Below are 57671 nucleotides of genomic sequence, written 5' to 3'. Positions count from 1 at the left end.
TCCTTCTCCCTTTGACTGGATGGATCTTGCACAGCTATGATCCGCTTTTTACAATCATTGTCTTGGCACTAGCGACCTTGATCATTCTTCGTCACAAGGACAATATCCAACGGATCAAAGAGAAAAAAGAAAATCTCATCCCTTGGGGAAAGAATATCACCCATCAACAACCAAAAAACTAGAGCAAGCGCTCTAGTTTTTTATGTTCATTAAACAGAAGATCTATGGAAGAAAGCAAATAGGAGTCTCTCCCTCCTCTTTCTTCTATAACTTCACTTTCAGGAGTCTCTCAATTTCTTGATAAAGAATCTTTGTTGGCTGGTAGGCTTTGCTTTTCTGAGCCAGAGCCTTTAGGTGCGACCAATCTTCCCGAGAAACCAATTCATTAAATAAGCGCAAAACTTCGGAATCTGTCTTTTTACGAGAAACCAATCCTACTTGGAATAACTCAGCCCGAACCGCATTGTCAAACTGGTCATAGTCCTGGGGCAAAATCAGACTAGGAATCCCCTCTTCGATACACCCCATCAAAATCCCAGCACCTGCATGATGAATGGCAAAATCCATTTGATCCAGAACATCTGAATAGGGGAGGTAATCAAAGATCAAAAGATTCTCCGACAACATCTTGGGTGGATTCTCCAAACCATTAGGGTCGCCTAAGGTTACGTAAAAGACATAGTCAGGATGTTCTTGGCTCAAAAGCTTTGCAAACTCTATCATCCGCTCTTTTTCCCACTTTAAATGGGTCCCACAGGTAACGAGGACCCGCTTTTTAGAACTCGTAAAATACTGTTTCTGTTCTTGAGGAAGGTGGTCAAAAGAGAGACAGCGATAACCGATCCATTTGAGTTGGGATGGAAAATCGTCTCGAAACTCCAACTCTTTCATGCCTAGAGCCAAGATTGAATAGGGAGAATAGATCGCTTCTGTCCCATCTTCACGGTACAATTTGAAATCCTGTAGGGTATCGAGATTCTTCTTAACCAGCGCTAATCCAACCTTCTTTGCCAGACGGATAACTTGTCTGCCCAGAGCATCTCTCCACTTGTAGAGGATTCCCTGATGCGGTTTCCAGCCACCTAGATAAGCAGGCGTTGTCGTGCGACTTTCAATCGCTACTGGACTTGGAATGGTCGTAATCCAGGGAATGCCCAAACGATCAGCTAAAACACCAGCAGGAGCTGCTACGAAATCTGCAATAATCAAGTCTGGTTGTCCTTCAGAGTCCCAAATTCGATTTATCTCGTTGAAAACTTCAGGAATCAGTTTGCTATTAGCCCCTAATTGTTGGTACATGATAAAGAGATTTGCTTGCTTGGCTGTATTGGCTATATCTTCCATGACTGTCGGACGGTCAGGAAACAAGGCAAGGCAGTCAAAACCAATCTGCTCAACCAATGCCTTTTTCTGAAAACCTGTGATGACTCGAACCTGAAAACGAGGATCCTCCAGCAAGGGCTTGACCAAAGTCAAAGTCGGAAATAAATGACCACTAAAGGGGACGCTAATCACATCGATTTTTATCACTTTGTCTAATCCAGTCATAGATGATTCCTTTCACATCTTCTCTGTATTCATAGCTATAATGATTCGTATCCACTTGGATATCCGCTGAATGGCGGTCCAAAATTCGTGAATAAGGATCTTTTTTGCCTTTGATAACCAATACCTCTACCTCCTTTTGACGTAAGAGAAGCTGGGAAACAGGTCCAAGCGCTATCACGCGCAACCTTGGCAAGGATACCTCCTTCCCTACATTTCTAAGCCACTGCGTCAGCATATTAACCCCTGAACTCTTACAAACAAGAACCACCTCCTGCACTTCCAGTAAGGGAGACAAGTGTTGTTGTATGAGCTTTTGAAAGCGAGGGTTCAAAATGGTATGCCAATAATAGATGATATTGGATGCAGAAGCCGACATTAGGGATACTTGAGGAAATTTTATATGTTCAAAATCTTGATTGAAGGGAAAATTACTCTCTACTACTCTATAACCTGATGGACAAATCGCATGGAGGAGGTCTAGCTGCCCAGCTGTCAGCCCGGCACAAGTGACATCACTGCTCCCACTGAGAAAGAGAACCAAGCGATTAGAGTTTAGCATGGTATAATCAAGAGATAAAGCAGACAAACGGTCTAGATAGGACTTCATCTTACTCATAACGAATCTTTCCGTCCGTCACACGAATCTTCCGCCCCCGCCAGTTTATCACAGGAGGAGTCATCAGAACATAGATAAACAGCCAAGGAAGCAGGAGATCATTCAGCACTTCGTAGATGACTTCATCCAAGTGTAGGCGATTGGATAGGATGCTTTGTCGATAGAGGAGCATCCATACTGCCTTGAATACTAGTAAGCTTAAGGCTAGAAGAAGATAAGGCCATCCTAAAATGATACTTAAGATCAAAGTTGGAAGAGGTAGAAAACTCGGTAAACCTATGAGACTAAACAGCTTCCAATCCAGGTGTTCTTTGAGATAGATAGAGCTAAAGAGAAGCCAACGCTTCATCTGGAGCAAATATTGCTTGGCATCCTTGATAGTGGTTCGAACATTACAGGTGACCCGTGTTTGGATAATGGATACTCCTTTACTCCTTAAAAAATCGGCTACGGCTAAATCATCACATAGATAATCCTTAATCGCTGTGAAGAGCTTCTGACCTTTTGCAAGTTCCACCGGCAGGATATAAAACATCCCATTGATGGAGTGATTCGCCTCAACTTCTGCCATGGTAAAATAGGTAATAAAGGAATTGCCATTAACGAATGCTGCGACCAGCTTGGACCAGAAATTGCTTCTCTCCTGGTTATAAGGAATACCTGTCAGAATGACCTCTTGACCCAAATAGGCGGTCAGCTCACCCATTTTAGAAAAATCAATCACACTATCATCGTCCAAAACAATCAGATAAGGCCGGGTCAGCTCCTCTACAACCTGCTCAATCTTGTAACTCTTGGGATTAATCCCCTGAGGGACGTCTTCAATGAGAAAAATTCGAATGCGTTGGGCAAAGGAAGCCTCTTGGCAAATCTGATCTGCTACTCGTTGGGCTTCTATATCAGACTGATCAATCAACCAGTAGAATTCTACTGCTTCAGTTTGCTGGAGATTGGCCCGCAAATCACTCTCTAAACGAGGATCCCCAGAAAGGATGGGTTGAACCACCGTAAAAAGCTCTTCTGGGAAGTCCGCAATATGAGCCTGACCTCTTTTATAATAAGTAAAGGACAGCAACCAACGGATGAGAAATAAGAGAAGATAAGCAACGGCTAAAAATATAAATATGAATTTCATCAATTAAGTCCCTTTCGTAAATACCTGGCGAGGACACGAATGAGCCATCTTTGGGGAAGCAGTCGACCTAGCCAAACTAGCAAGCGATAGCGAAGGCCGATAATCTCATAGGAAGTATCCCCTTCTATGAATCGGATCAACTGCTGAGCGACTTTCTCAGGCTTCATCTGCAAGCGACTGCCACCCAATGCTTCTACTAGTTTTTGGGGAAAAATAGCTGTTTGGACTGGTCCAAGAATATAGAGACCTAGCTGAATCGGGGAATCTGATTGCCTCAGTTCCTCCTGGAGAGCAAGAGTGTAGGTCTGCAAGGCAGCCTTGCTAGCACTGTAGGCTGCTAGATAGGGATGAGGAAAAAGAGCTGCCAACGAAGACAGCTGGACCAGCTGGATCTTCTGATTCTTTTGCACCACCTGCTTGATTAGCTGGACTGGTCTATGGTAGTTGACTTGCCAGAGGTCTTGCTCACTAGCTGAATCAAGGTCACATCCTAGGGAAAAATAGGCTAGTCCCGCACAATTGACGAGAAGATCAGCTTCTAGACTCTCTACAAAAGCTTCTAGAGCCACTTGATCTAGCATATCTAATGTTAGGATTGAAAGCTGCGCCTTACTCCCAGTTAGTTCTTTTTGGACTTGGGAGAGTTTGTCAGCATCGCGACCCACTAAAATCAGATGCTCCAAACGTTGTGCCAATTCTTTCGCTAATTGCCGGCCAATCCCTCCTGTAGCGCCTAAAATGATTGCTTTTTTTATAGTATCTTCTATCTTCATAGCTCTAGTGTACCAAATTTCAAGCAGTTAGAAAACTCTTACTACCATTTCTCCAGCTTTACAGTTCAACCCCTACTTGTCAAAAAGGTCTCTAACGTAAAAATAGAGTCCTTTTGTCTATTTTCCAACTGTACTTCGATAACTACTAGCTATTAGGCGATCAAATAGGAAAGGTCGGTTCAATAAAACTACTGGAGCTGTGACGATTACAAATAGTAGCAACATAAAAAAGCAAGAGCAAACAAGCAGAGGAACAAGAGTCTACCTGTAGCTTTATTAAACTCATTCATTATAGTCACTAGGCCCAATGGAATCAAGAAGAAATAGGTATCTCATAAGATTTCTCTTAGATCGGCATCCACTATAAAGCATCGACTAGGTCCATCAGTATTTCCATAGGTGTTTTTTTCCTACGACCATTAACAGTTTCGATCATGTGATAAACTTTTAAACGATTGTCATTGCTAAATACAAACTCAAAGCGGAATTCGCGTCCGTTGGGTGCCACTGTATCAAATTTCGTTTTATATTTATCATGAACGGGGCTAACTGGAAACTTATTGAAGAGCAAGCGTCGTTTCTCCCCTGCTTCTTTCAAACAGTTTTCTAGCTCCTGACAATAGTTATAAAACAGCTGATAGAGATCCTCTTCTGAAATTCTTCTTCTCCGAACTAATGATGTAAAATCCGAAAAACTTCTGCGAGGAATTTCAATGCTAAATGAGAAGCCCTCCTGATTGATTCTTTCTAAAAATGCATCTCTTGAAATCATAGAACCACTCTTTCTTTTGTCAATCTGTAGTGAACCCTTATTGTTTCTATACATCGTCAATCCATAATGTAATCAAGCAGGTCCATCAGGGTGAGTTTCTTACGACCATTGACTGTCTCAAATAGATTATAAACTCTTAGTTCTTGATTCTTTTTGAAAGCAAACTCAAAGCGGAACTCGCGGCCATTGCATGCAGCTACATAAAATCCGGTCTGATACTTCCTCTTATTCACTACAGCTTGCATTTGCCGGTCTTCTACCTCTCTACAAAGTAAAAGAAAGATCTGATAGAGTTGCTCCTCAGAGAGCCTTTTTCTTCGAACCAATGACTTGAAGTTATTGTACGTCCACCATGGGATTTGGATGTTGAAGGAAAAACATTCCTGATTGGCTTTATCGATAAATGCTTTTCTGGAGACCATACTAACTCCTCTTCTATTGGAACATCGTTTGACTTTATTATACCATCTTTTATCCTTTCACAAAAAAAGCATCCCAAATGGAATGCTTTTTTCTGTTTCTTAATAGTATTCCCCTTGGCGGTAGTTCCAAGAGTTGAAATGATCAGATAAGTGCATCATGATCTTATCGATATCCAATCCTTTACGGATCACAACTGGACAAGTATTGACAGAACGGCTACCTGCTCCTTGTTCTGGAATCAGTTTTCCTTCGGCATCAACCATAGAGACCATCACACCTTGTTCATAGCGAGTTTCAATGGTCTTGTCTGGTTGGATAGAAGCTACATAATCATCTGCTTCGATGACCAAGTCCACGGCACCTTCGATGCGCTCACCAATTCCTTCGACCTTCCCGCGGTTTCCTTTACCGGAAGGGTTGGCTGAAGAAGCGTAAACCATCTTGCCTTCTTTTTCCCACATTTCTTTGGCGATTTGCTCACCAGCTTTACCAAATTTGATGACAAAACATGAAGTTCCACGAACGTCTGTCATGAGTTCTTCACGTCCATCTCCGAAAGCTTGCAATTTTGCATAGGCATCTTCACGCCAAGGAAGGATACAACCAAGCAAGATATCTTCATCCCAATGTTTTTGGTAGAAGGCTTCGATTTCAGGATTCAATTGTGCAAGGGCACGAAGTTCATCCATACTTCCGCAGAGAACCACACCTGGTTTGTTGCGGTTGCGTTCTTTGGCTTCGAATTTACGTTCCAAGCCAGCCTTGTCACTGGTCATGATGATGTAGCCAACTTTGGTAGGGCAAACGATACAGCCACCCTCTCCTTTAAGAATGTCAAATCCTTCTTGTGAAAGTTGTCCGTCCCATTGAATGTGTTTTGTCATAAGTCTCTTTCCTTTTCCATTCTTTTTAGTATTGTATCAAAAAATAGTCTCAAATTCAATATATTTTCAGAAAATTCGTAATTCAGTATACAATTTTATCATTGCCAGTAAGCTGGCCGGTTCTTCTCATAAGCTGCAATCAAGTCTTCGTACTGAAGCGTAATCCCGATATCATCCAAGCCGTTGAGCAATTTGTGTTTCCAATCTTGATCGATCTCAAAGCGAAACTCTCCAACAGGCGAGATGATCTTCTGCTCTTCCAAATCCACCGTCACTGGATCTGCCGGCTTCAAACTTGCCAATTTTTGACGAACCTCTAGTGGTTGGACAATCGGCAGCATCCCATTATTAAGCTCATTATTGTAATGGATATCTCCGAAAGATCCAGCGATAACGACTTTAAAGCCATAATCAGCTAAAGCCCAGGCTGCGTGCTCCCGAGAGGAACCAGCCCCAAAATTGTCACCAGTGATCAAAATGGTTGCCTTGCGGTATTCTGGCTTGTTAAAGATAAAATCTGGATCCTCAGTATACTGGTCATCCAAATAGCGCCAAGCATACATGAGGTATTTCCCAAAACCTTTTTTATCAATCAACTTTAAGAATTGCTTGGGGAGGATTTGGTCGGTATCAATATTATCGTTCATCAAAGGAACTGTTGTTCCTGTATAAATGGTAAATTTCTCCATGCTTCCTCCTTTTACTCGACTTCCGGCATTTGCCGCACATCGACAAAGCGACCGGCGATTGCTGCTGCAGCGGCCATTGCTGGGCTACAGAGATGGGTTTTAGCCCCAAATCCTTGGCGGTCTTCAAAGTTCCGGTTGCTAGTAGAGGCACAATGGACCCCATCTGGAACCTTGTCTGGGTTCATTCCTAGACACATAGAGCATCCTGGATCACGCCATTCAAAGCCCGCATCCATAAAGATCTTGTCTAAGCCTAATTTTTCGGCGGCTTGCTTAACCGGACGAGAGCCAGGTACCACAATAGCAGTTAAGTTGGGCGCAATTTTTTTGCCTTTCACAAACTTGGCTGCCAACTCCAAATCGCTGAGACGCGCATTGGTACAAGAACCGATAAAGATATAGCCTAATTCAATGTCTGCTGGTTTTTGGCCAGGTTCGAGATCCATATAATGATAAGCCCGTTCATCATTCATGTCTCGTATCTCTGGAAACGGAGTCTCAAAGTCCACTCCCATTGAAGGGTTGGTTCCCCAAGTCACCATCGGAGCAAGATCAGATACATCCATACGGATGACCTTATCATAAACGGCATCGTCATCACTAACCAGAGTCTTCCAATCAGCTACTGCGGCCTCAAAATCATCTGGCACACATTCACGTCCTCGGAGGTAGTCAAAGGTCGTCTCATCAGGATTCATGATCCCCATTTTGGATCCGAACTCGATCGACATGTTGCAGATGGTCATGCGTTCTTCCATGGTCAAGCGATCAATTGCTTCTCCCCGATACTCTACGACATAGCCAACTCCACAAGCAACACCGTAGCGCGCTATCAAAGCTAGGATGTAATCCTTTGAATAGATCCCTTTTTGTGGGGTTCCAGTGAATTCAACCAACATTTTCTTTGGTTTGACTTGCCAGATGGTTTGGGTGGCAAAGACATGCTCCACTTCACTGGTTCCAATCCCAAAGGCTATGGCACCAAAGGCTCCGTGGGTGGCGGTGTGGCTGTCTCCACAGACAATAAATTTTCCAGGCTGGGTCCGACCGGTTTCAGGGCCCACCATATGAACGATTCCTTGCTTGGCAGAACCATGGGCAGCATGATCAATCCCAAAGTCCACCACATTCTCAGCTAATTTATCAATCTGGGCTTTTGAAATCACATCTCGAATATCAAAAATATTGACCGTTGGAACATTGTGATCAAAGGTTCCAAAGGTTAAATCAGGTCGTCGGACCTTACGTCCTGCATCCCGTAATCCTTGAAAGGCTTGCGGACTCGTCACTTCGTGGATATAGTGTTGGTCCACATACATGAGTTGGGGTTGCCCTTCCACTCCTGTAATCAAGTGGCGGTCCCAAAGTTTATCAAAGATAGATTTTCCACTCATCGTCTTTCTCCATTTATCTTCTTGTTAGGAAATCCATTGAAGGATTAGAAAGAGGGCACCTGCTAAAAGAAGGCTACTGCCCCACCAAGTAACTTGAAAATACCATTTCCGCACCTTGTGGTGAAAGAGATATCCACCTAGTAGAGCTCCGAATCCACCAAGCAGCCAGCTCTCGAGTAACAGGACCTTTTCAGGAATCCGCCACCTGCTTTGGATAGCTTTTCGTTTATCTAAACCATAGGTCAGAAATACGATACTATTCCAAATAGCAATAAGAACTAAACAGCGATCTCTCCAAGTCATCTTAGAGATTCCCAATAATGGCTGCAGTCATCTCTGCAGTCGAAGCCTGACCACCTAGATCACGTGTCAAGATTCCTTGATTCAAGGTTTGATTGACGGCTTCTTCGATCATTTCTGCACCTGCTGTTTCTCCAAAACTATCTCGGAGCATCATGGCAACAGACAGGATCATGGAAATCGGATTGGCAACGCCTTGACCAGCAATATCAGGTGCTGAACCATGAATCGGTTCGTACATACTTGGTCCTTGGTCAGAATGACTGGCAGATGGCATCACACCTAGTGTTCCAGGAAGGACGCTGGATTCGTCAGATAAGATATCTCCGAATAGATTTTCTGTCACTACAACATCAAAGCGGGCTGGATTGGTAATCATGATCATGGCCGCACTATCGACAAGCTGGTGCTCTAAAGTCACATCTGGAAATTCTTTGGCAACTTCTTCTGCCACTTGGCGCCACAATTTAGAAGTTGCAAGGACATTTTGCTTATCGATACTGGTCACTTTCTTACCACGTCCTTGCGCGATCTTGAAGGCTTGGCGCATAATCCGACGGATTTCTTCTGCACTGTAATCATTGATATCGCGTGCTGTATCTTCTTTCAAGATATGCTCTCCAAAGTAAATCCCACCTGTCAATTCACGCACGACCACAAAGTCGACACCCTCGATACGCTCTGGTTTCAAAGGAGACAAGTGTTTCAAGGCGTCAAAAATCCGTACAGGACGAATATTGGCAAAGAGATTTAATTCCTTACGAATAGCGAGCAGGCCTTGTTCTGGACGAACAGGAGCATTGTCATATTCAGGACTCCCGATGGCTGCGAGAAGAATAGCATCCGCTCCTTTAGCTGCTTTTAGAGTATCTTGGGGAAGTGGGTGGCCAGCGGCATCAATTCCAGCACCCCCAAAAGGTTTGTCTTCTAGACTATAATCAAAGCCAATTTTGGGAGCAACGGCTGCGAGGACCTCTAGTCCAGCTGCCATGATCTCAGGGCCAATCCCATCTCCTGCAAGTGTTACAATTTTCTTTGTCATGTTTATTTCCTCTTAGGCTTGTGGAAGATCACGGTAGGAGACAGCTCGTCCCATCTCACCCGCATTCTCTTTTTGAACCAGCGTGTTGGCATTGATATAAGCAATGGCAGAGGCTTTCAATACGTCAAAGTCCAAACCAGAGGCATTGAAAATCGTATCTGAATCGACATTTTCCACGGATACCAAGACACGGGCTTGGGCATCGATCCCATCAGTCACTGCATCGATATTATAAGATGTCAAGCGAACAGTTTGGTTGAAGAATTTATCAATCGCATTAAAGATCGCTTCAACTGACCCTTGACCATTGGCAAGGAATTCAAGCACTTCCCCTTCTTCATTGCTGAGGCTAACCGCTGCTGTAATCGTTTCGTCTGCGTTGGTTGTCAAGCGGAGATCGTTAAATTGGAATCCTTCTGGATTTTCCACTGCTGTACCGGCAACAAGGGCGCGGATATCGGCATCTGTGATTTCGTGTTTCTTGTCTGCCAGAGATTTGAACTTAGCAAACAATGGCTTGATGTCCTCTTCTGTGAAATCCAGTCCCAACTCATGCAGTTTTTCGACAAAGGCATGGCGACCAGACAATTTTCCAAGAGGGAGACTATTGCTCTTAACACCAACCAACTCAGGCGTAATGATTTCGTAGGTAAGAGGATTTTTAAGAACTCCGTCTTGGTGAATCCCAGACTCGTGTGAGAAGGCATTGCCACCAACAACCGCCTTGTTTTTAGGAATTGGAATACCAGAGTAACGAGAAACCAACTCAGAAGTGTTGATGGTTTCATTTAGGACAATCGGACTTTCAACTTGGAAATAGTCTTCACGGATATTGAGAGCAACCGCTACTTCTTCAAGCGCCGCATTGCCGGCCCGTTCACCGATGCCATTAATGGTTCCTTCGACACGACGGGCACCATTTTTAACAGCAGCGAGGCTATTCGCCACCGCCATACCTAGGTCATCATGGCAATGAGGTGAATAGATAATCTCGCGATCTGTCTTGACATGGTCAATCAAGTATTTGAAAATGGCACCGTACTCCGCTGGTGTCGTGAAACCGACTGTATCAGGAATGTTGATGTAGCTAGCACCAGCATCAACTGCAGTCTGTACGACTTGCAAGAGGAAATCCAATTCTGTCCGGGTCGCATCTTCTGGTGAGAATTCCACAATCTCAAATTTTGAGCGAGCGTAAGAGACGTGCTCTTTGATCGCTTCAAGGATTTCTTCCTTTGTCTTGTTGAGTTTAAACTCCCGGTGAATCGGACTGGTTGCGATAAAGACGTGAATTTGTGGATACTTAGCATCCTTCAAGGCTTCATAACAAGCATCAATATCTGATTTGACAGAACGGGCCAAACCTGTCACGGCTGTCTTGGTCAAGACCTTGGCAATCTCTTGAACAGCTGTGAAGGAATCAGGACTAGCTGCAGGAAAACCTGCTTCAATAGCAGAAATGCCCCACTTTTCCAATTGTTTAGCAATGGCAATCTTTTCTTTGATAGAGAAATTAACTCCTGGAGTCTGTTCGCCATCCCGAAGGCTGGTATCTAAAAATTCAACTTTACGCATAGGGTCTCCTCATTTCTATGTAGTGGATATAAAGAAAAACATCTCACTCGGTTAACCAAGCGAGATGTTTTTGCCCGCTTGGTAAGCCAAACAGGACTAATGCTTCTGCACTAGCCCTTGTACCTCAACAACAAAGCAAATTGAATAAACTTAGCTGTTTTCATGTTTGACTTTCTCCTTTGTTCAATGTCTTGTTTAGTATTTTAGCATAGGGAAAAAGCAATGTCAAGAATTTTCTGTAATATTCTGAATTTTTTGAATAGAAACAAAATAGAGCTTTCGCTCTACTTCTTCTGATACAAATCAAAAACGATCTTGTCATTATAGAGATCAATGGTATTGGCCTTAACATAGATTCCAAAGTCATTGTCAATTTCTGGCAATACAATGGTGATGGTAGACTGCTTGGGTGAGATCTGAACAAATTTTGGGATATTTTTATTTTTACTCAAGAGCTGCAAGATCATCCTTTGTGGAATTTGAAAGGTTCCAACTGAAAAATCCTTCACCGTCAAGAGAATGTTCCCATTTTCCAATTTGGATGGTTGAAAGTAAATGTATAAGGGATAATCCTTCCCCAAGAGACTCAACTGTCCTTCTAATAGGATTTGCTGATTGTCCGCATAGACCTTGTAGTCGGACAGCTTATATTTTTTCAGTAGCGATTTGATAGTATCATTGAGTTGATCCCGAGTCGTTGTCATGGTTCCAACTTTGACATCTTTGGTTCCAACTGCTTGATGAAGCTGACTAACATCTTCTCTTGGCATCGCTAAGCGTCCTTGCACAACTATAGCGAAGGCTAAGAGAAGACTGACCAAACCTAAAAATAACCATTTCCAAATATTGATTTTTTGAAGGAAGGGGACCTTCTCTTTGATGGGATTATTTTTGACTCCAAGTTTTCTTCGTGGCATTGATTTTCTCCAATATTGCTTGTTTCATCTTTTCATAGCCCGTATTGTTAGGGTGGAAACTATCCTCTTCATACAGGGCATCATTGATAACGGTTGTCTTCCCGTCACTGATTTCTGATACGCCCATTTGGCCATCAATTCCTTTATAGAGTAGATCATTGATCGGAACGAAATAGACCTGATCAAATTGCGCGATGGTTTCTTCTGTCGTCTCATTCCAACGATCTACAGCCGTCTGGATACTAGTTAATTCAGGAAAATTCAGGTAAAGAGGATTGTAGATCCCCACTACATAAATAGGAAGTTGGGGATTGTCCTTTCTGGCCTTTGTAATAATTTCTTTGAGGTTCGCTGTATAATTCTTGAGCGGTTTTTGGATATCTGATAGAGAAAAATCACTCAAATGATCAACAACGACTTTGCGCAGATCATTTCCCCCAACCGTTAAGGTCATGACACGCGCCTTTTTGAGATCCTTCTGAAGATCTGTTTGCTTCTTGAGTCGATCTAAGATCTGAGCACTTGTATTCCCAGCTACTCCATAGTTGACAGGTTGGTACTGGCCATCATTTTCATTGGACAGACTTTGGGCGAGGATGGGCACAAAGCCCCCTTGCTTGGTGCTATCCCCTACTCCTTCGGTCAGTGAATCACCTAGAGCTACATAAGTATAGGTGATTTCTTTCTCAGCCGTTTTGGGCTTGGTCATGCGAGGGGACGCAGTTGGTAGCAGAGCACGAAATAGAAAGACAAAGACAAGAAGGCTGGTTAAAAAGAAAACCAAGCCTTGTATCATTTTTTTAAGATTCATATGAATACGATCGCTTATCCTTGAAAAATCACTTGTCCATCACAGATTGTATAAGCAACTTTTCCTTTTAATGTTTCACCCACAAATGGTGAATTGCCCGCTTTTGAAGCGAAATGATCCGATACCAGACGATCTGCTTCTGGATCAAAGATGGTCAAATCTGCCGGTCCATCCACTGCGATATAGCCAGCATCAAAATCATAGAGACGTGCTGGATTATAGGACATCTTTTCAAGCAATTGCATCAGGCTTAAATGGCCAGCATGCACCAAGTAGGTCAAACCAAGAGAAAGCGAAGTTTCAAGCCCAGTCATTCCAGATGGTGCTTTGGTAATATCAGGAACATTCTTCTCATCCGCATGGTGAGGCGCGTGGTCAGTCGCAATCACGGAGATAACGCCTGACTTCAAGCCTTCAATCACTGCTAGACGGTCAGATTCCAAGCGAAGAGGTGGGTTCATCTTGGCATTGCTTCCCTTAGTCAAGAGCAGACTTTCTGTTTTCGAAAAGTGTTGAGGTGCCACTTCTGCCGTTACATGAGCTCCTAATCCTTGGGCAAATTCCACCACCTTGACACTTTCTTCCTTGGAAAGGTGTTGGATATGGAGGTGAGCACCTGTCGCATGGGCAATCATGGCATCCCGCGCAGCCATTGAATATTCGGCTACACCCGTCGCCCCACAGACATGGAAGTGTTCCTTGGCAATGTTTTCATTCAAACCAAGAATGCCATTCAACTCAGGGTCTTCTTCATGCAGACTAATAAAGGTTCCTAGGCGCTTAGCTTCTTCCAAGGCTTGGCGGACAACCTTAGTGCTTTGAAGAGGAATCCCGTCATCTGAAAATCCTACTGCACCAGCCTTAAGCAGTCCTTCAAAATCTGTCAGGTGTTGACCGTCAAAGTTCTTAGTCACTGTCGCTACCGTATGAATGTGGAGATTTTCCTTGGCTGCAGAAGCTAAGACTTCCTCTAAGGTCGTAATATCTGAAATGGTCGGATTGGTATTGGCCATCATAACCACTCGGGTAAAACCACCAGCAGCTGCGGCTAAGGCACCCGTATGGATGTCTTCTTTATGGGTTTGACCGGGTTCACGAAAATGCACGTGTACATCGATCAATCCAGGAGCTACAACCAGACCAGTAGCATCAAGGACTTCTTGTCCATCCGTTGGGAGGTTTTCAGCGATCTCTACAATTTTCTTTCCTTCAATGCGAAGATCACAGACTTGATCCAAGCCAGTTTTGGGATCCATTACGCGACCATATTTAATGACAACCATTGCATTCTCCTTTATTCATAAAAATCAACATGCGACTCTAACAAACGGTCGCCGTCATAGCGAAACATTGCAGAAAAGAAGGGTTTATCCTCCAACAACCACTCGACAAAGGTGTGGTCCCCTTCCCAGGTTGGTTTTGAGAGGACTTGATCATAAGGTACCCACTCCAAGGTCCCTTCGTTACACTCGATCAGTTCTCCCTCAAAATCTGTTACCTTGAAGACATAGGTATACCAGTCCAAATCTGGAGTAAACTCCGGAAAGGTAATGATCCCTTTCAAAACTGGCTTGGCTCTAAGGCCCGTCTCCTCAAAAATCTCACGCGCTGCACACTCCTGTGGGGTTTCCCCGCGTTCTAATTTTCCACCAACTCCGATCCATTTACCTTCATGGACATCATTGGGCTTTTTATTTCGATGCAACATGAGAAATTCTTTCCCATTGTCAATGTAACAAATCGTAGCTAATTGTGGCATTTCTTTCTCCTATCTTAACCAATCAATCGGCTCGCGTCCCGCCTCTGTCAAAAATTGATTGGTTTTTGAAAAGGGTTGGGAACCAAAGAATCCTCGGTAGGCCGATAAAGGACTTGGGTGAGCTGATTCAAGGACCAAATGTCGATCGTGGGTAATCAGCGGCTTTTTCTTACGGGCATAAGATCCCCAGAGGATAAAGACAACAGGCTCCTCCAACTCATTGACCACCTTGATCACAGCATCTGTGAAAGGCTCCCAAATTTGTCCTGCATGACCATTGGCCTGACCAGCTGGCACTGTCAAACAGGCATTGAGTAAGAGCACTCCTTGCTCTGCCCAAGAAGTCAGATCATGGGAACGCTTCTCTCCGATATCTGAGCGCAATTCTTTAAGAATATTTTGCAAAGAAGGCGGCGCTGGTACATGATCCGGAACAGAAAAACTTAAGCCCTGCGCTTGATCCGGTCCATGGTAGGGATCTTGGCCTAAGATCAAGACCTTGACCTGATCCATCCCTGTCGTCTGCAAGGCCTTAAAGACCTTGTCACGCGGTGGATAAACCACTCCTTTGCTGTAGACTTCATTCATAAAGTCATTGATCTGGTGAAAATACCCTTCTGGAAGATGGGATTTGATGGCTTCATGCCAGGGTGAATGCTGCATGGAAACTCTCCGCTATCCAATAAATTCTTACCTTCCATTATACCACATTTGGCGCAGATCCACTGGATAAAAAAGAGGCTGGACATTTTTATCCAACCTCAATTTCTGCCTGTCAAACAAGCCAGAGCTTTTAGGTATTTTCTTTCTTGGTAAATCCTGCTAGACCGATCGAAGCGACTAGTAAAATTTGCGGTAAGAATTGGATGAGGTAGCGGGTCTTCCCTCCTTCAAAGATGGTTAAGAAGAGCAAGCCACCAAAAACCGCTAAGGAAAGGAAGTTAAAGTCATCTGTATCTCGACGTTTGAGATAAGCTCCAACCAAACCAGCTGATAGGACGATCCAGATCAGCTGCTTGACAAATTCATAATACCTGTACTGCGGGCGATCAATACTAAGGAAATAGGTCCGCACCCATTTTGCAAGACCATTATTTTTAGTCAGGGGTGCATAGAGAGGATTGATAAAAGGCGTCTTCTCATACTCTACATCTCGGTAGAGCCAGCCCAGGGTTCCTTCTGCTACCGTCAAGGATTGCTTGTAGTAGATATGCCCGATCAAACCGAACGGTCCGTACTCCTTGAGACGGCGCTTGATTTCTTTGATCACATTTTCTTTTTTAAAGAGGCCATTGTTGTAATCCGATCGCTTATCCTCATCAATATAGGCTAGCAAGCCTTCTTTCATATCTTCTTGGTTGTGCCCCATATCTGTCAAGCCCAGATTGATAAACAAGAGTGGTCCTTTAGCCAGCCCTTCTTGTTTCAAGATCGGCACAACTCTTTGATGATTAACCGCTGTATTCAATCCTGCAAAGACAAATCCCGTCATAATCACGGTCACCGTAGCAATCTTGCCAAAGGCCTTCCAATTTCCTCTGAAGAAGAGTACAGCCCAAAAGGCAATCATGACAATAATGGTCGTTGGACGGATCAACATGGATAGGCCAGATAAGATGCCCAAGCCAACTATCTTCTTCCAAGAGATGCTTGCTTGGTCTTCCTTCAAGAGATCCAAGGCCCACCATAACTGAAGAGCGATCAAAGGAAGCGGCGGAATGTCCGTGTACATGGAATAGAAATACGGCGAGTAACAGATCAAGCTCACATAGAAGAGATAGACTAGATCAGCCGTTTTTTGATTGAAATGCTTCTGGGACAGCTTGTACAAGAGGACTGCACCCAGATTGACATAGAGGATATTGAGAGCCTGCATGACCCACAGACCGCTAGAGCCAAATAAGACATAGAAAAACTTCTCGTAAAGAAAGAGCGGAATGTTATTGGGATTGCGACTGAGGTAGTTGGTGATAGAGGATTGCTTAAGAAGATCAAAAGCCCCTTTGAAAACAACCGCAGCATCCCGACGGATAAAGAGCTCCGCACAGACCATAACAATCAACTGAAAGACAACTGCTCCATACAAGAAGCCTTTTTTATGCCGGGTCAACCAAGCAAAGGCACTCTTTAGCCCATCGCGTTTCAGCCAGGCTAGCAGAAATAGCAATCCAGCACCTAAAATGGCTAGCCATGAAATCTCTCTCAGATAGGTCACACTGATCAAGAACCAGTGGACCATCACTAGCAACATGACAACATGAAGCATCCCAAATAGAATACGTTTACTTTTCGATAACATAGGTTCATTATATCAAAAAAACAGCATTTCTGCTGTTATGGGGTGGTACGAAATCATTCAGTTCAGGGAAATATCATTGTTATTTTCGATCATCCTTAAAATCAAACTCTATTTCCCGAGGCTCTGTGAATTCAAGGCCCCTATAAAAGAGAACGACCAACAAATATAAAATCAATCCCAAAAACAAGCGCATTTGAACAAAATATGCTAAAAACAGGACTATCATGCTTAAACAAATCAGGGCAAACAATTGACGTTTTCTCATTTTTCGCATTCACCACACCTCGGTTCCATTTGCTGTTTTTTGAAGATACTCTGTAGGCTTTATCTGACCAACTAATGCTAGTTCTGCTCCATTTTTTCAACAAACCATTTCAACTGCACATATCTGGCAATAGTGACCAACCATAAAGTGATCATAACTGCAAAGAGAAACAAAAGGACATTTATCGCTCCTTCTCTAACATTCAAATCAAGATTTGCTTTCCCAAAGAAAAGATCCATGGGAAGGATCTTTCTATATGTCCTTGCTAATAATAAACCTAATGGAACACCAATCAAAGAAGAAACATTTGCTGGTGCTTTCTTTGAAAAAAATTTGATCTTTAAACGAATAACTGGTCTGGTACACTTTTCGGTATCTGTCGAAAGGGATTTTACTATTGCGTTTGATAATAAATTCTTCCCCTTGATCTGTTACCAACAAAAAGTAGCCCCAGAGAGGCCTTTTCCCATTCAAACTGATATTAAAACATGTTCCTTTTGTGAGCATTGAAAATCCTCTCATTCAACCAAATATATATGAATGTGCTTTTTATTTAAGATGGGTCCGAACAATTCAACCTAACAAAGCTAGAATGCATACTAACCCAAGATAAATTCCAACCGTTAGAGTCATTCCGATTTTATAGAAACCGACTAAGCCGGCATACCGTTCGACAAAACCAATCTGTGGGTCGACTGGATTATAAAAGACTGTCATAGGAAACCCAATTGGGAATATCATCCGCAAATCCAGATTTTTACCTGCCCCAAGAACATAGGTTCTATCGAAAACATTGGTTTGTCTTGACTTAGAAGAAGTCTCTCTGAAATAAGCGTAGGTAAAGGTCTTTTGGTATCTTTCACCCTCGACTTGATACTCCACCACAGGCAGAGAAATAAGCAGTTGATTTTTGGAATCAAAAGCAACTACTTCTCCCAGAACTTTTGCGGTTGATTCTGTTTTCACTTTTATTTCACGGCGATACAAGGTGTAAAAGATAAGCAGCATGATCAAGAAAACAAGGGTCAAGATTCCCAAACTAAGCCAGAATGTTGTTACTGTCATTTGTTTTTTACCCTTTCACATAAACTAGTTGAATTCAAACCACTTGAAAAGTCATCTTACTCTCCTCTTTTCAACCAATTCTGTTGCTGTGCTTTTTCTGCAAGATCTTTTGCTTTATTAAGATCCAGTGAATTTGAATCTGATGGGGCATTGGATTCGATTTCTTCTTTCAATTCTTGCAAGGTTTGAACGTCTTTCGGAGTTAAATTAGAGACTGTGCTAGATCTTTTTTCTGTTGAATTTTCTGGCACAGACTGGATCTCGCGATAGGTTTTGATCACTTCAGTTCCTGCGTCTGTTGTCGGAAGAGGACGATAGAACATGAAGAAACCAATAATTACAATGATGAAAGATAGAATCGATATCCCATTTCGTTTTTGAATTTCTTCCTGAGGAATTTCTACTCCTTTTGTTGATAAATTCTTCCATTCTGGATGTTCCTTCTCAGCTGCTTTTTTCTCATAAAAGACAGGTGCAATCAATGACTGATTGATGAAGGTGAGAGTTCCAAGACAGGTTATAAAAAAGGGCACTTCACGAGAGTGGCTAAGCAATATCTGAATATAAAATACACTAGCAATTATACCTAGGACGATAATAATTGTAAATCTAATTTTAAATTCCTTCTTCATTTGCAAATAATCTTCTTTTGTCATCTTATTCTCCCTTAAAAATAGTTTTTTCTTCATCCATAAAAACAATTACTACTATCATACCGGATTTTACTTTGAGATTCAAGTTAACCACCAACTAGTGAAAAGAGTATAAAAAAGAAGCGTTAAAAACGCTTCAGTTGTATTATTTATTTTGCCAAGTTTCTTGGTTTTCCTTGAAACGGTGTAACAACTCTAAACCTTCAGAAGTGATGTAACCTTGTTCTTCCGCCAAGTGGATCAATTCTGTATAGTTAGACAAAGTTTCAAGTTGAACGCCAGCTTCCGCAAATTTCTTATCTGCCTTCTCCAATTGGTAGGTGAAGATAGCAACCACACCAAGAACATCCGCTCCTTCACGCTTGGCAGCTGCGACAGCATCCAAGACAGACCCACCAGTAGAAATCAAATCTTCCACTACAACCATCTTTTGACCTTTTGGTACACGTCCTTCGATTTGGTTTCCAGCACCGTGGTCTTTTGGTTTGCTACGAATGTAGGCAAATGGCAAGTTCATCTTGTCCGCAATAATGGCTCCGTGAGGAATCCCTGCAGTTGCAGTTCCTGCAATCACTTCTACTTCAGGGAAAGCTTCCTTGATTTTATCTACAAATCCATTTTCGATCAAGGTACGAGTTTCAGGATATGCGAGGGTTACACGGTTATCTGTATAAATTGGGGATTTGATCCCAGATGCCCAAGTAAAAGGTTCTTCTGGTTTCAAATAAACCGCTTCGATTTTCAAAAGATGGCTAGCAATATCTTTAGCTAATGACATGACGACTCCTTTTTACGATTTTAATCATATACGAATTAAATCATTTTTTGATTTAAACAACAACAATTCAGGTTAGTGAACGCGTTAGGGAAGGTCCCATCGGACTTTTTAATTTCCGACACTTAGTTGAAAGAAACGATCATTTTTTTTCAACTAAGTTAGTGAATAGTTTAGGAAAGATCCCATCGGACTTTCCGTAGAACGTCTTGAAGCATAGCTTCTTAGACGTTCTTAACTATTCCACTGTCTCTTAATTTCATGGTAAGCGTCCCATGGGTTTTCTGCTTGGATGATTGGGCGTCCAACGACAATATAGTCAGATCCAATTTTATGAGCTTCTTGTGGGGTCATGACCCGTTTTTGGTCGCCGATTTCAGCTCCAGCAGGACGAATCCCTGGTGTGACACAGACAAAGTCTGATGAAGTGGCATCCTTGATCAAGGCTACTTCATGGGCTGAACAGACAACGCCATCCAAGCCTGCTTCTTGGGCCTTGCGAGCATAATTAACTACAGACTCTTGGACCGTTGTTTGGATGTTTTGGCAATCACGCATGTCTTCTTCACTGGTAGAAGTCAACTGGGTCACGGCTACCAATTTAGCTCCTTCACCAAGAGCTGCCTTGGCTTCGCGCATCATCTCTACACCACCAGCTGCGTGAACTGTCACCATATCTACTCCGAAAGTCCCCAGTACGGACATGGCTGATTTGACTGTATTTGGGATATCATGCAATTTTAAATCAAGGAAAATGCTGTGTCCAAGCCCTTTGAGGTAATGTACAATTTCAGGACCAACTGCATAGAAAAATTCCATTCCGATTTTTACAAATAATTTTTCGTCTTCTGGAAAATGCTCTAAAAAGTTTTTGACATCCTCGAAAGCTGGGAAGTCAAGGGCGATAATAGGACGTTCTTCACGCATGGATTACTCCTTTTTTGATTGATCATTTTGTCTACAAAAAAACCTTGCACGAGGCAAGGTTACACGAAAATTAGGTAGGAACAACTACCATGATTCACCGTCTAGACCTTAGGAGCCTCTCTGGACTGCTTTAAAGGTTTTTATTTATTGTAGTACGATATTTGGGAAAAGTCAAGGATTTACAGTAGATTTTCCCGTACATGTTTTCGGAAGTTCTCAAGGGTGTCAATACCATAGCGATCCATGACCTGTGGCAGATCTTCGATGATGGTTGGACAAGCATAAGGATCGGTGAAATTAGCGGTTCCAACTCCAATCGCAGAGGCTCCTGCAATCATCATTTCAATGGTTGCTTCTGCTGAATCCACACCTCCCATTCCGATAATTGGAAGTTTAGTGGATTGGGCAACCTGGCGGATGAGTTTCAAAGCAACTGGGAAAACAGCTGGACCCGACATGCCTCCGGTTCCATTAGCAATGATAGGCTTACCAGTCTTGAGGTCAAAGCGCATCCCAACCAAGGTATTGATCATGGTTAAGCCGGTCGCCCCTGCATCTTCTACTGCTTTTGCGACCTGCGTGATGTCTGCTACACTTGGTGTTAATTTGACATAGACAGGGACGGAGGATGCTTCTACCGCTGCTTTCACAGCCGCATAGGCCAATTCAGGAACTTGCCCGATTAAAAGACCGTTGTTCCCATGGTCTACGTTTGGACAAGAGATATTGAGCTCAATTGCTTTGACATTTGGCGCTTTCGAGATCTTGCCTGATACCGTTGCATACTCTTCATTGGAGAAGCCAGCTACATTGGCAATAATCGGTAGATCTGGATAATGTTGAGCCAACCAAGGGAGTTTCTCTGCTAGGACCACGTCTACGCCTGGATTTTGGAGACCAATAGCATTGAGCATGCCGGCAGGCGTCTCAGCAACTCGTGGAGTCGGATTTCCGAAGCGAGCCTCAGCAGTTGTCGCCTTGATCATGATGGATCCAAGCAGGTCTAAGTCATAGTATTTGGCATATTCTTGACCAAAGCCAAAACAGCCAGATGCCGGAATAATCGGGTTTTTCAAGTCTAAACCAGGTAAGGATACGGCTAGTCGATTTGCTGTCATAAGGTCCTCCTACATCACAATCGTACCGGTTTCAAAGACCGGTCCGTCTTCACACACGCGCTTATTAGCTGCCTGACTTTCATTTTCCAGATGCACTACACAGGCATAGCAAGCACCCATCCCACAAGCCATACGCGATTCCATAGAAATATAGGCGCGAGGATGGTCATGGAATTTGGTATTGACATATTTGAGCATGCCAGGTGCTCCACAAGAATAGATAGCGTCAAACTCCTGGTCCATCGAATCAACAATTGTTGAGACATAGCCTTTAGTGCCATAAGTCCCATCGTCTGTCGTTACAGTGACATGAGCAACCTGAGAAAGCTCTTCTTCCAAAATGACGGCTTCTTTGGTCGCAAAGCCGACAACCACTTCAACTTCTACCCCTTGCTCATGGAGTTGTTTGGCCACTTGGACCAAAGGAGGAACACCGATACCGCCACCGATGATCAAGGCTTTCTGACCTTGGCCGAGATTGGTAAGATCAAAGCCATTTCCCTGTGGCCCCATGACGCTGAGTTTGCTACCGATTGGCAATTGGGAAAAGATAGCTGTCCCCCCACCTTCGATGCGGTAGATCAAGCGACACGTCTGTGTCTCAGGATCAATCTCAGAAATTGAAATCGGACGGCGAAGGAGCTTGGCCCCATCAGGGACGCGGATATGAAGGAATTGACCTGGCAGCATCTGCGCCACCATTTCCCCCTTCAAGATCATAGAATAGATGCGGGGTGCGATTTCTTCTTGAGCGACGAGCTCCATCTCCTCCATCATGATTTTGCCAAAGCGTTTTTTACAACTGTCACTGACCATTGGTTTCCTCTTCTTTCTTTCAGCAAAAAAGACCTCGCAAAAGCAAGGTCCCACAAATGATCAGCTAGACTCCGTCCGCTGATCTTTATTCCGTCTTTCCTTGCAGGCCTCTCTGGACCTCTTAAAGGTTAAATTTGTCTCATTATATCGCGCTCCTTCTCGCTTGTCAAGTAGAAATCGGTAGCTTACGAAGCTTTCTTGGGGTCAAAATCTTCTGGGATCGGTTTGATGTATTGCATGGCAATTCGATTTTCAGGCTTACGATCAACTAGATAAAGAACAAGTAAAAAGAGCCATTCCAACGGTTTCATCAGATAATAGATCAGGTCCATAGCCCATTTCTTCTTGATATGTTTGGCAAAGGGATAGCCATAGCGGTCATAATTGCGACGCAAGAAACGATGGAAATGTGGCGTCTTTTCTTCTAAGACCTGCTCAAAGGCATTGGCAATACAGAGCTGGCGATTGACGACGACTGGATGACCGTGGCGGACGCCCATCCGCTGGGGCTTGACAACATTTTCATGGCCACCAGCCGCAACCGTACAAAGATAGTGCTCATCAATGATGAGATTCTGAGGAGGGATCTTTTGTGAGAAGGCCCAGTCTGCTGTATTGGTCCAGGCCTTGATCATGGAATCCGGTTGCTGCCCAAAGAGCATAAGAATAAGGACGACGAGAGCAAGGGTTGGAAGAGCGATTAGGACCGCTAGCCAAGGCCAGTTACGCGACTTGTTTAAGAGCCGATGGAGCCATTGAAGCAGACGATTCTCATAGCTTATCTCTGTTCGATCTTCCTGCCACTCCCTGATGCGAACCCATAAAAGATGGATGGAATAGATCAGTAAGAAAAAGGTGTGAAAACTTGCTACCTGCAGTTGATTATCGAAAACTAAGAGAAGAACCACTCCTCCTAGAATGCCACTGATGCAGAAGACATTTGCTAACGGCGAGAGTGAATTCGCATCCCGGTAGGAATAGATAATCAAGGCTAGTAAAGTAAGAGCTGCCAGTGTAAAGAAGGTCGGATAGGCGCCAGACCAGATCAAGGCATGTTTCTGAGAATTGATCAAGGGCTCATTCCATTCGTAAAAAGTCATCTCCTTGACGATGTAAATGAAAATCGCTTCGAGAAAGCAACCAAAGAGACCAAACCAAAGAACAATTGTAGGCTGTTGCTTTTTCTTTTTGACAGGATTAGGATTAGGTGATTCTTGCTTTTCCTTCATAAGAGATGCGTCATCTTCTCTTGTCCCTTCTCCTTCCTTCGGTACCCTATCTTCAAACAAATCCGGATCTTCGAGAGCTTCTTCCTCTGCTTCTTTGAACTGGATGCTGGACCACCGCCCAATCCCATAGATAATGACAAAAATATTGGGAACAAAGAGTGCTACGGTTAGACCGTAGGGCAAGATCTTCATGGTAAAGGTAATGATCTCCCAAACACTAAATTGGATAAATGGATCCGATAGAGCATAGATCGACTGACTAATGACCAAATAGATGTAAAAGGCTAATAGAATCAGAGCATTGGTCACAAAATTGATCTGTAACAGACCGGCTGTGAAATGCGTTTCCAACTCCTTATCTTTTTTCTTATACCAGGAAACGAGTTTTTTCATAAGATCTCCTCAATCAATTTTTTACCATTCTATCAATCAGATCTTATCTTAAGCAAGACAAAACTGTATTTTTCCATCAAAATCAGTCCCCAGATGGAGATTTTGTTTCCAATTTTCTATTTTTAATTATTAGATCTAGCCTACTTCCTATTACCTACCTCAGCCTGTCTTATTCTATGATACAGTCCTTGAAAGACCACATTTTACGGGAAAAACGCGCTTTTTTATGTTAAAATAAAAGCATGAGAATACAACAATTACAATACATTATCAAAATCGTCGAAACTGGCTCTATGAATGAAGCCGCAAAACAACTCTTCATCACGCAACCTAGCCTTTCCAATGCCGTTAAGGACTTGGAAAACGAGATGGGAATTGAAATCTTTATACGGAATCCTAAAGGGATCACTTTGACCCGCGATGGGATGGAGTTCCTCTCTTATGCCCGCCAGGTGGTGGAGCAGATTGACCTCTTGTCCGAGCGCTATAAAAATCCTGTAGGCTCTCGTGAGCTTTTCAGTGTCTCTTCACAGCACTACGCCTTCGTGGTTGAGGCCTTCGTTTCTCTCCTTAAGAAAAGCGACATGGAAAAATACGAGCTTTTCCTACGGGAGACGCGGACTTGGGAGATCATCGATGACGTCAAGAATTTCCGAAGCGAGGTTGGTGTACTCTTTTTGAATAGCTACAACCGAGATGTCCTCTCTAAGATGTTGGATGATAATCACCTGGTTGCTACCCACCTCTTTACAGCCCAGCCTCATATCTTTGTCAGCAAGACCAATCCTCTTGCCAAGAAGGAGATTGTTCACTTGTCTGATCTGGAAGATTTCCCATACCTTAGCTATGACCAAGGGACCCACAATTCCTTCTACTTCTCAGAAGAGATCCTCTCTCAAGAGCATCATAAGAAATCCATCGTCGTCAGTGACCGGGCGACCCTCTTTAATCTCTTGATTGGTCTGGATGGCTACACCATTGCGACCGGGATCCTCAACAGCAATCTCAACGGGAATAACATCGTCTCCATTCCCCTTGATATCGAAGACCCGATCGAGCTGGTCTACATCAAACATGAAAAAACAGCCCTCTCAAAAATGGGAGAAAAATTCATCGAGTACTTGCTTGAGGAAGTGAAGTTTGATAAGTAAAAAAATATCTGAGTGATCCATGTTCACTCAGATATTTTTTATTGTCTTAATTGTGAAAATACTTGGCCAATCTTTCCTTCGATAACCAGGTCTGCTTGTCTGTCTTGTGGGATACCGGTTTTATTGATGACAACCAGCTTCTTCCCTTGGAAATACTGGATCAAGCTAGCTGCTGGGTAGACCACGAGAGAGGTTCCACCGATAATCAGGAGATCAGCCTCTTGGATGGCTTGGGCAGCTTGACTAAAGACCTCCATATCGAGAGGTTCCTCATAAAGAGTTACATCAGGCTTAACCACCTTGCCACAGTCCAGACAGTGTGGAACCGGGCCTTCCAAAGCTAGAAAGGCCTCCAAATCATAAAATCGCTGGCAACCCGTACAGTAATTGCGGTCGGCACTGCCATGGAGCTTCAAAACTTTTTTGGAACCAGCCATTTCATGAAGACTATCAATATTTTGTGTCACCACCGCCTTGAGTTTACCGGTCTCTTCAAGCCACGCGAGATAGCGATGGGCAGCATTGGGCTTGGCATCTGGATAGAGCAAGTATTTCTTATAGAAGTCGAAAAATTCCTCTGGATAACGCGCAAACATGGTATGGGAGACCAATTGCTCGGCTGTCAAATGCCGTCCTACCTGAACGCTATAGACACCGTCTGAGCTTCGAAAATCAGGAATATTTGACTCCGTGGAAACTCCTGCCCCACCGAAAAAAACGATCCGTTGACTCTGATCAATCATCTCCTGTAGTTGAGCAATCTTATCCATCTACTTCTCCTTTAGTAGCTCTTCCATCACAGCATTGGCCTGATCAAAATAAAAGTTAGCTTGATCATAATGGATGCCTGTGTAGCTTGCAAGGTCAACCAAATTCTTCATAAAATCCTGAGAAGAGAAACCTGTCGTCCGATGGAGCTCTTCTTCATCAAAGGGCTTGATCAAGTGGGCCAAGGGGTTGCGAACTGATTTTTCTAACTCCCGCAATTGTTGGGCCGCAACTTTGACGCTATCTGGCAAGTCCAACTGCACAATCAACTCCGTCAAACTGGACGAATTGACCACACTTTCGCTGTGGAATTGCTGCAGGATAGGGTTGGCGGACGCATGAAGGCTCTCAAACTTCCAACGGTCATAACTCGATTCTTTGGAGTTATGAATATAGTTTGTTATGTCAGGAATTTTCAACTGAATCAATCGCATAAAGATCCGATAGATGGCTGGGCTAACGGCACGAACAAAGTCAATAATCTGCTCATTTCGCAACTTCGCCTCTAAGTCATAAAGGTAGTTGGCCAACTGCTCATCTTCTGGATCCTCATGCCAAAAAAGCTGAAAACCAGTCGCTTCTAGCAACTCGGTTCTCAACTTTTGATTCATGACGGGTTGGATATTAAGCTCTCGACGCTCCGCCATTAACTGCAGTAAGCTCACCAACAAATCCGGTACTTCTTCCTGCTGCTTGATAGAGCGCAGAGCCCGGCTGTAGTGATAATTTTGGAGATCGTAGAGCCATTCATCATGAAAGAATTTTGTCATTAGTCTGCAATCAAGGTCTCAAGACCAACTTTCATCATGTCTGTGAAAGTATTTTGACGTTCTTCAGCGGTTGTGTCCTCATCAGGATTGACCAAACTGTCTGAAATAGTCATGATAGCAAGGGCATCAACATGGTGTTGAGCAGCAAGATAGTAAAGAGCTGCTGCTTCCATTTCTACAGCTTTCACACCCCACTTACCAAGTTCGATGTTCTTTTCACCATAGTTTGAATAGAAGACATCTGATGACAAGACATTGCCGACATGAGTCGTCATGCCAAGGTCTTTAGCAATGTGGTAAGCCTTGTCTAAAAGATCAAAGCTAGCGATTTGTGGGAAATCGTATTGTGGCCAGTCGTTACGGATGATGTTTGAGTTGGTTGCGGCAGCTTGCGCCAAGACCAATTCACGGACGTGGACATCGCCATTCAAAGAACCAGCTGTACCCACACGGATCAATTTCTTCACACCGTAGTCCACGATCAACTCACGCGCATAGATAGAGATGGATGGCATCCCCATTCCAGTACCCATGACAGATACACGGTGACCCTTGTAGGTACCTGTGTAACCAAACATGTTACGGACTTCGTTGAAGCAAACAGCGTCTTCAAGGAAATTCTCAGCAATAAATTTCGCACGAAGAGGATCCCCAGGAAGAAGAATTTTATCAGCAATTTCACCTTGCTTAGCAGCAATATGGATAGACATAGTTTATGATACAAAGAGCGACCAGAAAGCGACTGAAAATTAGGAATCTGACGAGAAATCCTGATTTCTCAGTCAGATTATCTATTTTCCGAGCTTTCCGCTCGTGTTCAAATCAGAACACATGCTCTACCTTTCTTTTTTATTTTTTAGAATAGGCGTTAAAGAGTCAAAGTAAAAATAGGAAATCCGACAAAGATACATCGCATCTAGGAGGATTTATCTTTTTTACACAGCCTCTAGCCCGGGTTCAATTTCAAACCCGAACTGCCCTTCCTTTCATTTTTTATTTTGTTAATGAATCCAAAAACGAAAAGAGTTTGGCATTCATTTCTCGATAATCGTAAGCACGAATGGCTTCAGGTTTTTGAACAAAGGTCAGGTTTTGACTTTGTTCTTCCAAAACACTTTCACCGTCAGCAGCAATCAAGAGATCAACTGCTTCTGGATCAAATTCCAAGTGAGCTTGGAAGGCATAGTGTTTCGGACTGAAGCGAATCATCTGACGTGGACACCCTTGACTGATCGCAAGAACAACAGCATCTTCTGTCAATCCTGGCATATCACCATGCCAGTGACCAGTTTCAAGAGTTTCTCCAAACTCACCGACATGCGGATCTGTGAGTCCTTCAGGCGTCAAAGTCACAGGATAAACCCCAATCTCACGTTCTGGACTGTGCTCATACTTCGCTCCATAGGCGACAGACAGTAGCTGGGCACCAAGACAGACCCCAACAATATAACGATCAGCCTTGATGGCTTTTTGAATCAGCTCAATCTCTGCCTGAGGATCGTAGTATGGAAAAGCTTCCCGATTTTCATCCGGTGATTGAGGTCCCCCCATGACGATCAAAAAGTCGATCTCATCCACTGTCTCTGGTAGCGTTTCATTCTCATAGACTTTGGTCGTGGTCACCTGATGGCCACGCTCCTGCGCCCATTTTAGATAAGCGCCCGGCACTTCAAAGGTTTCATGCAGTACAAAATGTACCTTCATCATTTCTTCTCCCATTTCTTTTGAATCACGTAAGACAAACCAGCCGCAAGTGCAAGCGGGATTGTCAAACTCCAAGTTTGGCCTGTAAATCCAAGGCTCAGGGCAATAGCTGTCAAAGGAGCTTCTAGGGTCGTCCCTAAAAAGACTGTCGCTCCTAGTAACATCCCTATAGCTGGATCCAGATGAATCCCAATGACTGTCAAAAGCAAGGTCACTAGATAGCCAGAGCCAATCCCAAGGGCAAATGATGGTGTCAAGGTTCCCCCATAAGCACCATTGCGCAAGAGGAGATAAACCAGAAGCCCCTTCACTACAAGAGTCAGTGGAAGATAAGGAATCGACTGGCTAGACAAGAGGGCTTGCGCTAGTACCTGGCCATTTCCCATAAAGATAGGGAAAAAGGCTACTAGGCTCCCCAGCACTAGAAAGGCTAGAGGAAGAGCCCAAAGAATCGTCCTATCCTTCCGCCGTTTTTGACTAGCCCGCTTGGCGAGGAAAGCAAAGACCAGAGCCAAGGGAGTGACCAAGAAAGCAATCACAATAGCCTGTAAGAAGCCGCTAGCCGACCATGAGACTGCGGACAGGTGATAAACAGCCTCCTGACCAACGATGGACTGAGCGACCCAGGTTGCCAGATAAGTACTGGTCAAAACCAGTAGAAAGTTCTGCCAACTGAAGGCGAGCCCTAAGGTCTCAAAGACGAACAAGCTACTGGCAAAGGGAACCTGATAGACGGCAGCCAAACCAGCTCCAGCACCACAGGCGATCAAGACTTTTCGCTCTTTGAGGGCTAGTGAGAATCCCTTCGCCAAGCGACCAGCTAGAAGAGCCCCGACCTCACGTGGGGCTCCTTCTTTTCCGACCGATGCGCCTGCTCCAACAATTGCCACCTGCATCCCTGAATGAAGGAGGTGTGCGAAGAGCGCTGGTTCCCTGTCTCCAGCTAAGTCAATTTGCTGGCGAATAGACAGGATCTGATAACGCCTTTGCAGGACATACCAGAAGCCAGCTGCCAAGCACCCAGTCACACACAAAACCAGAAATCTACGTAACCCTCCAGCTTCTTGGAATTGCTGGAGCAAATTGGAACTAGCTTGGCCAAAAGCCAGCTCTTGCACCCCTTCTAGTAGATAATGGCAGGCAATTCCGACCAGACCTGTCCCGATCCCTAATGATAAGGTGGCTAGAAGCAACCTCAGTCCGTAGGGCAGCCTTTGGAGTCGTACTTTCATTGGATTAGAGTTCAGCAAGAATCGCTTTCAGCAATCCTTTGAAGTCGCCTTTGATGCGCTCTGTCACTTCTACTACTTCTTCGTGGTTGAGCTCTTCTTGGAAACCAGCCGCAAAGTTGGTAATACATGAAATACCAAGAACCTTCAAGCCAGAATGCGCTGCAATGATGACTTCAGGAACGGTTGACATTCCGACAGCATCTGCGCCAAGTGTCTTATACGCACGGATTTCAGCTGGAGTTTCATAAGTTGGACCAGTCACACCGATATAAACCCCATCATCCAATTTGATACCCAATTTGTCTGCTACTTGATGAGCTGTCTCACGGTATTCAGGTGTGTAAGCTTTAGACATATCTGGGAAACGTGGACCAAAGTCATCCAAGTTTTCACCGATCAATGGGTTTTGACCTGTCATATTGATGTGGTCAGTGATAGCCATCAAAGTACCAGGACCAAAGCCAATACCACCGGCAGCGTTGGTGACAAGAACCCCTTCACAGCCCAATACTTTCATGACACGAACTGGGAAAGTCACCACTTCTAGTGGGTTTCCTTCGTAGAAGTGGAAACGACCTTGAAGGGCCAAGACTTTACGTCCAGCAAGATCACCGTAGACCAATTTACCAGCATGGCCGACAACCGTTGAACGACCCCAGTTTGGAATTTCAGAGTAGTCTACTACGACGGCATTTTCGATTTCTTCAGCCAGTTCTCCAAGACCTGATCCAAGGATCAAGCCAAACTCAGGTGCTTCCATTCCTTTGCCTTTCAAAAAAGCAGCTGTTTCATTGATTTTTGCTAATAATGTCATTGCATATCTCCTTTATGATTTCCTTAAAAATTGGCCAATTTTGTCAAATGTATTGGCATTGCGAATGGTCAACAGGCGGTAATCCGGCATCTTGAGGACTTGTCTGTGGTAAGCGGTCTTTGTGTAGGTCTCTTCTGAGTATTTGCCCCAGTAAATCCCTAGATTCCCACGATGGATGATTTCATCACCGAGCGAAAAAAAAGACTGGATAAAGGGATAGTGATCACAAAAGAAATGTCCCAGCAAATCCACCAATTCTGCTTTAGAACCAGCAGATTCAAAGAAGATATTGCCACTATTGATGTAGGTCTCTACCCCATCCAGCTCGATCGTTTGGAGCTCCTCTCGAAGCTCTGCCATCACGACCTTGTTTTTCCCGCCAACATTGATCCCTCTTACGAGGAGAGCGAAGCGTGTCATCTTAGTTCAATTTGTCTAAGAAGCTTTCACCGATCATGGCTTTTTCAACACCAAAGTTCTCTGCAATTGTCGCAGAGATATCAGAGAAATGTCCAACTGGAATCACACCATTGCCCTTGAAGGATGGGCTATAAGCCAAGAATGGAATGTATTCACGCGTATGGTCTGTACCAGCGTAAGTTGGGTCATTTCCGTGGTCTGCCGTGATCATCAAGAGGTCATCTTCACGCATCGCAGCGATGATTTCTGGCAAGCGTTCGTCAAACTCATGCAAGCAATCGCGATAACCATGAGCATTGCGACGGTGACCGTAAAGAGCATCAAAGTCTACCAAGTTGGTAAATGAGAAGCCTTCTTGGAACTCAGGAAGTCCCATGGTCTTAATCAAGGTATCCATACCGTGGCTATTTGATTTGTTGTGGCCCATATCGTGGTTGATACCAGCTCCGTTGAAGATATCGTTGATCTTACCAACTGCATAAGTATCGATACCCGCTTCGTTCAACTTGTCCAAAACAGTTGGCGCAAATGGTGAAACAGCCAAGTCACGACGGTTGGCTGTACGTGTAAAGTTTCCAGGTTCTCCAACATAAGGGCGGGCAATGATTCGACCAAGAAGAGCTGGACGTTCCAAAGTGATGGAACGAGCGTATTCACAGATACGGTAGAGTTCATCCAAAGGAATGATGTCTTCGTGAGCTGCAATTTGAAGGACAGGATCTGCTGATGTATAAATGATCAATTCACCAGTTTCCATTTGACGTGGTCCAAAGTCATCGATGACCGCTGTACCAGAATAAGGCTTGTTGGCTTCACGGATGACCTTACGTCCTGAGAATTCTTCAATTTTAGTCAAGATTTCTTCAGGGAAACCATTCCAGAAGGTATCAAAAGGTTCTGTAATGTTGAGCCCCATGATTTCCCAGTGACCAGTCATGGTGTCTTTCCCAAGAGAGACTTCTTGCAATTTTGTCGCATAGCCAGTTGGGTTGCTTTCAGCTGGCACAGTCTTCAATGGTACTTCACGAGGAATATTTCCAAGACCGATTTTCGCCATGTTTGGTACATTCAAGCCGACGGTTTTAGAGATGTGTCCCAAAGTATCAGATGCTCCATCTGGAACTCCTGCATTGACAAAGTTATTGGCATCTGGTGCAGCACCGATCCCAACTGAATCCAGCACAACTAAGTGCATGCGTTTAAATTTTGACATATACTGCCTCTTTCCTTTATTAAACTAGCTATATTATACCATATCCCTATAAGAAGAGAGCCGTTGTTTGATCCGGCTCCTCTTTAGAGAAACCTATTTTTCAATGATGACAGGGCCATCTGGTGTCCCTACAATCACTTTTGAAATCATGTTCAAGAATAAACCGTGCTCTACGACGCCTACGGTGTGATCCAGTTCATTTGCCAGAGCTTCTGTATCCTCTATCACCTTGAGGTCCAAGTCAATGATGAAGTTGCCTTGGTCAGTGACGAATCGTTGATCATCCGCGAGACGGAAAGCAGGAAGGTAACCTTTTTGCTCAAAGTGACGGAAGAGATTTTCAGCCCCGTATTGCACTACTTCCACTGGAAGCTTGAAAGCTCCAAGAGTTGCAACTTGTTTAGATTCATCCACGATCCAAATGCAGTCTTTAGAATTGGTTGCGACGATCTTTTCCATGAGGAGAGCACCACCGCCACCTTTGATCCCATTCAATTGAGGATCCACTTCATCTGCGCCATCCACTGTCACATCGACCACTTCGACATCGTCGATAGCCTTGAGCGGGATGCCTAAACTTTCAGCCTGATCATAGGTCACACTCGACGTTGTGACAGCTGTGATCTGCAAGCCTTCTTCTTTGATGCGACGACCCAATTCAGCCACAAAATAATAAGCAGTTGACCCTGTACCAAGACCGACAATCATGCCGTCTTTGACAAACTCAGCCGCTTTAATTCCTACCTGTTCTTTTAGGTTTACCATCATAGACCTCCTTTTATATTCTATTACAGTATAGCATATTCTGTAATAGATTTCACTAATTATTTGAAAACCTTTCCAAGTTTTAGTTCTAAAAGCAAAACCTTGCCCGTCCGCTGACTTTACGATAGAATAGAGATGAATCTACAGGAAAAGAGAAATGACATGATTACTAAAGAATTTGATACTATTGCTGCCATCTCGACCCCTCTTGGTGAGGGGGCTATCGGGATCGTCCGCTTGAGCGGGACAGACAGCTTTGCCATTGCACAAAAGATCTTCAAGGGGAAAGATTTAAGCAAGGTAGCGAGCCACACGCTCAACTACGGTCATATCGTGGATCCAGATAAGGACGAGATTCTCGACGAAGTCATGGTGGGGGCCATGCGCTCGCCGAAAACCTTCACCCGTGAGGACATCATCGAGATCAATACCCACGGCGGGATTGCCGTAACCAATGAAATACTACAATTGGTCATCCGCGAAGGAGCTCGATTAGCTGAACCTGGTGAATTTACCAAGCGGGCCTTTCTGAACGGTCGGGTCGATTTGACCCAAGCCGAAGCCGTCATGGACATTATCCGCGCTAAGACCGACAAGGCCATGAACATCGCCGTGAAGCAACTAGATGGTTCCCTGTCTGACCTCATTAACAACACGCGCCAAGAGATCCTCAATACCCTGGCCCAGGTCGAAGTCAATATCGACTATCCGGAGTACGATGATGTCGAAGAAGCAACCACTGAGATCATCCGTGAAAAGACCAGTGAATTTGAAGCCCTCTTGACCAATCTCCTCAAGACTGCCCGTCGCGGTAAGATCTTGCGTGAAGGGATCTCTACTGCTATCATCGGTCGTCCAAACGTCGGCAAGTCTAGCCTCCTCAATAATCTTCTTCGCGAGGAAAAAGCCATCGTGACCGATATCGAAGGAACCACCCGGGACGTCATCGAGGAATACGTCAACATCAATGGGGTTCCCCTCAAACTGGTCGATACGGCTGGGATTCGGGAGACTGAAGACATCGTCGAGCAAATCGGTGTCGAACGTTCGAAAAAAGCCCTCAAGGAAGCTGATCTGGTCCTCCTGGTCCTCAATGCTAGCGAACCCCTGACCGATCAAGATCGCCAGCTCCTTGAGATCTCTCAAGATAGCAACCGCATCATCCTCCTCAACAAGGTTGACCTTCCAGAGAAGATCGAAATCGACCAACTGCCGGAAGATCATATCAAGATTTCCGTTCTGAAAAATCAAAACATCGATCAAATCGAAGACCGGATCAACGCCCTCTTCTTCGAAAATGCTGGACTGGTTGAGCAAGATGCGACTTATCTTTCTAATGCTCGTCACATCTCTCTCATCGAGAAAGCTGTTGAAAGCCTGCAAGCGGTCAACGAAGGCTTGGCCCTAGGTATGCCGGTAGACTTGCTTCAAGTCGACCTCACCCGCACCTGGGAAATCCTCGGAGAAATCACAGGGGATGCTGCTCCAGATGAGCTCATTACCCAACTCTTCAGCCAGTTCTGTCTTGGTAAATAAATCCATTTTAAGATCCTATACTCTTAGAGACTTTCCTTAGGTGAGTACGGACGTCAGCGAACTTCGAAGAAGTTCCATGACTTAGTTTTGAATCTAACGTTTCAAAACTCCCGAGTGCTTGAAACAACAATGTTTCAAGCACTTTTCTCACGGCGGAAAGTCTCAAATATTTCTTTCAAAATAGAATTTAGTTTACAGCTATAGTATCACTCAGTTTATACAAAAGTAGAAAAACAATGTGTCCAAAATAACAAAAATGCGTATGTGTCCAAACATACGCATTCTTTTTTTGTTTTATTTTTCTTGTTCTAATCGCTCGACGGTCTGATACGCTTGGTAGATCAGGAAGAGCCCAGTAGCATTCAAGACTGGAATCGCAATAGGCAACTCGGTCACGATTTGTGAGAAGGGTGAATTGCCAACAAAATGAAGTCCAAACCCAGCTACTAAATATCCCCAGCCTGCTAGAGCTAGATCCTTGCGTCCTCTGCTTGCTTGGACAATCAAGAAGAGCCCCAGCATGACAAGTCCTGTGTAAACCCAGTGAGACATGGGCGCATTGGCCACACGACCGAGAATCCCTGACACCGTGTAAGAGAAACCTCCTGGCAGGTCCTGACGGATATAGGCAAAGTCCTCCACGATCTGGAAACCAAGACCAGAGGCAATCGCCAAGAGGAAGATCGACTTGATGCGACGAACACTGAACAAATAGAGGACAAAGAAGATCGGAATCAACTTAAAGGGTTCCTCAAAGAGAGGCGCAGCGATGGCACTCTCGTACTGGTTCCAAAAGTCGCTATTTGGAGCGATGGCTTGAATCATGTCATGGAAATAGGTATTGGCAAAGCTAGACAACCAACCGGCAACAAAGCCCCCACCTAATAGAGAAAAGAGAACCGGTACCCAAGATAACTTCCACTTCTTAGCAAAATGAAAGAGGGCCCAGACAGCAGGAAGCGCATAGACCAAAAGGATCAGGGTAGAAAGTCCCACAATCCCGTACTGACTGCCAGACATCCAACCTTCCGTCAGCGACTGGGTCTCATAGGCTAGGCCGATCGCTAGCAAGAGTAAATAGAGAAACAAAATCGATTTGCGTTTCATAAAAGACCTTTCTAAAGTGAAATGAAAAAGGCTGGAAGCCCAGTCTTTTCCGAGTACTATCATTGTAACAGGATCAGCTTAAAAAAACAATAAACTGAGCTCTCAAATCTAGCTCTTACTTCAGTACTGCAAGAATCTGGCGAATCATGTCTGGATCCCCATCTGGCAATGTCACCGTTTCAGCATGGTCCAAGATCCCTTGGGTAAATTGCGTCATAAACTCTTCACTATTGAGTTCATCTGCAGACTGTTGCCAGTGGCTCGGTACAGGGTAGATAGTGACTGTCCCATCACCGTTGGATGCATAAGTCACATGACCTTCTGAAGAAATTGGTGTAAACAACTGACGAACATCTTTAGGATAGTCAACTCCTAGCCCACCAAAGTAAATCTTTGTACCAGCACTCTTTTCATTAATACTCAATTCTGTCGGTACAGACTTGATCACATAAGCCCAGACACGCGCAGCTTCAACCTGAGCATCGGTGTAGCCTGGATAATCATTTTGATCCGCCTTCTTCGAAGACTTGACCTCGCTATCCGAGCGAGTATTCCACTTCTTAGCCTTACTCGTCTTAGACGTACTACTGCTATCGTCTGTATCTACTTGCTCCCGATCTTTCGGTTGCTCTTTCTTGCGATAGTAGAAATTATCATCATCACCATAAGCAGGTGACTGACCAGCCCAGATCCGATCCTTGGACTTATCCGAAGCATCGTCTTTGCCCGCTTTCTGACCTTTTGGAAGGAGCAAAAGACCGTAGCCTCCAACACCCGACTTGGCACTAACCGTCATCTCAGCGATCTGGTCCTTCTGCTTAAAGCTCGATGCATCAAGCTCGACATCCTCGCTGACCAAGCCCTTGTCATCAAAGACCAGCTCATTGCCACGACCATCGATCCAAGTCCCCTTGATACTTGAGTAGTCCTTAGCCTTAATGGCTTTCAAGTCCATACCAGACTGTTTCTTTTCCGAAGTACTGGTCTGCTTGGTATCCGAACTCTTAGGCGACACCGTCCTCTGAGGACGACCACACGAAGCCAAGACCAAAGCAGAAAGCACAATTACCAAACCTTTTTTCATATCAATCTCCCTTCACATACCTACTATTTTAGAAAAATAAGAAAGGTGAGTCAAAGAAAAAGCGGAGATCTATAGAGCTGATCTGTAATATCAAAATTTTTTGCTAATGAATTTCACTACACGTTCCAGTGAAGGGAGCGACCAAGATGGGAACACTTGAATTACAGAAATTAATTATTTCAATCCACGCTCCCGCGAAGGGAGCGACCCGCCTTCGTAGCGATAAGCAGCAAAGTCAACAATATTTCAATCCACGCTCCCGCGAAGGGAGCGACAGGCGCAACTGGACAAGCGATCAATACTTACCCGTGATTTCAATCCACGCCCCCGTGAAGGGAGCGACTGTCTGTTCTCTCTTCCTCTTCCTTCGATTAGTTATTTCAATCCACGCCCCCGTGAAGGGAGCGACCCAGTAGCGCTTTACGTTAAAGCTCTCGGCTACATTTCAATCCACGCCCCCGTGAAGGGAGCGACTTCAGCTTTATCAAGTACATCCGTTTCATAAGGTATTTCAATCCACGCTCCCGCGAAGGGAGCGACTTCTATCCGTTATAATTTCAAAATCGCAATTATCCATTTCAATCCACGCTCCCGCGAAGGGAGCGACGAGTCAGAATCAGCCAGTGATGAAATCTTTACAGTAATTTCAATCCACGCTCCCGCGAAGGGAGCGACCTCAGATGATGATTTACCATTTTAGAGGTGTAGCATATTTCAATCCACGCTCCCGCGAAGGGAGCGACCTTTAAAGAAACAAATCTAGCATTTAACAATATATTTCAATCCACGCTCCCGCGAAGGGAGCGACCAGTTCTCATCGTACATTGCAAAACCAAAAAGGATTTCAATCCACGCTCCCGCGAAGGGAGCGACGTTGCGAGTCGCAGTTGTTGAAATACTGTGTTCCGTAATTTCAATCCACGCTCCCGCGAAGGGAGCGACCAAAACGCGTTCAAAAGCGGTATAAGGGTTCGCTATTTCAATCCACGCTCCCGCGAAGGGAGCGACTGTTGATAGGGATAAAGTTGCGTTTTAATTCAATTATTTCAATCCACGCTCCCGCGAAGGGAGCGACAGCGGGTATAGGACCAAAGAGTCCAGCTCGCTTAATTTCAATCCACGCTCCCGCGAAGGGAGCGACGATCTTCCACCAAGAATTCAGTTTCTTGCGAATTTATTTCAATCCACGCTCCCGCGAAGGGAGCGACTATACCAGAGCATTGATTTGTCGTTTTCAAAAATATTTCAATCCACGCTCCCGCGAAGGGAGCGACACGGTCAATGCTTTCAAATTCGCCTCTGGTTGCATTTCAATCCACGCTCCCGCGAAGGGAGCGACTGCTTCAAAGAGATTGATATTATACGCTTGCACATTTCAATCCACGCTCCCGCGAAGGGAGCGACGCGCTTCCCGTGGCTTGTTTTGGACCTTCCGAATATTTCAATCCACGCTCCCGCGAAGGGAGCGACTCAAAAGATCGTCTTGCTCTTGGTCAGCTTTGGATTTCAATCCACGCTCCCGCGAAGGGAGCGACAGCGCAAAGTTGCACCGTTTATGGCTAAAATTGATTAATACAAGGGAATTATTATTCCCTAAAATTCAATTTTGCCATTAATTTTTCTAATTTTTTGCGCGAAACCCCTGCTATTTTATGAGCAACTTCGATTCGCACTCCTCGTTTTAAAGTATTAATACTCCTATATCAGGATCATAACTTGTATCTCGTCCAATAGTCTCCACTCGATTTTGCCAATTTTTCCCAAGAAAATAAAATCGAATACTGTCGGAATCAGGGTCAATAATATCTAGTAACTTAGACTTTATTTCCACAAATTCTGCGGGAGCTACTGAACATTCAAATACTGAATTTTGAACACGTTGGCCGTAATCAACGCACAGTTTTGCAACATGGCGCAGACGCTTCCTTCCTTTTGCTGTTTCAGTATTGACATCATATGTCACCAGTACCATCATATATAAACTCCTATATCATAAATGGTGGATATGACTCTAATTCCCCACGAATAGCTTTTGCTAATAATTGGGCCTGAACATAAGGTAAGAGCATCATTTTCACCTTTTCTTTAGTATATGGATGTTCAACTTCTATATGTTTTCTTTTCTGCCACAGTTCTAGAAATGTTGCACGTCCTTTTTCTGATAGAAAAACACTACCGTTTTCTTTAAATTCAAAGTCTTTTTTCGATATTTGACCTTTATTTATCAGAGAAAATACAAATCTATCTACAATAAAGGCACGAAACTCCTCTACTAAATCTAAAGCTAAACTAGCACGACCCGGTCTATCAGTATGAAAGAAACCAACGTAACTATCTAGTCCCACTGCTTCCAACGCAGATTGGCATTCGTAAGTTAATAAACTGTATCCAAATGATAATAAAGCATTCACACAATCTAACGGTGGCCGTCTAGTACGACCGTTAAACTGGAACATCTCTTTATCATTTAGGATAAAATCATTAAAAATTCTAAAATATTGGTTTGCAGCTTGTCCTTCAATTCCCAGAAGAGAATTTTTATCCTCAACTGACTGAACCTGTTCCAACGCCCAAGTCAACTCTGTGTTTACTTCTTCGAAGAGATGAGTATCGATTCGATCTCTATGATCTCGCTTAAAACGGAGAAGATATTTCCTGGAATTAGAAATTTTTGCAAGAATGAATCTTTGCGCATATTCTAATGACAGTTCTGCATCTGCTAAACGATACTGTTGCCTTCTAAGTAGAACATTCCCATTTGTTGCTCCAACAAATCGGCCGCAAAAACGCCCCTGGGGAGTATGAAAAGATAAATTAATCTGATTTTCAGCGCACAACTCAATTAAAGATGGAGATGCTCCCAAGTAAGAAAAACATACAATACCATCAATAATTCTATACGGGAAACGACTGATGACTTTTCCTTCTTGTTTTATGACGATATTATCTCTTTCTCGAGTCAAATAAAAATTATCTTGCGTTAAATATAATGTATTAAGAAGTTTTTTCATAAGCCATCCTCACTTTTTAGAGCATGGAAAATATAATTATCAATATTGCGACTCTTCTTACTTAAGCGTGGCATGCAAATATCAACCAAAGAACACAATTGACAATTTTTAAAATACTCAGCTTTCGGAACTACTTTCTGCTCATAATATTCGTGCATTTGAGAGGCTAAAGAAACTACTTCTTTTCGTAATTCAGGAGTAATTTCTATTCGTTTCTTTTGATTGACACGATGATAATATAGATAGCTATACTCGATTGTACACTCAAGAGTCTCTTCAAGGCAAATAGCTTGAGCAACTAATTGAACAATATCGTAAATATCTTTTTTGTCTTTTCCTCGCTTATATTCCACGATAATTGGTATCCACTTACCACTTCTACCTTTAAGCTCAATTCCTCTTTCATCTTTATGAAACTCAACAACATCTAATATCCCATAGAGCCCTAACTCTTTTGAGGATACATGCATTGCCCGTGAGATAATAACATCATTACGTTTCTCTTTTATATAAGGATCGTCCGCTTTTTTGTGTAAAATCTGTCCATGAGCTGTCGCCTCATTATCAGACCATTGTTGTTCAATATGAATTAGACTCCATTGCCGTTTACAAAATTGGAAATGCTGGATGCCAGATAACATCAAATAGTCATTTTCTGCGTAGACCATTTTATAGTCCTTCTAGAATATCAACTTTCAATCCTTTATTTTCATATTCTGCTAACTTCTCTTGATTAAGATGAATACCATAATCTTCATAAGTATTCTTTTCTTGGTTTTCTTTGTCAAATTCAAACAAGTCAAAAACACGTGCACTAGAAATATTTCCTAACTTATTGGAATGAGTAAACCAGAAGACTTCCCTTACACGCATTGATCCTTCAGGACGTGCAGAAGAGGCATCATTTTCAAAAAGACTTACTAGTGCTTGCTTAATCACCTCTACGTCTTCCGTAGAAAATCCAGTTTTTTCAGCAAAATTTGGATTAATAGATCCCTTCAACAAATAAACTCCGTAATCAACAAAGTATTTCATTCCCATAGTGTCAGATGAACGTCCACTTTCATTTTTAGCTTCCATCCCATTTGTACTTCTTGTAATCTGTAAACTAGAGATTACGATTGGTTCCAATGATTTAGCCATATTTATAGAAACTGGTCCACGAACACCAATTGACTTTTTCAAATAAGTAAAAACTTGACCGAATGAACGAACATCTAACCACAATTTATTAGCTTTTTCTTCAATATCTTCATCAGAATCTTTTGCATTAAATTGATTAGAAAAACGTTTTTCAAGTGAACGAAACTCATCTTCAATACGGTCTCCAGCTTGAACAAAAGTTGGATGACCAAAGTCTTGCATACGATTTCTAATTTTGCGCTTAATGGCTACATCAGAAATTAAGCCATGTCCCTTAGCATCTGTTCTTGGCATATTACCCGATAATGGATCTCCGTTAGCATTTGCTTCGCGTACCTCAATTGTTACCATAAAGTCAATTTTATTTTCTAACATAAGCTAGTTCTCACTTTCGTTTTTTTCTTTTTTAGTATAAAAATATTGTTTTTCGCTATAATAACCAAAAATAAATTGATAATCTAAAGGATCATTTATATCTTTATTCGTCATTAAAGGACTTAATAGAGAAATGATTTCTTCTCGCTCTTTTTCCAATTTATTATAGATTCCTCTAGAGTTTAACTTGACTGTCTCTTCATAAGGTTTTATTTTATTTGCGAGGTTCATCATCAACTTAGCTGGTTGGCTCGTATAGGCATTCCAATACCTTTCAGCATTTGTTATCCTTTCTTGATTACCACCTTCTATTCGATATCTCTGAGCTTCCATTAACTCAAAAATAGCTAGTAATCGTCCAAATAGATAAGAACGATTAGTGTTTTCATGGTCTACCATTGGATTAAACTCCCTTCCATATTGTTTATGTAGAACTGCTAAACTAACTTGTTGCAAAGAATGCCAACATTTAGGATAATTTTGCCGATGTTTAATATTAGCTTCTAGTTTTTTAACGATTGTATTTGGAATTGATTTCCCATCAATTAAGGCTGTCACTAATTGCTGATATTGATCACTTCGAAAACTATCATTGTCTAATTCTAGATAACGTCCTCTATCTACACCATAGGCTGCATTAATAATCTCGTTAAAATTTGATGTCTTTTGTTTATATATTCCTGATTTTGTTCTCGCTTCCCAAGAATAAATATCTTGCCAATTTTCCAGATTTTTTAATAACTGAGATACTTGAAGTTGACGGAAATATTTTAGAGCGATACGGCCATTACTTGTTTTGTTTAATATTGCAATATAATATGTAGCATCATTTCCAAATAGTTTTCGTCCCTTAATAAACGAAGATCCTATCTCTTGATTCTCAGCATTTGGTCTAATCAATTGATGACGTTCTTCTATATCATCATCTTCATCCTCAAATAGGCTATCAAACTCCGGTTTAACAATATCTAATTGACTTTTATTTGCCAAATCATCACTAAACCAGTTAATAAGATACTGTGACGATCCCAACCATGTACTACTGTTATTATTTTCAAGTAAATACTTAATCATCAAATGGATTTTTTCAGAGGTTTCATAACCTACACTAAAAACATCTTCGCGTTCTTTAAAACGTCCTTTATAAGCTTCGCCTTTATTACTAACAGAAATGATTTTAGCATTTCCCATCAATCCTCTATGCTTATTTGTGATAGTCTCATTGCGTCCACTTATATTACACACTCCCATATTATATTGAAATGCTCTTACAAATGATATAAAGGATTGATGTAATTCTTTGTATGTCGTTACAGATTCATCTTTGAAACCATGGAATTGTACAATCGAAAACTCAATGAAACAAGCAGATAAATCAATCGTTTTACTTTTTTCATTCGAATCTTGATAGGTTACCTTCAAATTTTCTCTTTGATAGGATTCACCAAACAGAGAATTTAAAACTATATTTAAAAAATCCGCTCTAAGTATAAACCTCTGAATCTTTTCTAAATAATCTTTAACCTCATCTTCCTTACAAAAACAGACCCAATTAGCAAGTTGATTATGGAATTCTTCGTATTGAGATTGACTAACTTCTTGAACATAATAAGATAGCTTATCTACCAAAGGATGTGGTGCCGGATTACTACCAGACCTTGCAACAGAATCGCTAGTTACTGGAAAAATAATCGATTGATTATCTGGCATGAATTCCGCTTTATAAAAGGTACCATCTTTATTCAATTTGATGAGAATTATATTATTGCCATTCGATTTCAGACTGGTATGGTATAGTGGAAGCAATACAGGATCATTATCACCTGTTCGTTGATCCACCAAGCCAATCTCCTCTGCTTTTTCATATGCATTTAATAGAGAAGTAAAAAAATCCATTAGCTTTCTCCTTTCTCCATCTCTTCATATTCGTTAAACTCATCATCAACTGATTTAATTTGACTAGGTAGTTTAAAAGCATAGCTGGATAAAGTATTAACTATTTCACATTCCTTCTGTGACTTAAACTTAATAATGCCATTCTCCATTACTGTTTTTGCGAAATAAGATTTCAATGGTGTTTTTTTATCTGTTGGGTAGGCAAAGGAATGAAACATAATTCCTAAATCGATGGAGAATCCATCATAATAGGATGGGCAGTTCTCATATTCTTCTTGACTAATTTCATCCACCAAGGCAAAGCACTCCCTTGTTCCAAGGAAAACATCCCGTCTTCCACCTTTTCGAATAGACCGCTCCATAATCGATTCGTGTTTATTCGCCTGTCTATCCTGTACCAAATCTTCGCGATTCTCATTCCAAACAAAATAAAACTTTACAAGATACTCTACATCACTCAAATAAGAAACATAGCTCAGGTCAGCACTGTAATCGTGTAACAAAGCACGAACACCGTGCAACTCTGTTTGTATTTGATTAACGACCTTAACTTCAGTTATAACATTTGTAAATGTAGGTTTATGATAAATCCCGTCAACTATTCCTTGTAAAGCCTGCCGAGTCGGAACAGAATACGAGGATCTTTCACTCCCACCTTTAGTTGCTGGATTCGTAAATAATGCCCTATCACCACGAATTCTAGCATAGAAATTTCTTGATCTATACAAGGTAAAAACCTCCTTCTGTTTTTTTTTTATATTGCTATTTTTAATCTTGCTATAGAAAAAACACTTAACTTGTTTACATAATAAAGTTTTGCATCTCTATGGTAATTCCTTTCTTTTCATGATAATACCCATCTGATAACACTAGTACATTTCCATTTAGATACGATTTTGTTGCTTCTAAAATAGGATCATGCTCACGCACATTTACAGTATAAGATTGCAATTCCTTTAAGAGTTTTTTTATAATCTGAAATTCTCCTTCTGAAGGATAATCAGACTCACACAGCTCTTCCAACCGAGATATCTTTTCTATTCCAGCTCCGTATGGAACTAAAACTCCTATTGTCTCATTATTGATCAAGTTCATCTTTTGTCCGGCTGTTTTAAATGCTTGCTTCATTCTTCCTTTAAAGTTAGATCTTAATTGGAATTCATTTATACTTAAATAATCAAAAACTGACTCCCCATGTGATAATGGATAATTCATTGAAGATTGATTATTTGCATAATAATATTCAAAGAAATCTTTATTTAAAAGTGAAGTATCAATTGGAGATGAATTTTTATGTAGTATGAACTCTGTTGCTTCTTTCTTATTTTTGATTTCTTTAAGTCGTGAGATATTCTCCTCCTCATTCATAAGGTTCACTAATGTAACTTGCCCTTTTTGACGCTTCCCTTCACGGTTACAACGTCCACTAGCTTGAACAATTGAATCGATTCCAGCATAAGAACGAATAACTTGATCAAAATCAACGTCCACTCCTGCTTCAATTAATTGTGTACTAATACAAATAATTGGTACTCCATCTTTTAAATGTTGCTTTATTTCTGATATCATATCAAATCTATGCTGAGCACACATATTTGTTGATAATTGATAGAGAGGACGATCTGTCAGTTCTTCAAGCATTGTATAGAACTTATCAACTGTTTTTTTGGTGTTAAAAATTGCAAGTATGGACTCATTATTATCTAAAACAAAGTCGACTAATTCTGCTAGGTTAGTATATTGATTCTCCTCATTAAATTTTCTAAGTTCTGTTCTTGCAAACACTTCTATTTCATCATGAGTCAACTCAACTATATCAGGATATTCGCCGTTCTTCCCACCATAATCTAGACGATGAGTTATTGATGTTGAATCATAGGCAGGCTGCGTTGCAGTACAAAGGATTATCGTCGTGTTCATGACTTTATTTAAGAAGTTCATTGTTAAATTAAACAAAGTTGTGACTTCAATAGGTAAGGATTGGACTTCATCTAAGATTAAAACACTATTCGCTAAATTTGAAAAACGTCTAATATTAGATGATTTTGTCTTAAATAACGTTTGAAAAAATTGAACCATAGACGTGAGAATAATTTGACTATCCCAACTATCAATTAAATAATCTAACATCAATGTGTTTTTATCATCATTATCATCATTTTGATGAATTACATTTGAATGATGTTCTAATACCCCAGCATCTCCTGTTATTTTTTTGATCTCAAAAGCATTCTGCTCTAAGACTGATAAAAAGGGAGTAATGTAAAAGAATCTTGATTTTTTCTGCTTTACAAGCTGATGGAAAGCATATCGCATACTGAGGTTTGTTTTACCTGCTCCGGTCGGTAAATCTAATCGATAGATTCCAGCTGAATCGTTTGCTCCTCTTTCCTTTACTCTCTCACTAATTTGTAAACGTATTTCATTTAGATGTGTCGTAGGCTTGCCAAAACTTCTATATTTTTCTTCAATAGCACTTAAATAAGAACGATTTAATTCTTCTCTTTCTTTAGATTTTAAAGGTTGGACAATTATACCGTAGGCATTGATAGTGTCTAATATATCAGCATTTTTTAGTAGAGATAAATAAAGTCTAACAAAACAGCTTGAATAAAAATCTTTTTCACTTTCATTAATCCATTTTAAAGTAGACCAAGCTTGTTGATAATTTTCGAATGCTTTTTTAATTAAATCATCTAAGGAGCTATATCCATAATAAGGTAATTGACTTTCTAACTTTTGTGCAAAAGGTTCAATATCTTCTTGATAACGACTGCTTTCAGTTCCTTCAATTATTCTATATCGTAGCCTGTTGTATGTATATTGAGAGGCATTTATTGTTTCATCTTGGAGTAAAATATCATACATCCCATGATGTGATGATATAACGTAAGCACATATTTCTTGAAAAAACTCTTTATCTTTTTTATCTACATTTAAACTTTTCAAACAGATTTGTATCTTTTGGAAAAGATACCTTGCTCCAGCCGAGGAGTGATCAACATGCTTATTAGGATGCAATAAGAGTTTATCTTGAAACTCTTGATTAGCTTTTCCTAAATCATGATACAAGCCCATTAAAAATAAAATGTCTCCTTGATCAATAACGTTCGCGTCTTCTCGTGCCTTAGTCGCAACATTAAAAGAATGATCTTGAAGGGATTGAACATTCCCATTATTATCCTTATGAGCTAAAATCATAACAAACCTCGCAAAATTCTAGATGTTATAATATTAACTTCATTTTACTCCTTCCTTCCTCAAAAATCAATTCATTATATGGAGATATTCCACCTATTTTTAACTTCTTTCTTACACACAAAAAGGAACTCGCATGTACGAGTTCCCTTTTTCTTCATGTCCCCTGCCGGAATCGAACCAGCAACTACTCCTTAGGAGGGAGTTGTTATATCCATTGAACTAAGGGGACCGATAAAAAAGAAGCGAGATCACTCCCGCCTCCTTGTTCGTCTTAACGACGGATTTCTTTAATACGAGCTGCTTTACCTTGCAATGCACGAAGGTAGTACAATTTCGCACGACGTACTTTACCGTAACGTACAACTTCAATCTTTTCTACACGTGGAGTGTGTACTGGGAATGTACGTTCAACACCGACACCGTTAGAGATTTTACGAACAGTGTACATTTCAGTGTGTCCTTGACCTTTACGAGCGATAACAACGCCTTCAAAGATCTGGATACGTTCACGAGTTCCTTCGACAACTTTCGCGTGTACACGAACAGTGTCACCAGGACGGAATGCAGGGATATCAGTACGAAGTTGACCTTCAGTCAAGCTTTGGATTAATGGATTCATTTTATTCTCCTATCTTCGTCAATCTTAAGGGACCTCCCCCAGCGGATAAACTGTATTTTTGTGCTTCCATTACGCACAGAAACTATCATATCAGATAATTTCAGGTTTGTAAAGCTCTTTTCTCTACTTTTTCGCAACTTTTTGACCAGAATAAATGCTCCACTCTTTTGGTAAGCAATAGGCGATGGCGCAAGCAATGACGAAGAATGGCAGGTTGGCATAGCCAAAGACTTCTCCTCCGATTAAGATCGGTGCGAGCAAGGTCGTCGTCGCACTGCCAAAGACACTGGCATATCCGATAGCGGCCACGACTAAGACTGGTAGACCTAACATCGGAGCAAGAAAGACTCCAAGTGTAGCTCCGATCGCAAAGAGCGGTGTCACTTCTCCTCCTTGGTATCCAGCAGAGATCGTCACTACGGTAAAGAGGAGCTTCAAGATCCAGTCATAACTCTGCGCACTGCCCTGATGAAAAGCTACATCAATCAGATTGGTTCCAAGTCCACTATAAGTGCCGACCTTGGTCAGCTGGAGGGTCAAGAGGACCAAGCTGAGTCCGGCCCCTATAAGGGCAATCCGGATATAAGGATTGGGCAAGACTTGAGCGACCGTTTTCTTCAACCAGGAAAGGCTAATTGCAAAGAGTTTCCCAGCAAGGCCAAAAGCCAGGCCAAGAATGGCAACTTTGATCAAGGTCTCTGGTGTCCAGCTCAGCGTTTCTCTTAGTGGCACAGCAAATTTCTCTAAACCAAGGGCATGAGAGGTGAAGCTAGCCACGATTGAGGCAATGAGCGCTGGATAGAGAGCCATCAACTGCAACTCCCCAACTGTCAAGACTTCAAGGGCAAAAAAGGTTGCTGCCAGTGGCGTCTGAAAGAGCCCCGCAAAACCAGCGGCCATCCCGGTCATGAGAAAAATACGCGAAGCATCCGGGATCTTGATATGACGGGCAAAACGGTGCGAAAGGGTCGCTCCGATCTGGACTGCTACACCTTCCCGACCGACCGAACCACCAAAGAGATGGCTCATCCAGGTCGTCAGCATGATCAAAGGCACCAAGACCAAGGGGATTTTCTCCTCACGCGCGTGTCCGACATCAAAGATGAGGCCCATCCCTTTTGAAGCCTTGCCACCAAAACGTTTATAGAGATAAACGATGACAAGCCCCGCTAAGGCCAGAAAAAGAATCAAGGGCCAATGCTGGCTTCGGAAATCCCCGATCAGGAGCAATCCTTGACCAAAAATCATGTCAATAGCACCGACCAAGAGACCAATGAAAAGCGCCATCCCTGTTAGGACCACATACTGTTGTGCTTTTTGCTTGATAGATAGACTAGTCACGCGCCCTCACCTCCTCTTGGTAGTCTCTAGAACGCGCCATTAAATCTTGAAACTGGGATTGAATGGTCGTACGATACCGCTCATCCGAAACGAGAGAGCCGACTTTCTCAAGCACCTCTCTTTCCCTTCCCTGGTCGAGCACAGGTAGGGCCTGCTGCTCCTTATATTCTATAATCTGACCGACACAAACCATCCGTTTTTCCAACAAGGCTACAAGCTCTTGATCGATCTGGTCAATGTCCTTACGAATCTGATCTAAATCCATGTGTCTCCTCTTTATTTTGGATATAAATCGAGGCTGTAATCCATCGATCCACCTCTTTGTCATTAATTTGCTTTTGCTACAAGTTCTTCTGCAAAGGCTTCTAATTTTTCAATGTCTTCGTCTTCTGCAGACAAATCAACTTTGACACACTCAGAACCTTTTTCAGCACCAGTCGCAGCGAAGCAACGGTCGAAATCATCAACTGCTTTACAGAATTCATCGTAGAAGGTATCACCTGATCCTACAACACCGTAAAGTTTGCCTTTGAGATCAAGGCCAGCCAAATCTTCGTAGAAATCTTGGATCTCATCTGGAAGCTCTCCATCGCCGTATGTATAAGTCGCTACTACTGCGATATCCGCATCAAGGAAGTCCTCCGCATCCACAGTTGTACACTCATCCACATCTACTTCGACACCAAGATCACGGAATTTGTCCGCTACGATATCAGCAATTTCTTCAGTATTTCCAGTCATACTAGCAAAAACAATCTTCGCTACAGTCATAATTTCCTCCCAAAAGCTATTTCCCGTATTATACCACTTTTTCAAGCATTTTGCACGAAACCTTTCCCGATAAACTGAAAGAAGGGACACGTTTCAAGAATTGGACCGATTCAACCTAATCGCCCTCGTTTTCTTCTTGAATTGCTTTAATAGTTTTAATTTCTTCATCCAATCTCTTATCAAAATCAGACTTATTTTTGAACGGATACGAATAGGTGCGCCAAGTGTACCATTTTAGTCCTTCTTCACCCTTATAGTACCACTCAATTTTAGTAGGCAGAAACTCTTTGTTGTAGGTGATACGGACTTTTGAAAACTGATTCTTTTTTCGATATTTATATTGCAACTCAAATTCTGGCGGGTATTTCTCTTTTAGAAATTTTTGATTTATTAAAGATTCTGGAGATCGTTCAATCTGAAAATGATGCTTTTCATTCTCTTCAGGCGTAACCTTTAAATTCAATAATATCGATGATATTCCACCATTTAGTGCACGTTCATAAAATCCTTTAGTCGTATAGACTCCACTTTTACCATATAATTTATTATTTTTAATCACAGTGCTATAAGACACAAATAGGTTCTCTGCTTGCAGATCAAATCCTGCTCCTGCATTGTTGCCTTGACCTAAATCATCTTGATTTTGAATAAAAACAAATCGCTGCTTCTGCAAAATATCATAAGCATCCTTTGGTTGTTTTTGAGCATGGTTGACTATTTGGATACTTAAAACAGCTGCTATTATTATGACTACCACGATTAAGAGAAGATGATTCTTCGATATAGCTTTTAACTTTAATGAATTATTTAATACTTTCATATCACAATATAGACTAATCTTCTTCTTTTTCACTTTCAATATCTTTTATAAGCTGAATTTGCTCATCCAATTTTTTATCGAAGTCAGATTTGTTTTTAAATGGGTATAAATAAGTGCGAATCGTATTCCAACTCATTTCGCCATTTTTTTCATAATATCCTTCCAATTTTATGGGTAGAAACTCTTTGTTATAGGTAACACGAACTTTACTCATCTTATCATAAACGTAATAATTTTCTATATAACCTTTTTTTATATCAGAAAGATTATTTTGATTGATAAATTTACTTGCTTTAAATTCCAATGTATACTGATGATCCAAAATATCCCTTTTTGTAATTGGAATATTCATAATTCCATATGTTAGCATGTCCTCCAGTTTACTTTTATACAGAACAGTTGGCGTGTATACACTATTCACATAAATCTTCCCGTTTTTTATAGCATTAGTAGAACTATAAAACTCATGAGTTTTCAAGTTAAAACTAACCTCATCTTCGGGATATCTACTATCCTGAACTGTAACAAATTGACGGGCTTGCATTCTTTCATAGCCGGTTTGACTAATATCCAAAGAGATGTTTTTCTTTAAAATAATCCAAGATACCGTTATAATCGTCACCAGCCCAATTAATATAATCGTTATAAACTTTTTGTTTATCTTCATCTGGAACTTTTTGCCATGCTTCATAATCCTCATGTCCTCCTCCTCTTACAATATCCGCAAATTGACCAACGTGTCCAGTATTTTCATCCTTTTTGCCCAAATCATCTTCATAGCGAAATCGTTTTTTTGCTTCAGTACGAGTAGCTGGCTCAGGGGTACCACCTACATCAAGCATTCCATGTTTACCTTCATAAAACTTAGTAACATCTGAATTTTTACCTTTTGAAGGACCATAGTTGAAGGATTCCGTATTGGCAATTTCCCTAAATTCATCGTCAGAATATACGCTTGGATCTGAGTCATAGCTACCATCTGCTAGTTTGTGCTTGTCATAAGCATCCCATTGACTCTCAAACTCGCCGGTATCCAAATTAACTATAAACTCCACCATTCGTGCATTGTTCAAATCCTTTCCTTTAGCTGAATTGCCCTTAGGGACTTGAACCTTCATATTATAGGGACGTTTGAAGCCGTCTTTAGGAGTAAAGCGATTATGGTAGTTAGAGCCGGTTGTGTAATCAAATTCAATATTATTTTCTTTACCATATGCTAATAGCTTTTCGTAATCATTTGCGCCTTCGTAGTGATTGCGAATATAGTAAATTGCTTGGCGATCCAGATAATAACGGAAAAAATGAACTTGCTGTCGCAATGCTATTTCTTTTTGACTAATTTTCTTAAGTTCTTCTTTACGTTCTTTATCAGTAAGTTTTTCACCGCTCAATGAATTAAGATGTTTATCACCGAATGCTTTTACAACATCACGTCTGAAATACATGTTGAAATCACCATGTGGTGGTAGATTCTCTGAAATCTTATGCGTTTTGCTTGTCAAATGCATAAACTGATTACCATCCGTTTCTGCACCTAATTGCTTAAGAACAAGTTCTATTTTCGCTTTTGAATCAAGTTTACTAGCAGCATACATTTCTGTATAGATATCTGATCCAATCTCCTTGGTTTCTGCATACAAAGCATCTCTCCTTGCATTTAACTCACTGCCTGTCTTGGCATCAGCAGTTCTTTTTGAAACGCCTTTAACATAACCTTTGATGGCATCCTTATCCCAGCCATCTATTTCTTTAAGGTTCACTGATTGTTCACGTAATCCCGTAAGAAATTGGTTATATTCGAACGCTGTTACATCCTTTGGTTTCTTTGGCAAATATTCATTTTCAAACTCTTTATTCTTAATCGTTTCATTTACGAGATCAGACCAGGATAAATCCTTTGGAATAGAATACATTCCCGTATTTGGATCCCACGCTACGTTAATTTGATTGACAGCTATTTGAATAGCTTGGGCTAAGACATCAATTTCCCAGAAGATACTTGGCGATGTCGCATTAAATGCTCTGAGTTTATTTAATTTTTCTTGTAGTTTGTTTCTAGCAGCCTGAAAAATACCATTTAATACATTTAATCCTTGAATCCTTTGTAATCTCTGCAACCGTTGAAAATCTCCAGCACTAGTCGATTTACTAGCAGCAATTTCATTGATCTCTGCATGAAAGATAGCAATCATCCGATCACACTGTTCAATATCAGAAACCAACTTTTCTTCCTGTAAGTCCTCGTCAGCCACCTCCGAGCGATAGGATGCTGGAAGCTTCTTCACACTTTCTTGTGTAGCTTCTGCTAAAGCTACCCCGGCCTCCTTCAATGGCTGGACAACACTTGTCACAAAGCTTCTAAAAGAGTCGTAAGCTTGGCCAGACAAGCGCGAGGCAGAATTTTCTATTTGAGTTAATGATGTTTCTAGTGATTCATAAGCTTTCAATTGTTGCTCAATCATAGTACCTGTGCTACTTGCTTGGCTATCCAAACTACCGCGATAAACTTCGATTCCCATCGTCACACTCCTTTTCAATAATTAATTTTTTCCGTTCATGATAGATATCATTTAAATCATCTTCGACTTTTCTTTTTTGAATAGCTAATTCATCCAGCTCTTCTAAATAACTATTTGAAATTTTTCTCGATTCATGAATAACCCCCTCCTGAAGTTGGTCAAAAAAATTTCTAGAGGAAGGATAGGATTCAAATGCATCCCATAAATAACGGTGCGCATCAGAGCTATAGCCCTCAAAGCGGTTCATTTCATTTTCCAGATTTCTCTTTTCTTTTACAATATCTCTTTCTTTTTGATAAAGAAAGTCTTCTCGTCTTCTCAATTCCGATAGTTGTTGATCGTAATTCATCTTCCTACTCTTTCAACCTATTGCATGCTCGCAGCAGTAGCTTCATCCACTGCTGTAAATCCAGTTGAAACGCTTTGCAGGTTGGTCCCGATTGATTCAATCGCCGCTGCAATTTCTTCTGCTTTGGTTTTAGCAGTATCAATGGCTTGATGGGCCGCATCATTACCAGATAGTTTGGTTTGTTCATCTTTCGAAGCCGATGCAACTCCCGAAAGTGCATCCCCACTACTTTTTAAAGAAGAAGCTAACTCTTGAGCCGTCTCAGCATTACTTTTAATTTCAATCATTCTAGTCCCTCCCATACTAAATCTATCCATCCATTCTACCAAAATATTGAACTTGTGTAAAATCGCTTCCATAGCTCCTAATTAGTGATAAACGCTTGCTGGATGGGCCTTTCTTATGTTAAAATTGACAGAGAAAATGAGGTAATGTATGAACGTAATGAATGAAATTCTTGAAAAAATTCAAGCTTATGACACGATTATTATCCACCGTCATCAGAATCCGGATCCGGATGCGATTGGTAGCCAGGTGGGCTTGAGGGATCTCCTGCGTGCGCACTTCCCTCAAAAGCGGGTCTTGGCAACTGGCTATGATGAACCGACCTTGACTTGGCTTGCTGAGATGGATACTGTCAGCGATGAGGACTATGCTGGAGCTTTGGTGATTGTCTGTGATACGGCTAATACTCCCCGCATCGATGACAAGCGCTATACGACTGGTGATTTCCTGATTAAGATCGACCACCACCCAAATGACGATGCTTATGGCGATCTGCTCTGGGTCGATACTGAGTCTAGCTCTACCAGTGAGTTGATTGCACTTTTTGCTAAGGAATTGGATCTTGAACTTCCTGTAAGTGCTGCACGTCTTCTCTATGCTGGGATTGTCGGCGATACAGGTCGCTTCCTTTATCCTGCTACTTCGACTCGGACCTTTGAGATTGCTGCCTATCTTCGAAGCATTCCCTTTGATTTTACAGCACTTGCTCGACAGATGGATACTATCAATCTCAAAACCGCTAAGCTTCAAGGCTATGTCTATGACCATCTCGAGATCGATGAACATGGTGCTGCGCGTGTGACCTTGACACAAGAGCTCTTGAAGAAATTCGATCTACGTGATTCAGAGACTGCTGCAATTGTCGGAGCCCCTGGACGCATCGATACCGTATCTGTTTGGGCCATCTTTGTCGAGCAGGCCGACGGTCACTTCCGTGTCCGGATGCGTAGCAAACGCAAAGTGATCAACGAAATTGCCAAACGTCATAATGGTGGTGGCCATCCACTTGCGAGTGGAGCTAACTCCTACTCCCTTGAGGAAAATGACCAAATCTACAAAGAGCTACAAGAAGTGGCTCGCACGAACGAAGGCTGAGAACGATTTCTCAGCCTTTTTATCTTGGTCACAGGGTTTTCATTTACCCCTTCTTATGGTAAAATAAAGCTAATACAATTTTTAAGGAGATCTATTATGGAAAAAAATAGATTGTTTATCATTATCTCTGCTGCGGTAGCAATTCTTGGCACTTTCTTGCCATGGTATACCACTGTCTTTGGAGTTATTAGCATTTCTGGAATCCAAAATAGCGGATGGATTGTAATCGTCCTTTCTATTGGCTCTATCGTTCTTGCCTGCTTGAATAACATCAATACCCCTTTAAATAAAACTTTTTCAACTATCATCATTGTTGCAGGTTTTATTTCTACATTGGTTTCATTGTTCGCAACCTTCAATGGAAGTGAGTTTACCTCTGAGTTAGGTGGATTGGTTTCAATCGGCTTTGGGTTAATCCTTACTTTGATTGCAAGCATCGCTATTGTTGTGACTGGTCTCTTGGCGATGTCAGGTGGTAAAATCACTAAAGGAACATTCGAAGAACTTGCTGAATCTGGTAAAGGATTTGCCCAATCTGTTGGACGCGTGACAACTTCTACTGTAAAAACTGCTGTAAATGAAATCAAAAAAGAATCACACGAATACACTGAGGAACAAGCTGATCAACCAGTTGAAGCACCAAAAGATCCAAATCAATCTGAACAATAATAAGATCATCATCGCCTTGGCTTAGCCAGGGTGATTTTTTTGATCATTAATTTAAATAAAATTAGTGAAAATACTTGTCAAGATCCTGGAAATTTGGTAAACTAGCTTAGTAACAATCTATGGCTCGGAAAGAGACCATGGCAGAAAGGAAATATTGCAAAATGAAAAAAGATATCCATCCAGAATATCGCTCTGTTGTCTTCATGGACACTACTACTGGTTACAAGTTCCTCAGCGGTTCAACTAAGTACTCTAGCGAAACAGTTGAATTCGAAGGTGAAACTTACCCATTGATCCGTGTTGAAATTTCATCAGACTCACACCCATTCTACACTGGACGTCAAAAGTTCACTCAAGCAGATGGACGTGTGGATCGTTTCAACAAAAAATACGGTCTCAAATAAGAACCAACACAGAACCACTTCCCTTTCGGGAGTGGTTTTTTTGATAATCATGATATAATAAAACAAAAAATACTTTTAATTTTGAAATATTAATCATTCATAAACTCTAATCTTTTTTAATGAATACTATAAGATATATGGATAAAACAATGGCAAAATCATATAAAACTCTACTATTAGAAAAAATCCAAAATTGTAAACAAGAAATATATGATGTAGATAATGAAATTAAAGCTTTACATATTCAATTTAATAATACAAATTGGTTTAGTTTAAAAATCTTAAATAAACAAAAGGTTATTGATGAGCAGATCCAATTCTTAAAATCTAAACAAAGTGAACTGAACAAAAAATTAACCGATCTAAAAAAAGAATACGATATGGGATATGTATATCGACGAGAAATTGATGTAAAAGGATCAATATACAGGGAAAATGCCTTTGCTCCATTTTATAATAGAACACATGGTGATGAAAAAGATTTTGCTACTATTGAATTTGACAATGTAATTTTAGAAGAAGAGATAGATAATGAATATGATCCTTATGCGATCAAAGTCATTGTTGATGGTGTATTCATTGGCTACGTTGATAGAAAATATAATCGTGGTTTTCGCAAATATATCAATGATTCTAGATATAAATTTATTAATAAAGTTACAGCACATGGCAGCTATGATGAAAAATGGAATTACAAAATTTACTACACACTAAATATCGATGTTATCGAACTTAAGTAGTAATTTCCTTTTTTCCTTTTCTGAAAAAACATTTACATTGTCTTCTCCTCTATCCTCTGCTATACTTGGATTATCAAAGAAAGGAGACAAGCCGATGACATTGTCTAATAAATTCACACTTTCTCTTGCCTCACTGGCAGTTCTTGGTCTTTTGGCAGCCTGCTCGAATCAGACAGCTCAAACACCTGCAAGCTCTGCTAGTTCACAACAGGTTTCTTCGAGTACTTCAAGCTCTAAAGCTTCTCAAACGGCTAGCCAAGCTGAAAATCTAGATGGGACATACAAGGGGACTGATGAAACTGATCTGATCACTCTGACCATCTCTAGTACGACGGGCACATGGGAAGAGCTTGAAAGGGATGGCGAGAAAGAAAGCAAGCCTGTAACCATTCAAGCTGACAATCATACTCTCACTGTCGGGGATGATCTCAAATATTACAGACTAGAAGGTAACCAACTCACTATTGAAGATGACGATCGTGATCCTTCTGATACCATTGTATTAACTAAATAGCATAAAAAATAAGAGGTTAGGACATTGATCCCAACCTCTTTTTTCATCTTAATGGAACTGCATTCCACCATCCACGATAATGGTTTGGCCTGTGATGTAGTTTGAATCAGGTCCAGCAAGGAAGCTGACCGCTGCTGCTACATCTTCTGGTTCTGAAAGACGTTTCAAAGTGATATCTTTAGCGAATGTTTGCATACCCCATTCGTCATCTTTACCTGCGTTCTTACCAACTTCATGGGCAATGTCAAACATCATTGGAGTCTTGACGATACCTGGTGCATAAGCATTGACAGTGATGCCTGAATCCGCCAAGTCACGCGCCAAAGTCTGTGTGATACCACGAACTGCAAATTTAGTACCACCATAAACAGTCAAGTTAGGGTTACCTACAACACCTGCTTGTGAAGTTGCATTGATGATTTTTCCGCCATGGCCAAGCGCTTTGAATTGAGCTTGTGCAGCTTGTGCACCCCAAATCACTCCACCAACGTTAATAGCAAATGTACGTGTAAATTGTTCTTCTGTAATCGTATCAAGTGGTGTAGTTGGTGCAACACCTGCATTGTTTACGACAACATTCAAATCTCCAAAATGGTCTACAACTTTTTGGAAAGCCTCAGCCACTTCTGCTTGTTTGGATACATCAGCAACGACCGCAAAAGCATTTTCTGCGGACAACTCAGCAACTGCTTTTTCAGCTGTTTCAGCATTGTAGTCCAATACTCCAACCATAAAGCCATCTTGTACCAAGCGTTTTGCGATTGCAAAACCGATTCCTTGACCAGCACCTGTGACAATAGCTACTTTAGACATATGATTCCTCCTTGGTATCAACGATACCAGCAAACGTTCCTATCAGAACAGCAAGGGTTGACAACTAGTTTTGATGGGGTCTTTTATAAATATCCGACAAAACTATGCTAACAGTATACTCTTTTGTGAAAAATATTTCAATCTCTAGCCTATTTTTTCAAAAAAATAGTTTATTTATATGATATTTTTATTTAGTGATAAATGAACTGGAACGTGAAATAGAATATGGCTTTTAACCAAAACGGATTATTGTTCTATTCTGTAAAAACTACATGAGGCTGGGACACAAGTCCTAGCCTCTCAATTATTTTTGGATTGTCGAGCAAGACGCAGTGGTTGAGTGGGCTCTACTACGCTGATTTCA

The 57671-nt window shown here is 41.8% G+C and carries 61 protein-coding genes, 1 tRNA gene and 1 CRISPR repeat array (1 of these 63 running past the window's edge); of the genes, 8 read left to right on the top strand and 54 right to left on the bottom strand.

Translation table 11 applies throughout. The annotated features are described in order from the left end of the window. Positions 1–182: the final stretch of a glycerol-3-phosphate 1-O-acyltransferase PlsY gene (gene plsY, locus ACESR9_RS00310; RefSeq protein ID WP_031576989.1), read on the top strand. The gene continues 463 nt to the left of window position 1, outside the view; only the last 182 of its 645 coding nucleotides appear in the window; the start codon falls outside the window, past its left edge; the stop codon is at positions 180–182. An 82-nt stretch (positions 183–264) separates the two neighbouring features. Here plsY and ACESR9_RS00305 read toward each other — a convergent pair whose 3' ends face one another. The 25 genes from ACESR9_RS00305 to ACESR9_RS00185 form a co-directional block, all read right to left on the bottom strand. Next, on the bottom strand, positions 265–1548 hold the full coding sequence (locus tag ACESR9_RS00305) for a glycosyltransferase (protein WP_373104860.1): 1284 nt from the start codon (positions 1546–1548) through the stop codon (positions 265–267). Next, entirely contained in the window at positions 1508–2164 is a 657-nt protein-coding gene (locus ACESR9_RS00300; RefSeq protein ID WP_373104859.1) for a hypothetical protein, read from the bottom strand. The genes ACESR9_RS00305 and ACESR9_RS00300 overlap by 41 nt, the downstream gene beginning before the upstream one ends. Then, complete coding sequence (locus ACESR9_RS00295) at positions 2157–3299, bottom strand: glycosyltransferase (RefSeq protein WP_373104858.1); 1143 nt, start codon at positions 3297–3299, stop codon at positions 2157–2159. The genes ACESR9_RS00300 and ACESR9_RS00295 overlap by 8 nt, the downstream gene beginning before the upstream one ends. Next, the gene (locus tag ACESR9_RS00290; RefSeq protein WP_373104856.1) at positions 3299–4072 is read right to left on the bottom strand and encodes an SDR family NAD(P)-dependent oxidoreductase; all 774 of its coding nucleotides are present in this window, start codon (positions 4070–4072) and stop codon (positions 3299–3301) included. Before ACESR9_RS00290 ends, ACESR9_RS00295 begins: the two co-directional genes overlap by 1 nt. A gap of 361 nt (positions 4073–4433) precedes the next feature. Continuing rightward, on the bottom strand, positions 4434–4844 hold the full coding sequence (locus tag ACESR9_RS00285; protein WP_223141934.1) for a hypothetical protein: 411 nt from the start codon (positions 4842–4844) through the stop codon (positions 4434–4436). Positions 4845–4900: 56 nt separating this feature from the next. Next, positions 4901–5266, bottom strand: a complete 366-nt coding sequence (locus ACESR9_RS00280) for a hypothetical protein (protein WP_347112589.1) — start codon at positions 5264–5266, stop codon at positions 4901–4903. 99 nt (positions 5267–5365) lie between these two features. Continuing rightward, a complete protein-coding gene (locus tag ACESR9_RS00275) occupies positions 5366–6151 on the bottom strand; it encodes an L-threonylcarbamoyladenylate synthase (protein WP_003003291.1) in 786 nt (261 codons plus the stop codon). 98 nt (positions 6152–6249) lie between these two features. After that, positions 6250–6840 (bottom strand): 3-isopropylmalate dehydratase small subunit, encoded by a 591-nt coding sequence (gene leuD / locus ACESR9_RS00270; RefSeq protein ID WP_251458204.1) that lies wholly within the window; start codon positions 6838–6840, stop codon positions 6250–6252. A gap of 11 nt (positions 6841–6851) precedes the next feature. Then, a complete protein-coding gene (gene leuC, locus ACESR9_RS00265; protein ID WP_373104855.1) occupies positions 6852–8234 on the bottom strand; it encodes a 3-isopropylmalate dehydratase large subunit in 1383 nt (460 codons plus the stop codon). 24 nt (positions 8235–8258) lie between these two features. Then, positions 8259–8537, bottom strand: a complete 279-nt coding sequence (locus tag ACESR9_RS00260) for a DUF1294 domain-containing protein (RefSeq protein ID WP_373104853.1) — start codon at positions 8535–8537, stop codon at positions 8259–8261. A gap of 1 nt (position 8538) precedes the next feature. Beyond that, a complete protein-coding gene (gene leuB / locus ACESR9_RS00255; protein WP_373104852.1) occupies positions 8539–9576 on the bottom strand; it encodes a 3-isopropylmalate dehydrogenase in 1038 nt (345 codons plus the stop codon). 12 nt (positions 9577–9588) lie between these two features. Beyond that, on the bottom strand, positions 9589–11151 hold the full coding sequence (locus tag ACESR9_RS00250) for a 2-isopropylmalate synthase (RefSeq protein WP_373104850.1): 1563 nt from the start codon (positions 11149–11151) through the stop codon (positions 9589–9591). A 284-nt stretch (positions 11152–11435) separates the two neighbouring features. Then, positions 11436–12068: a YpmS family protein gene (locus ACESR9_RS00245; protein ID WP_373104848.1), complete on the bottom strand. Its 633-nt coding sequence runs from the start codon at positions 12066–12068 to the stop codon at positions 11436–11438. Further along, the gene (locus tag ACESR9_RS00240) at positions 12037–12879 is read right to left on the bottom strand and encodes an SGNH/GDSL hydrolase family protein (protein WP_373104846.1); all 843 of its coding nucleotides are present in this window, start codon (positions 12877–12879) and stop codon (positions 12037–12039) included. The genes ACESR9_RS00245 and ACESR9_RS00240 overlap by 32 nt, the downstream gene beginning before the upstream one ends. A 14-nt stretch (positions 12880–12893) precedes the next feature. After that, positions 12894–14162, bottom strand: a complete 1269-nt coding sequence (locus ACESR9_RS00235) for a dihydroorotase (protein WP_373104844.1) — start codon at positions 14160–14162, stop codon at positions 12894–12896. An 11-nt stretch (positions 14163–14173) separates the two neighbouring features. Next, entirely contained in the window at positions 14174–14638 is a 465-nt protein-coding gene (locus ACESR9_RS00230; RefSeq protein WP_003003493.1) for an NUDIX hydrolase, read from the bottom strand. Between the two features lie 9 nt (positions 14639–14647). Beyond that, positions 14648–15301 carry a uracil-DNA glycosylase gene (locus tag ACESR9_RS00225; protein WP_373104841.1) on the bottom strand — a complete coding sequence of 218 codons (654 nt, stop codon included), beginning with the start codon at positions 15299–15301 and terminating at the stop codon, positions 14648–14650. Positions 15302–15431: 130 nt separating this feature from the next. Next, positions 15432–16937: a glycosyltransferase-like membrane protein gene (locus ACESR9_RS00220; protein ID WP_340280673.1), complete on the bottom strand. Its 1506-nt coding sequence runs from the start codon at positions 16935–16937 to the stop codon at positions 15432–15434. A gap of 838 nt (positions 16938–17775) precedes the next feature. Further along, entirely contained in the window at positions 17776–18267 is a 492-nt protein-coding gene (locus ACESR9_RS00215) for a DUF3592 domain-containing protein (RefSeq protein ID WP_031575802.1), read from the bottom strand. Positions 18268–18323: 56 nt separating this feature from the next. Next, positions 18324–18923: a hypothetical protein gene (locus tag ACESR9_RS00210; RefSeq protein ID WP_031575799.1), complete on the bottom strand. Its 600-nt coding sequence runs from the start codon at positions 18921–18923 to the stop codon at positions 18324–18326. 142 nt (positions 18924–19065) lie between these two features. Beyond that, the gene (pyrE, locus tag ACESR9_RS00205) at positions 19066–19698 is read right to left on the bottom strand and encodes an orotate phosphoribosyltransferase (RefSeq protein ID WP_156672249.1); all 633 of its coding nucleotides are present in this window, start codon (positions 19696–19698) and stop codon (positions 19066–19068) included. Between the two features lie 231 nt (positions 19699–19929). Beyond that, positions 19930–20622 (bottom strand): orotidine-5'-phosphate decarboxylase, encoded by a 693-nt coding sequence (gene pyrF / locus ACESR9_RS00200; RefSeq protein WP_013903499.1) that lies wholly within the window; start codon positions 20620–20622, stop codon positions 19930–19932. Positions 20623–20801: 179 nt separating this feature from the next. After that, complete coding sequence (locus ACESR9_RS00195; RefSeq protein ID WP_373104839.1) at positions 20802–21740, bottom strand: dihydroorotate dehydrogenase; 939 nt, start codon at positions 21738–21740, stop codon at positions 20802–20804. A gap of 9 nt (positions 21741–21749) precedes the next feature. Continuing rightward, the gene (locus ACESR9_RS00190; RefSeq protein ID WP_049483144.1) at positions 21750–22556 is read right to left on the bottom strand and encodes a dihydroorotate dehydrogenase electron transfer subunit; all 807 of its coding nucleotides are present in this window, start codon (positions 22554–22556) and stop codon (positions 21750–21752) included. A 185-nt stretch (positions 22557–22741) separates the two neighbouring features. Beyond that, entirely contained in the window at positions 22742–24178 is a 1437-nt protein-coding gene (locus tag ACESR9_RS00185) for a DUF6688 domain-containing protein (RefSeq protein ID WP_373104838.1), read from the bottom strand. A 242-nt stretch (positions 24179–24420) separates the two neighbouring features. Here ACESR9_RS00185 and ACESR9_RS00180 point away from each other — a divergent pair, with 242 nt between their 5' ends. Then, positions 24421–25329, top strand: coding sequence for a LysR family transcriptional regulator (locus tag ACESR9_RS00180; RefSeq protein WP_013903495.1), 909 nt, complete (start codon positions 24421–24423; stop codon positions 25327–25329). A gap of 38 nt (positions 25330–25367) precedes the next feature. Here ACESR9_RS00180 and ACESR9_RS00175 read toward each other — a convergent pair whose 3' ends face one another. The 9 genes from ACESR9_RS00175 to rpiA all read right to left on the bottom strand — a co-directional run bounded on the left by ACESR9_RS00175 (position 25368) and on the right by rpiA (position 33015). After that, positions 25368–26099, bottom strand: a complete 732-nt coding sequence (locus tag ACESR9_RS00175) for an NAD-dependent protein deacylase (RefSeq protein WP_045759371.1) — start codon at positions 26097–26099, stop codon at positions 25368–25370. After that, a complete protein-coding gene (locus ACESR9_RS00170; RefSeq protein WP_045759370.1) occupies positions 26100–26867 on the bottom strand; it encodes a Gbs1250 family HEPN protein in 768 nt (255 codons plus the stop codon). It lies immediately after the preceding gene. Then, on the bottom strand, positions 26867–27577 hold the full coding sequence (gene deoD, locus ACESR9_RS00165; protein WP_040803271.1) for a purine-nucleoside phosphorylase: 711 nt from the start codon (positions 27575–27577) through the stop codon (positions 26867–26869). Before deoD ends, ACESR9_RS00170 begins: the two co-directional genes overlap by 1 nt. A 283-nt stretch (positions 27578–27860) precedes the next feature. Next, positions 27861–28574 carry a type 1 glutamine amidotransferase gene (locus tag ACESR9_RS00160; protein ID WP_045760183.1) on the bottom strand — a complete coding sequence of 238 codons (714 nt, stop codon included), beginning with the start codon at positions 28572–28574 and terminating at the stop codon, positions 27861–27863. Further along, positions 28571–29803, bottom strand: coding sequence for a chloride channel protein (locus tag ACESR9_RS00155; protein ID WP_373104834.1), 1233 nt, complete (start codon positions 29801–29803; stop codon positions 28571–28573). Before ACESR9_RS00155 ends, ACESR9_RS00160 begins: the two co-directional genes overlap by 4 nt. Positions 29804–29807: 4 nt before the next feature. Continuing rightward, on the bottom strand, positions 29808–30617 hold the full coding sequence (locus tag ACESR9_RS00150; protein ID WP_070589124.1) for a purine-nucleoside phosphorylase: 810 nt from the start codon (positions 30615–30617) through the stop codon (positions 29808–29810). 12 nt (positions 30618–30629) lie between these two features. Further along, on the bottom strand, positions 30630–31037 hold the full coding sequence (locus ACESR9_RS00145; RefSeq protein ID WP_373104832.1) for a DUF1697 domain-containing protein: 408 nt from the start codon (positions 31035–31037) through the stop codon (positions 30630–30632). Between the two features lies 1 nt (position 31038). Beyond that, entirely contained in the window at positions 31039–32250 is a 1212-nt protein-coding gene (locus ACESR9_RS00140; protein ID WP_003003757.1) for a phosphopentomutase, read from the bottom strand. A gap of 93 nt (positions 32251–32343) precedes the next feature. Then, positions 32344–33015, bottom strand: coding sequence for a ribose-5-phosphate isomerase RpiA (rpiA, locus tag ACESR9_RS00135; RefSeq protein ID WP_070589125.1), 672 nt, complete (start codon positions 33013–33015; stop codon positions 32344–32346). Between the two features lie 162 nt (positions 33016–33177). Between rpiA and mnmE the strand changes: the two genes are divergently transcribed. Continuing rightward, positions 33178–34551, top strand: coding sequence for a tRNA uridine-5-carboxymethylaminomethyl(34) synthesis GTPase MnmE (gene mnmE, locus ACESR9_RS00130; RefSeq protein ID WP_037607860.1), 1374 nt, complete (start codon positions 33178–33180; stop codon positions 34549–34551). Between the two features lie 294 nt (positions 34552–34845). On the opposite strand, the gene ACESR9_RS00125 is transcribed toward mnmE, so the two are convergent. From ACESR9_RS00125 to ACESR9_RS00035, 19 genes are all read right to left on the bottom strand, one after another. After that, positions 34846–35658 (bottom strand): PrsW family glutamic-type intramembrane protease, encoded by an 813-nt coding sequence (locus ACESR9_RS00125; RefSeq protein WP_373104829.1) that lies wholly within the window; start codon positions 35656–35658, stop codon positions 34846–34848. Between the two features lie 115 nt (positions 35659–35773). Beyond that, positions 35774–36742, bottom strand: coding sequence for a YdeJ family lipoprotein (locus ACESR9_RS00120; protein WP_373104828.1), 969 nt, complete (start codon positions 36740–36742; stop codon positions 35774–35776). Between the two features lie 110 nt (positions 36743–36852). Next, positions 36853–38277: a CRISPR direct-repeat array (repeat unit 32 nt; unit sequence ATTTCAATCCACGCTCCCGCGAAGGGAGCGAC). A gap of 146 nt (positions 38278–38423) precedes the next feature. After that, the gene (gene cas2 / locus ACESR9_RS00115) at positions 38424–38717 is read right to left on the bottom strand and encodes a CRISPR-associated endonuclease Cas2 (protein ID WP_013903483.1); all 294 of its coding nucleotides are present in this window, start codon (positions 38715–38717) and stop codon (positions 38424–38426) included. Between the two features lie 10 nt (positions 38718–38727). Further along, positions 38728–39753: a type I-C CRISPR-associated endonuclease Cas1c gene (gene cas1c / locus ACESR9_RS00110; protein WP_373104826.1), complete on the bottom strand. Its 1026-nt coding sequence runs from the start codon at positions 39751–39753 to the stop codon at positions 38728–38730. Next, complete coding sequence (cas4, locus tag ACESR9_RS00105) at positions 39750–40421, bottom strand: CRISPR-associated protein Cas4 (protein WP_373104825.1); 672 nt, start codon at positions 40419–40421, stop codon at positions 39750–39752. The genes cas1c and cas4 overlap by 4 nt, the downstream gene beginning before the upstream one ends. Before the next feature lies 1 nt (position 40422). Beyond that, positions 40423–41271, bottom strand: coding sequence for a type I-C CRISPR-associated protein Cas7/Csd2 (gene cas7c, locus ACESR9_RS00100; protein WP_061590882.1), 849 nt, complete (start codon positions 41269–41271; stop codon positions 40423–40425). A gap of 3 nt (positions 41272–41274) precedes the next feature. Then, complete coding sequence (gene cas8c / locus ACESR9_RS00095; protein ID WP_373104823.1) at positions 41275–43167, bottom strand: type I-C CRISPR-associated protein Cas8c/Csd1; 1893 nt, start codon at positions 43165–43167, stop codon at positions 41275–41277. Further along, complete coding sequence (cas5c, locus tag ACESR9_RS00090) at positions 43167–43895, bottom strand: type I-C CRISPR-associated protein Cas5c (RefSeq protein WP_373104821.1); 729 nt, start codon at positions 43893–43895, stop codon at positions 43167–43169. Before cas5c ends, cas8c begins: the two co-directional genes overlap by 1 nt. A 73-nt stretch (positions 43896–43968) precedes the next feature. Next, positions 43969–46368: a CRISPR-associated helicase Cas3' gene (gene cas3, locus ACESR9_RS00085; RefSeq protein ID WP_373104820.1), complete on the bottom strand. Its 2400-nt coding sequence runs from the start codon at positions 46366–46368 to the stop codon at positions 43969–43971. A 157-nt stretch (positions 46369–46525) separates the two neighbouring features. Beyond that, a tRNA-Arg gene (locus tag ACESR9_RS00080) sits at positions 46526–46597 on the bottom strand. A gap of 42 nt (positions 46598–46639) precedes the next feature. Next, the gene (rplS, locus tag ACESR9_RS00075; RefSeq protein ID WP_003016418.1) at positions 46640–46987 is read right to left on the bottom strand and encodes a 50S ribosomal protein L19; all 348 of its coding nucleotides are present in this window, start codon (positions 46985–46987) and stop codon (positions 46640–46642) included. Positions 46988–47110: 123 nt separating this feature from the next. Beyond that, positions 47111–48274, bottom strand: a complete 1164-nt coding sequence (locus tag ACESR9_RS00070; protein ID WP_185755149.1) for a chloride channel protein — start codon at positions 48272–48274, stop codon at positions 47111–47113. Positions 48275–48320: 46 nt separating this feature from the next. Then, positions 48321–48593 (bottom strand): chorismate mutase, encoded by a 273-nt coding sequence (locus tag ACESR9_RS00065; RefSeq protein ID WP_118397972.1) that lies wholly within the window; start codon positions 48591–48593, stop codon positions 48321–48323. A gap of 62 nt (positions 48594–48655) precedes the next feature. Continuing rightward, positions 48656–49099: a flavodoxin gene (locus tag ACESR9_RS00060; protein WP_003007049.1), complete on the bottom strand. Its 444-nt coding sequence runs from the start codon at positions 49097–49099 to the stop codon at positions 48656–48658. 115 nt (positions 49100–49214) lie between these two features. Further along, a complete protein-coding gene (locus ACESR9_RS00055) occupies positions 49215–49952 on the bottom strand; it encodes a hypothetical protein (RefSeq protein ID WP_373104816.1) in 738 nt (245 codons plus the stop codon). Then, positions 49933–50493, bottom strand: a complete 561-nt coding sequence (locus ACESR9_RS00050; RefSeq protein WP_373104813.1) for a hypothetical protein — start codon at positions 50491–50493, stop codon at positions 49933–49935. Before ACESR9_RS00050 ends, ACESR9_RS00055 begins: the two co-directional genes overlap by 20 nt. Continuing rightward, positions 50483–52438 (bottom strand): DUF3114 domain-containing protein, encoded by a 1956-nt coding sequence (locus ACESR9_RS00045; protein ID WP_373104811.1) that lies wholly within the window; start codon positions 52436–52438, stop codon positions 50483–50485. Before ACESR9_RS00045 ends, ACESR9_RS00050 begins: the two co-directional genes overlap by 11 nt. Then, on the bottom strand, positions 52413–52787 hold the full coding sequence (locus ACESR9_RS00040) for a DUF3958 family protein (RefSeq protein WP_373104809.1): 375 nt from the start codon (positions 52785–52787) through the stop codon (positions 52413–52415). The genes ACESR9_RS00045 and ACESR9_RS00040 overlap by 26 nt, the downstream gene beginning before the upstream one ends. Positions 52788–52804: 17 nt before the next feature. Further along, positions 52805–53074, bottom strand: a complete 270-nt coding sequence (locus ACESR9_RS00035) for a TIGR04197 family type VII secretion effector (RefSeq protein WP_373104807.1) — start codon at positions 53072–53074, stop codon at positions 52805–52807. Between the two features lie 148 nt (positions 53075–53222). On the opposite strand from ACESR9_RS00035, the gene ACESR9_RS00030 reads away from it, so the two are divergent. The 5 genes from ACESR9_RS00030 (at position 53223) to ACESR9_RS00010 (ending at position 56494) form a co-directional block, all read left to right on the top strand. Further along, positions 53223–54167, top strand: coding sequence for a DHH family phosphoesterase (locus ACESR9_RS00030; protein WP_134974851.1), 945 nt, complete (start codon positions 53223–53225; stop codon positions 54165–54167). 96 nt (positions 54168–54263) lie between these two features. After that, positions 54264–54836 carry a lantibiotic ABC transporter permease gene (locus ACESR9_RS00025; RefSeq protein WP_373104804.1) on the top strand — a complete coding sequence of 191 codons (573 nt, stop codon included), beginning with the start codon at positions 54264–54266 and terminating at the stop codon, positions 54834–54836. A gap of 161 nt (positions 54837–54997) precedes the next feature. Further along, positions 54998–55240, top strand: coding sequence for a type B 50S ribosomal protein L31 (locus ACESR9_RS00020; RefSeq protein ID WP_373104801.1), 243 nt, complete (start codon positions 54998–55000; stop codon positions 55238–55240). Positions 55241–55389: 149 nt separating this feature from the next. After that, complete coding sequence (locus tag ACESR9_RS00015; protein ID WP_373104799.1) at positions 55390–55980, top strand: HIRAN domain-containing protein; 591 nt, start codon at positions 55390–55392, stop codon at positions 55978–55980. Positions 55981–56074: 94 nt separating this feature from the next. Next, the gene (locus tag ACESR9_RS00010; RefSeq protein ID WP_373104796.1) at positions 56075–56494 is read left to right on the top strand and encodes an SP_0198 family lipoprotein; all 420 of its coding nucleotides are present in this window, start codon (positions 56075–56077) and stop codon (positions 56492–56494) included. A 48-nt stretch (positions 56495–56542) separates the two neighbouring features. Here the strand turns inward: ACESR9_RS00010 and ACESR9_RS00005 are convergent, their stop codons facing one another. Further along, positions 56543–57307 carry a (S)-acetoin forming diacetyl reductase gene (locus tag ACESR9_RS00005; protein WP_373104795.1) on the bottom strand — a complete coding sequence of 255 codons (765 nt, stop codon included), beginning with the start codon at positions 57305–57307 and terminating at the stop codon, positions 56543–56545. Positions 57308–57671 lie beyond the last annotated feature (364 nt).

Origin of the sequence: Streptococcus parasanguinis, from assembly GCF_964238605.1 — a bacterium.
GTDB classification, from domain to species: Bacteria; Bacillota; Bacilli; order Lactobacillales; family Streptococcaceae; genus Streptococcus; species Streptococcus parasanguinis_AJ.
This window is presented reverse-complemented; position numbering and strand designations above follow the sequence as displayed.

Excerpts from the sequence above, each read along its gene's own strand:
- cas7c (WP_061590882.1), bottom strand. The coding sequence starts at position 41,271 with ATGTTAGAAAATAAAATTGACTTTATGGTAACAATTGAGGTACGCGAA.
- ACESR9_RS00250 (WP_373104850.1), bottom strand. The coding sequence starts at position 11,151 with ATGCGTAAAGTTGAATTTTTAGATACCAGCCTTCGGGATGGCGAACAG.
- ACESR9_RS00290 (WP_373104856.1), bottom strand. The coding sequence starts at position 4,072 with ATGAAGATAGAAGATACTATAAAAAAAGCAATCATTTTAGGCGCTACA.
- ACESR9_RS00030 (WP_134974851.1), top strand. The coding sequence starts at position 53,223 with ATGAACGTAATGAATGAAATTCTTGAAAAAATTCAAGCTTATGACACG.
- cas4 (WP_373104825.1), bottom strand. The coding sequence starts at position 40,421 with ATGGTCTACGCAGAAAATGACTATTTGATGTTATCTGGCATCCAGCAT.
- ACESR9_RS00060 (WP_003007049.1), bottom strand. The coding sequence starts at position 49,099 with ATGACTGTAGCGAAGATTGTTTTTGCTAGTATGACTGGAAATACTGAA.
- ACESR9_RS00040 (WP_373104809.1), bottom strand. The coding sequence starts at position 52,787 with ATGAATTACGATCAACAACTATCGGAATTGAGAAGACGAGAAGACTTT.
- ACESR9_RS00225 (WP_373104841.1), bottom strand. The coding sequence starts at position 15,301 with ATGCAGCATTCACCCTGGCATGAAGCCATCAAATCCCATCTTCCAGAA.
- ACESR9_RS00275 (WP_003003291.1), bottom strand. The coding sequence starts at position 6,151 with ATGACAAAACACATTCAATGGGACGGACAACTTTCACAAGAAGGATTT.
- ACESR9_RS00070 (WP_185755149.1), bottom strand. The coding sequence starts at position 48,274 with ATGGCGCTTTTCATTGGTCTCTTGGTCGGTGCTATTGACATGATTTTT.
- cas2 (WP_013903483.1), bottom strand. The coding sequence starts at position 38,717 with ATGATGGTACTGGTGACATATGATGTCAATACTGAAACAGCAAAAGGA.
- ACESR9_RS00035 (WP_373104807.1), bottom strand. The coding sequence starts at position 53,074 with ATGATTGAAATTAAAAGTAATGCTGAGACGGCTCAAGAGTTAGCTTCT.
- ACESR9_RS00145 (WP_373104832.1), bottom strand. The coding sequence starts at position 31,037 with ATGACACGCTTCGCTCTCCTCGTAAGAGGGATCAATGTTGGCGGGAAA.
- ACESR9_RS00260 (WP_373104853.1), bottom strand. The coding sequence starts at position 8,537 with ATGACTTGGAGAGATCGCTGTTTAGTTCTTATTGCTATTTGGAATAGT.
- ACESR9_RS00160 (WP_045760183.1), bottom strand. The coding sequence starts at position 28,574 with ATGATGAAGGTACATTTTGTACTGCATGAAACCTTTGAAGTGCCGGGC.
- ACESR9_RS00120 (WP_373104828.1), bottom strand. The coding sequence starts at position 36,742 with ATGAAAAAAGGTTTGGTAATTGTGCTTTCTGCTTTGGTCTTGGCTTCG.
- ACESR9_RS00215 (WP_031575802.1), bottom strand. The coding sequence starts at position 18,267 with ATGACAGTAACAACATTCTGGCTTAGTTTGGGAATCTTGACCCTTGTT.
- ACESR9_RS00045 (WP_373104811.1), bottom strand. The coding sequence starts at position 52,438 with ATGGGAATCGAAGTTTATCGCGGTAGTTTGGATAGCCAAGCAAGTAGC.
- ACESR9_RS00300 (WP_373104859.1), bottom strand. The coding sequence starts at position 2,164 with ATGAGTAAGATGAAGTCCTATCTAGACCGTTTGTCTGCTTTATCTCTT.
- mnmE (WP_037607860.1), top strand. The coding sequence starts at position 33,178 with ATGATTACTAAAGAATTTGATACTATTGCTGCCATCTCGACCCCTCTT.
- pyrE (WP_156672249.1), bottom strand. The coding sequence starts at position 19,698 with ATGTCATTAGCTAAAGATATTGCTAGCCATCTTTTGAAAATCGAAGCG.
- ACESR9_RS00175 (WP_045759371.1), bottom strand. The coding sequence starts at position 26,099 with ATGGATAAGATTGCTCAACTACAGGAGATGATTGATCAGAGTCAACGG.
- leuD (WP_251458204.1), bottom strand. The coding sequence starts at position 6,840 with ATGGAGAAATTTACCATTTATACAGGAACAACAGTTCCTTTGATGAAC.
- ACESR9_RS00155 (WP_373104834.1), bottom strand. The coding sequence starts at position 29,803 with ATGAAAGTACGACTCCAAAGGCTGCCCTACGGACTGAGGTTGCTTCTA.
- pyrF (WP_013903499.1), bottom strand. The coding sequence starts at position 20,622 with ATGCGTGAAGAACGTCCTATTATCGCCCTTGACTTCCCAGCTTTCGAG.
- rpiA (WP_070589125.1), bottom strand. The coding sequence starts at position 33,015 with ATGGTAAACCTAAAAGAACAGGTAGGAATTAAAGCGGCTGAGTTTGTC.
- ACESR9_RS00305 (WP_373104860.1), bottom strand. The coding sequence starts at position 1,548 with ATGACTGGATTAGACAAAGTGATAAAAATCGATGTGATTAGCGTCCCC.
- leuC (WP_373104855.1), bottom strand. The coding sequence starts at position 8,234 with ATGAGTGGAAAATCTATCTTTGATAAACTTTGGGACCGCCACTTGATT.
- ACESR9_RS00010 (WP_373104796.1), top strand. The coding sequence starts at position 56,075 with ATGACATTGTCTAATAAATTCACACTTTCTCTTGCCTCACTGGCAGTT.
- ACESR9_RS00150 (WP_070589124.1), bottom strand. The coding sequence starts at position 30,617 with ATGACATTATTAGCAAAAATCAATGAAACAGCTGCTTTTTTGAAAGGC.
- cas3 (WP_373104820.1), bottom strand. The coding sequence starts at position 46,368 with ATGATTTTAGCTCATAAGGATAATAATGGGAATGTTCAATCCCTTCAA.
- ACESR9_RS00285 (WP_223141934.1), bottom strand. The coding sequence starts at position 4,844 with ATGATTTCAAGAGATGCATTTTTAGAAAGAATCAATCAGGAGGGCTTC.
- ACESR9_RS00240 (WP_373104846.1), bottom strand. The coding sequence starts at position 12,879 with ATGAATCTTAAAAAAATGATACAAGGCTTGGTTTTCTTTTTAACCAGC.
- cas1c (WP_373104826.1), bottom strand. The coding sequence starts at position 39,753 with ATGAAAAAACTTCTTAATACATTATATTTAACGCAAGATAATTTTTAT.
- ACESR9_RS00220 (WP_340280673.1), bottom strand. The coding sequence starts at position 16,937 with ATGTTATCGAAAAGTAAACGTATTCTATTTGGGATGCTTCATGTTGTC.
- ACESR9_RS00125 (WP_373104829.1), bottom strand. The coding sequence starts at position 35,658 with ATGAAACGCAAATCGATTTTGTTTCTCTATTTACTCTTGCTAGCGATC.
- ACESR9_RS00005 (WP_373104795.1), bottom strand. The coding sequence starts at position 57,307 with ATGTCTAAAGTAGCTATTGTCACAGGTGCTGGTCAAGGAATCGGTTTT.
- ACESR9_RS00065 (WP_118397972.1), bottom strand. The coding sequence starts at position 48,593 with ATGGATTTAGATCAGATTCGTAAGGACATTGACCAGATCGATCAAGAG.
- ACESR9_RS00170 (WP_045759370.1), bottom strand. The coding sequence starts at position 26,867 with ATGACAAAATTCTTTCATGATGAATGGCTCTACGATCTCCAAAATTAT.
- ACESR9_RS00295 (WP_373104858.1), bottom strand. The coding sequence starts at position 3,299 with ATGAAATTCATATTTATATTTTTAGCCGTTGCTTATCTTCTCTTATTT.
- ACESR9_RS00245 (WP_373104848.1), bottom strand. The coding sequence starts at position 12,068 with ATGCCACGAAGAAAACTTGGAGTCAAAAATAATCCCATCAAAGAGAAG.
- ACESR9_RS00210 (WP_031575799.1), bottom strand. The coding sequence starts at position 18,923 with ATGACAAAAGAAGATTATTTGCAAATGAAGAAGGAATTTAAAATTAGA.
- ACESR9_RS00195 (WP_373104839.1), bottom strand. The coding sequence starts at position 21,740 with ATGACAGCAAATCGACTAGCCGTATCCTTACCTGGTTTAGACTTGAAA.
- leuB (WP_373104852.1), bottom strand. The coding sequence starts at position 9,576 with ATGACAAAGAAAATTGTAACACTTGCAGGAGATGGGATTGGCCCTGAG.
- rplS (WP_003016418.1), bottom strand. The coding sequence starts at position 46,987 with ATGAATCCATTAATCCAAAGCTTGACTGAAGGTCAACTTCGTACTGAT.
- ACESR9_RS00025 (WP_373104804.1), top strand. The coding sequence starts at position 54,264 with ATGGAAAAAAATAGATTGTTTATCATTATCTCTGCTGCGGTAGCAATT.
- ACESR9_RS00180 (WP_013903495.1), top strand. The coding sequence starts at position 24,421 with ATGAGAATACAACAATTACAATACATTATCAAAATCGTCGAAACTGGC.
- ACESR9_RS00280 (WP_347112589.1), bottom strand. The coding sequence starts at position 5,266 with ATGGTCTCCAGAAAAGCATTTATCGATAAAGCCAATCAGGAATGTTTT.
- ACESR9_RS00185 (WP_373104838.1), bottom strand. The coding sequence starts at position 24,178 with ATGAAAAAACTCGTTTCCTGGTATAAGAAAAAAGATAAGGAGTTGGAA.
- ACESR9_RS00235 (WP_373104844.1), bottom strand. The coding sequence starts at position 14,162 with ATGGTTGTCATTAAATATGGTCGCGTAATGGATCCCAAAACTGGCTTG.
- ACESR9_RS00140 (WP_003003757.1), bottom strand. The coding sequence starts at position 32,250 with ATGTCAAAATTTAAACGCATGCACTTAGTTGTGCTGGATTCAGTTGGG.
- ACESR9_RS00190 (WP_049483144.1), bottom strand. The coding sequence starts at position 22,556 with ATGGTCAGTGACAGTTGTAAAAAACGCTTTGGCAAAATCATGATGGAG.
- ACESR9_RS00230 (WP_003003493.1), bottom strand. The coding sequence starts at position 14,638 with ATGCCACAATTAGCTACGATTTGTTACATTGACAATGGGAAAGAATTT.
- deoD (WP_040803271.1), bottom strand. The coding sequence starts at position 27,577 with ATGTCTATCCATATTGCTGCTAAGCAAGGTGAAATTGCTGATAAAATT.
- ACESR9_RS00020 (WP_373104801.1), top strand. The coding sequence starts at position 54,998 with ATGAAAAAAGATATCCATCCAGAATATCGCTCTGTTGTCTTCATGGAC.
- cas8c (WP_373104823.1), bottom strand. The coding sequence starts at position 43,167 with ATGGATTTTTTTACTTCTCTATTAAATGCATATGAAAAAGCAGAGGAG.
- ACESR9_RS00015 (WP_373104799.1), top strand. The coding sequence starts at position 55,390 with ATGGCAAAATCATATAAAACTCTACTATTAGAAAAAATCCAAAATTGT.